The sequence below is a fragment of the Salmonella sp. 741265073_HBA genome (genome assembly GCF_046569105.1).
Classification (GTDB): domain Bacteria; phylum Pseudomonadota; class Gammaproteobacteria; order Enterobacterales; family Enterobacteriaceae; genus Salmonella; species Salmonella enterica.
The window spans coordinates 112,610-170,280 of record NZ_JBKFRY010000011.1 but is presented as its reverse complement, the minus strand read 5'-3'; the positions used below and the strand labels follow the sequence as shown (position 1 = coordinate 170,280).

Below are 57,671 nucleotides of genomic sequence, written 5' to 3'. Positions count from 1 at the left end.
TCAATGAAGTTCACTAAGCCCGCACAGCACAAGCTCTGCGGGCTTTTTTACGTCCATTGCCGCCTGGTGAGGATTGCAGAGAACCTTACGGACACTGGAGTCAAATGACGCGGTGGGTAAAGCGGCTGCGCGATGGGTGACAGGGCAAAACGCCAAAAGTCTCACCAATAACTCCCGAAAGAATTGGAATACGAGAGTCAAAGAAAATAGAACACTCACTGAGAGTCCTGCCTGGCTGGGGCAAAGCTCGCAGTCAGACTGTCGAGCATAAAGATAAGCAGTTGCCCGTGAGACGCCAGGATGTTGGGCTACGGTATCCATAGATTTGCGAAGATTCAGCAGACCTTCTTTGCGAAGCTTTAATGATCAATTCTTTTCTGTCAGCTGCTTTAAGCGTCCTGGCCGTAGTGGCACGAGCAGCGGCGAAACTATCTATGCGCTGTCGAATGGTCTCTGTTCCTCCAGGAGCAATATTTTCTCACGGAATTTTTTATTACCGTATGCGTTATTCAGCATAATCCGAAGACGTGATCCTGCTCACCCAGTCAAACATAACTTGCATATGATTGCCATTGGATGTCCTCACACCAACCTGACACGCATTTACGCCTGTCGTTTTGCCAGTCAAAACCTGTCCATACTTCATATAGATTTTGATACCGACTCCCTGTTTATAGCACTTATTGCAAATCGAGAAATAATCTCTTCTTGATGGAGTATATTGCTGAAGATTAAATCCGTCAGCCGGCACCAGCGAAAGATTAAAAGCGTCATTACCTGATAATTCTTCAAGAATTGCCAGAGACTCTAGTTTAACTTCAATGCGCTTATTTCCTTTAGGTTTATCCGAAGCCAGAATCAAATTTTCCTTCGGATTAAACTTCGCAATGTAGCCTGTGATTATCCGGGCATTATTACTCACCAATCGAACAGGGATATCATTAAAACGTAGAAATTGAACTCGACGAGCAAGCATAGAATAATCCCGCGGCCATATTTCAGCCTCTCGCCCGTAGGAAATATCATTTACAGCTATACATTCCATAAAGATATATTCATCTATGCTGAATGAAAAAGCCCCGGATTCACGGGGCTGAATAAAACAAAATAAATTAACGTAACAGAGACAGCACGTTCTGCGGGACCTGGTTAGCCTGCGCTAGAACGGAAGTACCGGCCTGCTGCAGAATCTGCGCGCGAGACATGTTGGAGACTTCGGTCGCGTAGTCGGAATCTTCGATACGGCTACGGGCAGAAGACAGGTTATTTACGGTGTTGCCCAGGTTGGTGATAGCGGAGTTGAAACGGTTCTGAACCGCACCCAGGTCAGAACGCAGCGCATCCACCTGCGCCAGCGCGGCATCAATTTTCTGCAGCGGGTTTTCAGTGGTTGTAGCAGCCGCTTCCGCCAGCTCTGGCTGTGCTTTGAAGTTGTGCCCAGCGGCTTTGCTGGCATTGTAGGTTTTACCGTCGATAGTAACAACTTCGGTTTTACCGTCTGCGCCACCCAGTTGGTTCAGTGCAGTTTTAGTGTTGCCGCCTTTATCGGTATATTCAGTGGTGTTAATGCTGAACGATCCATCTTTATTTTTTGTTGCAGCATAAATATTAGCCCCAACTTTAACACCGAAACCGCCATCAATAGTCTTACCGTTTTTATCCGTATAAGACATCGTAACTAATTGACCTTTTGCAGCATCAGCAGCACTAATACCACTGTCGGTCAACTGATCTTTAACTGCTGTACTGAGAGCTACAGGTTTTGGCTGCGTTTCGGTTACTGCCGTCGCCGTGGCTGGCATGCCTCCTGCCACTTTCGTGGTTGCCGGCATTGTAACAGTGCCATCATCTGCAACACTAACTTCATAAACACCATTTTTAGTAGCGTCGCCAGCGGTTAAACCTTCTACTTCAATAAAATATTTATTATCAGTTGCATCGAAGAAGACTTTACCATCCTTAATTGCAGCAGTACCGTTTGTTGCACCACCAACACCCGCTTTAAGAGCTGTATCATTAAGACCAGCAGTATTGAGGGTTGCCCCACCGCCGCTTTTAACTGCTTCGCTCTTCACATCATATTTTTTCTGCACATTCAGCGTATCCAGACCCAGGGTCTGAGAGTTGATCTGCTTCAGATCGATATCGATAGTTTCACCGTCGTTGGCACCAACCTGGATGGTCAGGGTGTTGTCCTGCGCCAGGACTTTCACGCCGTTGAACTGAGTCTGGCCGGATACACGGTCGATTTCGTTCAGACGCTGGGTGATTTCAGCCTGGATGGAGTCGAGGTCAGACTGGGAGTTGGTGCTGTTAGCAGACTGAACCGCCAGTTCACGCACACGCTGCAGGTTGTTGTTGATTTCGTTCAGCGCGCCTTCAGTGGTCTGCGCAATGGAGATACCGTCGTTAGCGTTACGGGAAGCCTGAGTCAGACCTTTGATGTTCGCGGTAAAACGGTTAGCAATCGCCTGACCTGCCGCATCGTCTTTCGCGCTGTTGATACGCAGACCAGAAGACAGACGCTCGATAGCGGTGCCCAGTGCGGACTGGGATTTGTTCAGGTTATTCTGGGTCAGCAGCGACAGACTGTTAGTGTTGATTACTTGTGCCATAAAATTTTCCTTTTGGAAGGTTTTTGATAAAACAATCTCCCATGAGAAAAGCGACTAAAATTCTTCTTTATCTGATGTAAAGGAGAAAATCATGGCTACTATTGGGTATATTCGGGTGTCAACAATTGACCAAAATATCGATTTACAGCGTAATGCGCTTACTAGTGCAAATTGTGACCGCATTTTTGAGGACCGTATCAGTGGCAAGATTGCAAACCGCCCCGGCCTGAAACGAGCGTTAAAGTATGTAAATAAAGGCGATACTCTTGTCGTCTGGAAATTAGACAGACTGGGCCGCAGCGTGAAAAACCTGGTGGCGTTAATATCAGAATTACATGAACGTGGAGCTCACTTCCATTCTTTAACCGATAGTATTGATACCAGTAGCGCGATGGGGCGATTCTTTTTTCATGTAATGTCAGCACTGGCCGAAATGGAGCGAGAATTAATTGTCGAGCGAACCCTTGCCGGACTGGCTGCCGCCAGAGCGCAAGGACGACTGGGAGGGCGCCCTCGGGCGATCAATAGACATGAACAGGAACAGATTAGCCGGCTATTAGAGAAAGGCCATCCTCGGCAGCAATTAGCTATTATTTTTGGTATTGGCGTATCCACCTTATACAGATACTTTCCGGCAAATCGTATAAAAAAACGAATGAATTAAAATAAAAATTACAACAGGATGGATATAACATTTTTGTAATACAGACGTATGGCATGAATAAACCGAAAGGGTATACGAAAAAGACAACATCTAATAAAAAAGAGAAAAAATTCAACGCATTAACATATATAGTATAACACACTCACGATAAAGCCTATGTTATATCCAGCTATAGACGACATCGCTCAAAACACTACCAGACGCAGTGTTCACATAGAAAGGCTTTTTAATCAAACTGTTAGATGTAAGCATTTACGGATAGAAAAAGTAGTAAAGTTTATGCCTTAAGTGTCGATAACCTGGATGACACAGGTAAGCCTGGCATAACATTGGTTATCAAAAACCTTGGTTTTCAAGAACCAATAAATCGTGTGGCTGATGCGCTATAAAAATCGCAGAGCGGTGACGATATTCCGCATAAGGAGCTGTTCGTTCGCAACATTCGAACGGTGACGTTAAAGCCGGTTTCATTGGCTAATGAAGACGAAGGGGACAAAATTACTACAGAGTTGATACCACAGAGATAGTCCAGGCTCGCAGGTGATACGGGATTTAACGCCGGAAAGTCTGCACAGAACACGATCTGCCGCCGGATACCATTAAATTGCCCCGCAACGCGTTATCAATACAACTACCGACGTTTCCCGTTACCTTGCTGTCGGTACGCTTACCTCATTGTCTGAAAGGTTATTTACGAAGTTATGATTAATAATCCACGGGCGTCTGGTATGCGAATCCAGTTCCCCAATCCTGACGCTTTGCCTTCGCGACCATACGCACGTAAATAAGCCTGAAACCAAACTTCATCGCTTAACGCTCTCCTCTTTCCCGATTTTTACGCAAAAAATCATCACATGATCAAGTGTTGTATTAGTTATTGCACTTTCCAAATGATATTGGTAATTATTATCATTCTCATTAACAACTTGTTCGATTTATGACGTGGAGAGAGAGGATTTCTCATGCGTATTCTGTTTGTCGGTCCGCCACTGTATGGACTGCTATACCCTGTGCTGTCCCTGGCGCAAGCGTTTCGTGTTAATGGCCATGAAGTGCTGATTGCAAGCGGTGGAAAATTTGCACAGAAAGCAGCAGAAGCTGGGTTGGTGGTATTTGACGCTGCGCCTGGTTTCGATTCGGAAGCGGGTTATCGCCGTCAGGAGGCATTACGAAAAGAAAATAACATTGGAACAAAAATGGGGAACTTCTCATTCTTCAGCGAAGAGATGACTGACCCGCTGATCGCGTTCGCCGGGCAGTGGCGACCAGATCTCATCGTCTACCCTCCCCTTGGGGTCGTTGGACCACTGATTGCCGCTAAGTATGACATTCCGGTAGTGATGCAAACCGTCGGCTTCGGTCATACGCCCTGGCACATCAAAGGCGTGACGAAATCACTTTCTAACGCCTACCGCCGCCATGGGGTCAGCGCGCCACCAAGAGATCTGGCGTGGATAGACGTCACACCGCCCAGCATGAGCATACTGCAAAATGACGGAGAGCCGGTTATCTCCATGCAATACGTCCCGTATAACGGCGGCGCCGTCTGGGAAGAATGGTGGGAACGTACACCTGATCGCAAGCGTCTTCTGGTCAGCCTCGGCACCGTCAAACCGATGGTGGATGGCCTGGATCTGATTTCCTGGGTAATGGATTCTGCCGGCGAAGTAGATGCCGAAATCATCCTGCATCTTCCGGCAAATGCCCGCTCGGATTTACGTTCACTACCGCCGAATGTCCGTCTGGTCGACTGGCTTCCGATGGGCGTTTTCCTTAACGGCGCCGACGGTTTTATCCACCATGGCGGCGCAGGCAACACCCTGACGGCACTACATGCCGGCATTCCGCAGATAGTCTTTGGTCAGGGTGCCGACAGACCCGTCAATGCCCGCGCCGTGGTCGAGCGCGGATGCGGAATTATTCCCGGTAAGAGCGGGCTTACGAGCAGCATGATCAATACCTTCCTCGGTAATCGCGCGCTTCGCGAGGCGTCGCAGGAGGTCGCGGCGGAAATGGCGGCCCAGCCTTGCCCGACCGAGGTGGCAAAAAAACTGATCGCCATGCTGCAACACAGCTAACCGCGGCAGCGCAATGACAATGTGGCGGCTGAACCCAGATTGCGCCGCCATATCTCATCTTTCACCGATAAGGAGGCTTAATGCCCGCGACTCATTCCCCCATGCCCGCTCGTGCCTGGATAGTTCGCCTTGCCCGCGTGTGTTGGGAACGTAAAACACTGAGTATCATTGTCATCGTAGCATCAGTATCGACCATTTTACTGGCTGCGCTGACGCCGTTAATAACGCGTCAGGCCGTCAATGACGCGATAGCAGGCGATACGACCCGCCTGCCGTTACTTGCCTGCGGCCTGCTATTAATTGCCCTTTTTGATTTTATCGGGAATTACGTGCGCCGCGGCTATGCCGGGGAACTCTCGCTGTGGGTTCAGCATACGTTACGTAGCCGTGCGTTCGACAGTATTCAAAAACTGGACGGCGCAGGCCAGGACGCCTTGCGTACCGGGCAGGTCATTTCGCGTACCAACAGCGATCTTCAACAGGTACACACCTTGCTACAGATGTGTCCGGTGCCGCTGGCGGTGCTCACTTACTATGTGGCCGGTATCGCGGTGATGCTATGGATGTCGCCATCCATGACGCTTATCGTGATTTGCGTACTGGCCGCCCTTGCCATTACCGCCCTGCGCGCCCGTCGCCGTGTTTTCGCGCAAACGGGGCTTGCCTCAGACCGGCTGGCGCACATGACGGAGCATATGCGCGAAGTATTGGAACAGATCTCAGTGGTGAAGTCCTGCGTGGCGGAGTTGCGCGAAACGTGTTGGCTCGATGGTCAGTCGCGGCAGATGGTGCGGGTACGCATCGGCGCCGCTATCTCGCAGGCGATGCCGGGCGCAACCATGCTGGCGCTACCGGTGATAGGGCAGATCGTCCTGCTGTGCTATGGCGGCTGGTCGGTGATGAGCGGGCGCATCGATCTGGGAACCTTCGTTGCGTTCGCGAGTTTTCTCGCTATGCTGACCGGCCCTACCCGCGTACTGGCATCGTTTTTGGTTATTGCACAGCGCACACAGGCGTCGGTGGAGCGCGTCTTCGCGCTTATCGACACGCGTTCTCGCATGGAAGACGGTACTGAGTCGGTTGAGGGTCAGATTATCGGGCTGGACGTGGAGAAGATGAGTTTCCACTACGACAACGGTAACCGTATCCTCAATGAGATCTCGTTTTCCATTCACGCCGGTGAAACCGTGGCAGTGGTTGGCGCATCCGGCTCCGGGAAATCAACATTGCTGATGTTGCTGGCGCGCTTTTACGATCCCACCTCCGGCGGGGTGTGGCTCAACACCACTACGGGTCAACAGAATATTCGCGACCTGAAACTGACGGCGCTTCGTCGTCGCGTTGGCGTAGTGTTTGAAGACGCGTTTTTGTTTGCCGGTACGGTGGCGGAAAACATCGCCTATGGGCACCCGCAAGCGACTCAGGACGACATTCGACGCGCCGCCGATGCCGCAGGCGCCAGCGGGTTCATCAATGCGCTACCGCAGGGGTTCAACACCCGACTGGCCGAACGCGGAAGCAACCTCTCCGGCGGCCAACGCCAGCGTATTGCGCTAGCCCGGGCACTGATTACCGCGCCGGAACTGCTGATTCTCGATGACACCACCTCGGCGGTCGATGCCGGTACTGAAGCGGAAATTAACACGGCTCTTGGTCGTTATGCCGATAATGAGCATATGCTGCTGGTGATTGCACGCCGCCGTTCAACACTGCAGTTAGCCGATCGGATCGTCGTGCTGGATAAAGGCCGCGTCGTGGATATCGGTACCCAGGCGGAGCTGGATGCAAGGTGTCCGACGTTTCGCTCGCTGATGAGCGGCGAGGGGGATTTTCTCGCCCTTGCCCCGGCAGAACAACGTACGCTATGGCCAACAACGCAGGCGGTAAAATCCGACGACGCGCATGAGCGCCAGACAACCGCCGGAAAAGGTTTTGTCGACCGGATGACGCGCGTTCCAGAACGCGCCGTACAGATGGCGCTGGCAGGCCACGGGCGTCAAGTCTCATCGCTGCTGACGCCAGTAGCCTGGATGTTCGTCATCGCCGCCCTGCTTATCGCGCTTGATTCCGCCGCAGGCGTTGGCGTGCTGGTGCTTTTGCAGCGCGGTATTGACTCAGGCGTTGCCGCAGGGGATATGTCGACTATTGACATATGCGCCCTGCTCGCGCTGTGTCTGGTAGCGATCGGTTGGTGCTGCTATGCGCTGCAAACGATCTTCGCCGCCCGCGCGGCAGAGTCGGTACAGCATACGGTACGCTTACGCAGCTTCAGCCACCTGCTACGTCTGAGTCTTCCCTGGCACGAGAAGCACATCGACTCGCGTCTTACTCGCATGACCGTCGACGTTGATTCACTCGCCCGATTTCTGCAAAACGGTCTTGCCAGCGCGGCCACCAGCATCGTGACGATGGTCGCTATCGCCGCGGCAATGTTCTGGCTTGACCCTATTCTTGCATTAACGGCATTAAGCGCCGTGCCTGTAGTGATGCTGGCGACGTGGATTTACCGCCGTTTGAGCTCGCCTGCCTACGCCCAGGCACGGCTGGAAATTGGTAAGGTGAACAGTACGCTTCAGGAAAAGGTCTCCGGTATGCGGGTAGTTCAGTCACACGGCCAACAGAAGCAGGAAGCCGCCAGGCTACGGGCGTTATCAGACAACTTCCGCGCCACCCGCGTGCGGGCGCAAAAATACCTTGCTGTCTATTTTCCGTTCCTGACCTTCTGCACCGAGGCCGCCTATGCCGCCGTGCTTTTAATCGGGGCGACCCGGGTCGCCGGAGGCGAAATGACGCCCGGGGTACTGGCGGTGTTCTTCCTGCTACTGGGACAATTTTATGGCCCGGTACAGCAGTTGTCAGGCATTGTCGATTCCTGGCAGCAGGCAACCGCCAGCGGCAAACATATCAATGCGCTATTGGCAACTGAGGAAACGGAGAATATTGAACCGTCCTCCATAACGCCTGGCACTGGCGCGCTACGTCTGGAGGCATTGACATTCCGCTATCCCGAAAAAACGCAACCTGTGCTTGATAATCTCTCGCTCACCATTCCGCCAGGAACGGTAGTCGCGGTGGTCGGACGTAGCGGCGCCGGCAAATCGACGCTGATCAAGCTGCTGGCCGGGCTCTACTCTCCTGGCAGCGGGCAAATCCGTGTCGGTGAGCGCCTAATTGATGCCGCGTCGCTTAGTGATTATCGTCGCCAGACGGGGCTGGTCACTCAGGATGTCACATTATTTAGCGGCGATATTGCCGAAAATATCCGCTATTCGCGGCCAGACAGCAGCGACACGGAGGTGGAGATCGCGGCGCGACGGGCGGGACTCTTTGAAACTGTGCAACATCTGCCGCTGGGGTTTCGTACTCCGGTCAATAACGGCGGCACGGATCTGTCCGCGGGCCAGCGTCAGTTGATTGCCCTCGCCCGCGCGCAACTGGCGCAGGCGCACATTCTGCTGCTCGACGAGGCGACAGCGCGTATCGACCGCAGCGCCGAGGAGCGCTTAATAACCTCGCTTACCGGAGTGACGCATACCGAGAAACGCATCGCGCTTATCGTCGCGCACCGACTGACCACCGCTCGCCGCTGCGATGTTATTGTCGTAATCGATAAAGGATGTATCGCTGAATATGGCAGCCATGAGCAGTTGATAGCGGCTCATGGCCTGTATGCTCGTCTGTGGCGGGACAGCATCGGCCAGACACGCGATACGCAAGGAGAGGTCACAGGATAGTTTTTATCGCCACGATTTACGCAAAAGAAAGCCCGCAAGCGGCTGTTCCTGTAACAGCCGCTTTAGCTATTGATACTGACCGAAATATAAACGAGATGGAATACAGAAAATGAGACTGAGCCCGCCCGTCGCTCCTGTCGCTATACAGACCGCTACGCGCCTTCGCCGCCAACTCGCCGCCGGAAGCCAGGTTGACGCTTCTCACTTCTGGCGAGAAGCAAACTCGCTCGCGCTGCCGCTGGTGACAGCCATTAACGGCGCAGACGATGAACGGGAAGTCACCTTCCTGTGGCGTGCCGCCTCTCCTCTGCGGGGGGTTTATGTTCGCCTGAACCGTGTCACCGATAAAGATAACGTGGCGAAAGGTATGATGACGCAACTGCCCACAACGGATATCTGGCATCTGACGCTTCGCTTACCGGCGTCCTACTGCGGTTCCTATACGATGGTCGAAATACCACCGAAAACCCCGGACGAGACGGTGTTGCAGCTTGGAAGCCGTTTCGCCTCCCTTGTCGGGAAGGCGGACCCGCTGAACAGCACGCCGGGAATAAATGTTCGGGGCAATGCGCAGGAGTCCGTTCTGGCGTTGGATCATGCCCCGGCACAGGAGGAGTGGTCAGGCTGTCGCGCTTACGCCGGGCAGCTTTTCACCTCAGAACATCGGCTCGCCGGACAACGTCGCCGTGTGCGGCTGTATCTTCCTGACGTTCCTGTCGTACAACCGCTGGGCTTACTGGTACTCACGGATGGCGAGATCTGGTTCGACCATCTTGGGGTAAGCGCCGCCATTGACGCCGCCATCCGCAGCGGACGCATCGCGCCGGTGGCCGTACTCGGCATTGATAACATCAACGCGGGTGAACGCGTCGCAATCCTCGGCGGTCGCCGCGAGCTGGTGCTCGACATTGCCGAACGCCTGCTGCCAACCCTTCGCGCCAAATACCCGGAACGACAGTGGGCGGACCGTACACAAACGGTGCTGGCTGGGCAAAGCCTCGGCGGCGTGACCGCGCTGATGGCGGCCCGCCACGCGCCAGAGAGCTTCGGCCTGGTGCTGAGCCACTCCCCCTCAATGTGGTGGACGCCGGACAACCGCAATCGCCCGCCCCATTTCAGCGCAGAAGAGCGCTCATGGGTCAGCGAACATGTGTTATCCGCGCCCTCGCCAGCCGTACGTACGCATCTGTGCGTGGGATCGCTGGAAGGTTCGACGGTCCCGCAGGTCAAACAGTTGCATGAAAAATTGCGCGCCGCCGGCGTTGAAAGCCATTGCAGCGTGTACACCGGCGGTCACGATTATGCCTGGTGGCGCGGCGCGCTGATTGACGGATTACGTCTACTACCCCGATAAAACTTCACCTGCCAAAAAGGAATCACATCCGATGTATGGTCGCCAGTACCACAACAAGTGCTATCGCATGGCGCTATTTTTAGTGAGTTTTTGTTCTAGCGCGCTGAGTTATGCGCAGCCGGATATGCAGCCATTAGGACCGAATATCGCTGATAAAGGTTCGGGATATTACCATTTTAGGGTCAATGACTTTCAATCTGCCGATGGCGCAAGACATTACCGGGTATGGACCGCTATTCCCAATAAAGCCGCCCCGCCGTCGGGTTATCCTGTTTTATATATGCTGGACGGCAACGCAGTGATGGACAGACTGCCGGAGACGCTGCTCAAACAGCTGGCAGACCACTCGCCGCCGGTGATTGTGGCGATTGGCTATCAGACTAACCTGCCGTTTGATCTTAACGGCAGAGCTTATGACTATACGCCGGCGCCGGGAATCGAAGGCAGTGAAAATAACCCGCGTTTTCATCGTAAAACCGGCGGCGGGCCAGCGTTCCGCCAGCTACTGGAGAGACATATCGCGCCGCAGGTGGAACAAGGAATAACCATCAACTCCGAACGGCGCGGGGTATGGGGACATTCTTATGGCGGCCTGTTCGTTTTAGACTCCTGGCTGTCGTCATCCTTCTTTCATATCTATTACAGCGCCAGCCCGTCACTCAGCAGGGATAACTTTGCCCTGTTGAATCGCCTTACGACAGTGAAGTCGTCGCCGTTCTGCCATAAAAAACTCATCATAATGGAAGGTTCTGCGTCGAATGGGGATAGCAGGCAACGCCAGATGGCCGGGCTCCTGCAAAAAGTTCAGGAGACCGTGAGAACGCTTGAGAACAACGGCGTTAACGCGGCCCTGCAGCATTACCCGGGCCTGGGCCACGGGCCCATGTTTAACGCCTCTTTCCGCAGTGCATTGCTGGATATCAGTCGCGAACCGGCAAGCCAAAAACCACGCTGCCATTAACCCGTCGCCAGAATATGCCCGCCAGCGGCGGGCATAACCTATCAAAACGAGGCCGTCACACCGGCATAATAAGCCCGACCAGGTTCGTTATAGGTATTTGCCCCTTCGGCGGAGCGATAGATCTGTTTATCGAAGATATTGCTGATACCGACATTAAGACGCAGGTTCTTATTGATATCGTAGTTAACGTTAGCGCCGACCAGTGAGTAAGCCCCCAGCGCTTTCCCGGACAATCCTTTGGTCTCTTCACTACGCGACTCTGCATGTGTTCGCGGTTTTTGCTTGCCGTATAACGTCCAGTTGACGTTAGCGGAGAGCGTGCTGGTAATAGTCCAGTCGAGGAAGGTATTCACCGTATATTTCGGGATTATCGATAAGGGATTGCCGGTATCTTTTTGCTCAGAAGCAATCATATAAGTCGCATTGGTATTCCAGTTCAGACGGTCCGGCATCAGCGGAACAGTCATGCTGGCTTCAATACCTTCAATCAGCGCTTTACCGCCGTTCTGCCACTGCAATACATAAGCGCCAGATGCGCTTCTGCCAATAATTTTATCACCTGCGACAATCTTATTCTGATAATCGTTACGGAAATACGTGACGCTTGCGTGGTAATCGTCTACGGTAAATTCCAGCCCGATCTCTTTATTGATGCTAATTTCAGGATCGAGGTTCTTATTACCGACCAGGTAACAGCCGCCCGACGTAATATCTTTTGGACAACCGTTGCCTTTCGAATAGAGTAAATACCCCTCACTGGTTTGATACAAGTTCGGTGCCTTAAAGGCACGGGCAATACCGGCTTTCACCTTGACGTATTCACCTAACTCCTGGGAAAGGTTAAGACTGGGACTAAAATTACTCCCGGATTCGCTCAAATAGTCAAAACGCAGACCCGGAATAATATTGGTACCGGCCATGGGTTCGATATTATCTTCAACGTACAGCGCACTGATTTCCGATTTATTTTTGCTGCTACGGTTAGCCGCCGAACCGGGAATCCCGGCGATATTGCTATCCTTAACCGTCAGACTGGTAGAGGAAGGATCGTTCAGCTCATCGCGGTTCCACTCCGCGCCGACGGTGAGCGTTTGCTCAAATAGCCATATCACCGGGACATTCACCTCGCCGCTGGTGCGATACGAGGTCAGGCGGTTAGTGGTGAACGTCTGGTCGTTGGTAATACGCCCCTCGCCGCCGCCGGAGAGCCCCTCATTCATGCGGGTATTATCGGTTTTTTCATAGTAGAACCCCAGGCGGCTTTGCCCCCAGTCCCAGATGCCGTTATGAGTTAGACCGTAATTCTGCCGGTACAGGCGATTGGTCTCCCGCCCGGACTGCGCGAGACTTTTGGTAACCGCGTTTGAAGTACTGTTTTGCGTATCGCCGGCATAGATATTCCCCTGCCGACTGTATCCCGCTTCAAAATCAAGGATTTGCTGCGGGGTCATTTTCCATGAGAAGACGCTATTAATATCTTTATTGGTGACCCCCTCCCGTCCGGCGGCATTCTTGGTACCGGCGGAGGAGTTAATATCCCAGCTGTCGGCATCGGTTCTGTTGAGATTACCGTACAGGCGCATCGTCAACGTATCTCCAGCCAACGGGCCGCTAAGGCTAAAGTTACCCCGCCGGGTGTCACCTTCTTTGCTGCTTTCCGGCTGGTTGGTATAGAGCGACAGCGAGCCGTGCCAGTCATTAGTGGGGCGTTTGGTGATGATATTCACCACCCCGCCTGCGGCACCGGAGCCATAGCGCGCGGCGGCGGGCCCACGGATCACTTCAATACGTTCTACCATCTCCGGCGGTACCCAGTTTGTATCGCCACGGGTGTCGCGTTCTCCGCGCCAGCTATAGCGAACCGAATTTCGCGACGTCACCGGCACGCCGTCAATCAGCACTAAGGTATTTTCCGGCCCCATACCACGAATATCAATTTGTCGGTTATTTCCGCGCGTTCCCGAGGCACTATTGCCGGTAAGATTAACCCCAGGCATCTTACGAATAATATCGGCAAGATCGTTAACGGGAGGATTCTTCTGAATATCGTCACGAGTAATAATCGAAACGCCCGGCTGTTGCTTTAATACTTGCTCGGCGGTGGATTCAACCACCATCGTTTCGCCGTTGTCGTCAGTAGATTCTGCTGCTGATAATGGACTATTAACCCCTGTAGAAACCACGGTTATTAACCAGAGGAACTTATTAACTCTCATACCCATTCCCTAAATAATGTCTAAAGTAGCGCTGTTGCCCTCAAGCTCACATCCTTGCCAGGTTACGTCTAAATAGTAATTATTATCACATACTAATGATAATAATTATCATTCAATTAAGGAAAAGGCAATCTTTCGACCGCAAAAATCTGGTAATAAAAAAACGGAAACGGGATTTTGCAATATGACTCTCTGTCCGGGCTCCGCTTTGCCAGTAAATCCGGGAAGGGGGGCAGAATGCGCCTACTGAACGGAGGTTTTACAAAACAGGAGTAGAGAAATAAAACTATTTTTCAAATCGTTAATGACAAGAAACCCCCAGGTAAGATGGTATAGTGCGGCTCAGAGTCCACCGGCGCTTCCCTGCCGACGGCGAACCGTTCTTACAGTTTGCCAGCGACTTTCCCTCTGGGTAATGGTGGGATCGGATACGATTGTAGTCATTCGATATTTGATGATGAAAGTGATGTTGGCGCCAAAATACAAAGCGCCTGGTAATATTTATCAGGCGCTTTGCAGACAGAAAACCATCAAACATCGGTTTCTCGTTCTCCAGAAGCTACTGGAAAATATGACAACCCACAGTTAGTGGGTTTTACTGCCGTGTCTTGAGAAGTACCTTCTTGTATTCCCAAGTCGTCCAGGAGACGCCGCAACCAATAAAGTTCAATCGCCTGCACTTTTCTCTGTCGTTTGTCTTCCCTTTCAGAAGGCGGGCGAATATCAGACTCATGAGTACATGTAACACAATAACCTTTTAACTCTATCCACTTAGGCTTAGGGGGGCCCTTAGGCTCGGGAGGCGTTGGGCTGGCAACGCATGAACAGGCACTTATACATCCAGGCATAGCGTTTTCCTTTTCAAACAATTCGCTTTAGTTGGAAGTTCTACTTGAGAAAATAGAAATGGTTATTCAGATATTTTTACCGTCGCATACTCCTGTAATAATAAAAGATACTGTAAATAATTAACTCTCAGCTACTATTCAGTAGCAGATAGTTATTCTTACATTTCTTTTATTTCAGATTTACGTCAAAAAGGGCTAAATATTTTCACTATAAAATTCGTTAAAGAGTGTTTGTGTACTTGTAGACATTCTGGCGTCTTCAGTACGCAAATCGGTTAGTGTACAATCTTTAAAACAGGTATTGTTTAAATTAGCCTCAGCCAAATCAGCCCCGTCCAGGTTCGTAGAAATGAAACTCGCCTTTCGCAGGTTTGCCCGGGTTAAGATAGCGCCTTCCATAATAGCAGCCATTATAGTAGCACCCTGTAATGTCGCACCGCTCATATCGGCACGTATAAGGGTTGCACCTGAAAGATTAGTGTGATCCATATTTGCACCGGAGCAATTACATTCTATCATGCTACAGCCTAACAGACTCGCGTGTTGTAAATTGGCGCCAGTAAGATTAGCGTGATCGAGGGTAGCGCCACACATAATACTATCTTCCAGACAGGCGTTCATTAAATTACTGTCGCCTAATGATGCTCCCGATAGATTTGCGCCCTTAAAATTTGCACCGTCACAATCCGCCATAAACAGTACTGTCCCCCCTAAATCTGCGTCGCTTAGGTCTGCGCCACATAAATTTTCTGCCGTCAGATTTGCTCCGGTAAGGACAGCGCCTTTAAGATTCATGCCTCCCTGGGCAGTTAATATTACAGAATCCTGAGGGAGAGAAAATTCGCATCTGAATAGTAAAGCTCGACATATTTTTTCAAAAGAGGCAAGCGGAATTTCTCTCATCTCAGAATGGTCGCCTTTACTGACCCGTACAATAACTTGTCCAGCTTCGTTATTCTCACCAGGAAGATTAAATTCGACACGACACCCATCCATATCCTCCAGTACGATGTTTTCTGGCAACGGAGCACCTCTGTCAGGCATTGAACTTTTCAATGTATCAGCCATAGTGTCTATCAATTCCTGATATTGTGCTTCATTTTTCCGACGCACCCCACCACAGGTAAAAAAGTTAATGATATATTCCAGAATGGTTTTGGGAGAGGTGGCTTGCCGCATAGCAGCAGAAGTCCCCGCGCCAAAAGCAGATGTAGCCATACCAGCCAGACTATCGAGTGAACGCTCCATAATATTTTCTCCCAGAGAGAGCAACACAGTACATGATAAAATTTATCATATAGATTTGCATTTAGAGATAAGGTGAATACCCCCTTTGCGTCTGGTTACATAATCACGTATCACGGTGCTTTGCTGTCTGACTTACACAATACCAGCCAAATAAATATATTGGCTTATACTCGTCATACTTCAAGTTGCATGTGCTGCGGCTGCGTTCCCTCACCCCAGTCACTTACTTTAGTAAGCACCTGGGGATTCGCTCGCTTGCCGCCATCCTGCAACTCGAATTATTTAGAGTATAAACATTATTTAAAATAATAAACGCGGCATTCGTTTTAATACTACGTTCAGGACTCATCCCACTCATTAGCAGAAAATCTATTAAAAAGCGTGTTCAGGCGTTTTATTGCTGCCATTGATAAACTGTTTAACAACGTCGTCTGTACAGGCCTTCTTCGTTGCCTTTACGTTTAACTCAATCAGGCTACCGTCTCGGTTATAAGTCTATCGAGTAGTAGGGACGTAGTATGACGATGCAGCAAAGTGATATGGAAAGATATAATCCATTATTAATGTTAAAAGAAGTCATGGCGCAGACGCCTTATCGCCATAAACGCTGGGGAGAGCGTAAGTTTCGCTATAAATTTGTATTACGTTGCCTTATTAACCCTGTAACGACAATTAAATACTTCAATGAATTATGCCATCTGTCTCAGCCCAGAACGCTGATCATTCATCGTCCCCTATTGCCGGCAAAAATCCAGCGGCCCTATTTGTATACCGGGCTTAGCATACGTTGCCGGGCAAGAGCTATTCTGGAACACTACCAGTTCGTTCAGTCCTTTCCGGAAAGTAAAATTAAAAAGATCCTTCTGTCCGAGGAACAAATCTTACTCGCTCACCTGGAAGGAAAAAACGGTGCTCTGGTAGATATCTACTGCGGTCCCTGTGGCTATGACAGAGAAGGTGAGCTGACATTAACGCTGTGCTTCAATGATACGCCGTTGGCACGTTTATCATTTTCCTTTATCCGCCATGAAGGGAAGCAAATAGCGCTGGTTGCCGGGTTACAAGGGCCCAGTAAACATATCGGCCCACAAGTCATACGTAACGCCACCAAAGATTGTTACGGTCTCTTTCCTAAACGGATGCTGTATGAAGCATTTGCGACATTGATGCAGGCCTGTAATGTCGACGAGATTTATGCGGTAAGTGAAAACAACCATGTTTATCGTCAACTCCGGTACTTATTCCAGAAGAAAAAAACTTTTGTGGCCAGCTATAGTGAATTCTGGGAGTCGCTAAACGGCGTTAAGAAAGGTGCCTTATATCATCTGCCATCACAGGTGATGCGTAAAGCGCCTGAAAGTATCCCCAGCAAAAAACGCGCAGAGTATCGGAAACGCTATCATATTCTGGATACAATAATACAAGAGGTTAACAGCCTCTCCCGGTAGAGCTATTTCATACGCGGATGTGCAGATCCTGCTACCGTTCAGCGGATCTCTTTGAAATCTGTATCGCTACTGGATGGTTAAATACAGAATGGCTTGCGAGTGAAAAGCGCGGCATTAAACCGTCGCTTTCACTCATGCTATGATCAACATCTTAATCTTATTCCCTTCACCATAACGTCATCGATTAGCATGTTAACCATTAAATACAAGCTAAACATTTGTCACATTTTTATTTGGTTAAGCAAAAAAATAATACAAAATAGAATTTTCAGTAAGCCAAGTCAGGAGTTTTGGTGAAAATACAAGAAGTTAAGCGTATATTAACCCGCTGGCAGCCGTCTTCCTTTACCCTATACCGGGAGGTGTTTGCGCAATACGGCGGTAGTATCAATATGCACCCAGATATTGTTGATTATTTTATGAAGCGCCATAACTGGCATTTTAAATTCTTCCACTATGAAGAAGATGATAAGATTAAAGGCGCCTACTTTATTTGTAATGATCAGAATATTGGCATCCTGACGCGCAGAACCTTCCCACTATCGTCAGATGAGATACTTATTCCGATGGCACCAGATTTACGCTGCTTCTTACCCGATCGTACTAACCGGCTTTCGGCGTTACATCAGCCACAAATACGCAATGCCATATGGAAACTCACCAGAAAAAAACAAAATTGTCTGGTCAAAGAAGCGTTCTCTTCTAAGTTTGAAAAAACACGCCGTAATGAATATCAGCGATTTCTTAAAAAAGGCGGAAGTGTAAAAAGCGTTGCTGATTGTTCTTCTGATGAACTGACTCATATTTTTATCGAGTTATTTCGGTCTCGTTTCGGTAATACTTCATCCTGCTATCCCGCTGATAACCTTGCCAACTTTTTTAGTCAACTGCATCACCTTCTGTTTGGGCATATTCTTTATATTGAAGGGATACCCTGTGCATTTGATATCGTACTGAAATCTGAAAGCCAGATGAACGTCTACTTTGACGTATCTAATGGTGCAATTAAAAATGAGTGCAGGCCACTCAGTCCCGGCAGCATACTAATGTGGCTAAATATTAGCCGCGCCAGAAATTACTGCCAGGAAAGACAAAAAAAATTACTTTTTTCCATCGGCATACTAAAGCCTGAATGGGAATATAAGCGCATGTGGTCGACCCCCTATTTTACCGGGAAATCGATTTGCTAAAAAGAAAGCCTGGACGTAAATATGTTTTTTACGTCCAGATTTTTCATAAATCCTGATGAACTGATAAAAAACTAAAATTTAATCAGAATTTAAAAAATAAGTTAACCACCATATAATCATAATGACAATTACTCGAAATTCACTTACACTATACTCGGTTTTATGGAATTGATTAACACGGTATGTTACAGATAACGTGCTAAAAAGCGTGCAGCGGTTATACATTTTCATATGTGTGTGTCATTAACCTGGCGTCAGGAACAGATGATGATGACAACCACCATTTTATCTCTTCTGGCCTGGCATACCGTCAGTAGATTAAAGGTGTAGCCTTGCTTTATGGCATTACAAAAATGCGGGTGGGGTCTATGCTCAATGCATACGTTATTTGTAACAACGCTCTTGTGCATAAACAATACGTTATTGTCAACAGCACTGAACGGGTACAGTGGTTCTTGCTGACAACAGGCTTAAAGATCGCCTTAACACGGGATACCTGATAACTGGATTATATTATGACACATGCAGACTGGCTGATTCTTGGGTATACAACTGTTATTATTATTTTTGGTATTGTATGTTATATCGGATTGCTTAAATTGATAACGAAAGGCAAGCATGAAAAATAACGCACTTACCGGGAAGAATATACTCTCAGGAGATAAAATGCTTCGGCAATGATATGACACCACTGCCGAAATGTTATTTTTACAGAAATCAATCAGGTATTGAGGGTGATTTTATCATAGCCGCGCCAGCGATAATTCAACAACGAGAGCAGCCAGAATAGCACAAAAGCGCCCACTACCCAGAAGCCCACATTCCCCATATGATCGTTAAGCGTGCTTACGGTCTGCCAAAATGTTCCGCTTAACTGTAACGCATCATCAATCAACCCCAGCGCCTCAAGCCCGCCAATCGCCAGCGCGACAATGACAGATGCGGCGGTAATGGTCATATTATAATAAAGCTTACGTAATGGATGCGAGAAAGCCCAACCGTAAGCGCCGACCATGACAAAGTTATCCAGGGAATCCACCAGCGCCATCCCGGCGGTAAACAGCACAGGAAAAATCATCATCGACCAGAGAGATAGCCCCTGGTTAGCTGCTGAAGCGGAAATGCCCAGCAACCCAACCTCGGTTGCGGTATCAAATCCCAGACCAAACAGAAAACCGACAAAATACATATGCCAACTGGAAGTGACCAAACGAAACGTACGCTGAAATATACGCGTCATCAGCCCGCCAGGTATCGCCTCGTCATGCGCCCTCACTGACTCGCCGCGGGTAACCGAGCGAAATTGCCGCCAGACGTTGAACAAAATAAACAGGTTAAGCAGGGCCATCGCCAGCAGAAAAAAAGCGGAAACAGCCGTACCAATCAACGAACCATATTGATGCAAAACATCAATACGATCGCGAAATGCCATCGACGTCACAACAATCGCCAGACATGCCAGAACGACAATGGTCGAATGACCCAATGAAAAAAACGCCCCCACGCCTAAAGGCGTTTTACCCTGCTGCATCAGTTTACGGGTGACGGTATCGATGGCTGCGATATGATCGGCATCAACCGCATGACGCAGCCCAAAGCTATACGCCAGTATGGCTGCGCTTAGCATGACGGCATGGTGATGAAAAACACAGAACGCCCAAATCCAGGCCAGGATGTTAACCCCGACAAGAAAGACGGTTAATGCTATTCCCCGTCGTTTAGTATGATTATTCATGCCCCTGCACCCACTATATTTTTAATTAACGCTACGGTTTGTACGGGGAATGTATGATCATTTGATTAAAACGTCACACCTCAAGATGCGACTTTTTGTAAACGTGCTTTACCGCTGACACATTTGTGCGCATTACTGCGGAACAAGGCTTAAAAAGCGTATCCGAACGTATAGCCCTCCCAACGCTTCGCTACGGGAAAAATGGGGATGAGTACGGTGCAGGCGTGCGATATCATTGACCAAAGCCAGACCAATGCCCGCCCCGGCCACATTTCCTACGTTATCGAGCCGGTGGAACGGCTGTAGCGCCAGATGGATGTGTTCATCATCAATACCGGGCCCGCTATCTTCGACAACCAGCGTCACGGCATCGCCATCCCGTTCAAGCCGCGCGGTGACGATGCCTTGCTCAGGCGTGTATTTCAGCGCATTATCCAGCAAGTTTCCGCACAGCTCGCTAAGCAGTACCTCATCCCCCTCGATCCACATCGCTTCCTGTTCGCCTTCGTAGCCCAGGTCGATATGTTTACTGCGCGCCTGCGCCAGGCGGGTAAAGCAGCCGCTCTGTACGATATCGTACAGATTCACCGGGGAAAAACGCCGCTCGCCCTGCTCTTTATGCTTTACCGCAGAAAGTTGCAACAATCTTTCCGTGAGCTGAATGGTGCTATCCAGCGTTACGCTCATCGCCTGCAGACTTTCGTACCAGTGATGAGGGTGCTGGCTGGCTAACGCCACCGCCGCCTGCGTTTTTAACACCGCCAGCGGCGTTTTTAACTGGTGAGAAGCATCGGCGCTAAAGCGTTCCTGCCGGGAAAGGATGCCGCGGAGCCTGTCAATGTAGCGATTAAACGCCACGATTAACAAGCGTGTTTCCGACCACGGCAGCAGTTCCGGCAGCGGCGTTAACAGACCCGGTTCGCGGCGTACCATTAATGACGAAAGTTGACGCATAGGGCGCAGGATCCGGCGTAATAACCAGCCAACCAGCACCAGGGTCAGCAACACCAGCAGCCCCTGTGAGATCCAGGAAGAGAACAGCAGTTGGCCCGCCAGATAACGACGGGACTGTAGCGTCTCTGCGACATAAATCTCCGCCATGCCGATAATGCCGCCTTCGTTGACCGGCTGTAGCAAACGCGCCACGCGGATCGCCTCGCCGCGATACTCGGTATGATAGAACCACGCCAGCGCCGGATAAAGCCGGGTACGAGGCGTAGCGGGCGGCATGGCAGGCAGATCGTCATAACCGGAAATGACCTTTCCGGAAGGGTCGACGACTTTGTAATAGAGTCGATCATTCATATTAAGCTCGAAGCTATCCAGCACCACCCAGGGCACGTTAACTTCCAGATGGTTATTGCGCACCACCAGCCGTTCCGATACCGTTCGCGCCGAGGAGAGCAACGTACGATCATAAGCCTGAGTGGCGGCCTGTAGTGCATTGACATAGCTGTTAAACGCCGACAGCCCCCATAGCAGAATCAGCGGCAACCCCAGGAATAGCAAGAGTTGCAGGTACAACGATTGCGGCTTAACCCACTTCATCGCCGCGCTCCAGCACATAACCCAGGCCGCGCAGCGTCGTAATTCGTACATCGCTTCCCTGGAGTTTTTTACGCAGTCGATGAATATAAAGTTCGATGCTTTCAGGGCTTACCTCATCGTTCAGGCTGAACACCTGTTCAAAAAGCTGCTGACGCGAAACCGGCCGCGTTCGTCGGTACATCAATACGGTTAAGAGCGCCTGCTCACGCGGCGTCAGCGCTAACGGCTGCCCCTGTAACAGAAAATACCCTTCATCATGAAAGATCAATTCCCCCAGTTGCTGAACTTCATGAACCTGCCCAGCGCTGCGTCGCAGCAAGGCCCGTAAACGGGCATCCAGCTCTTCCAGTTCAAAGGGTTTCGGCAGATAGTCATCGGCGCCGACGTTGAGACCTTTTACGCGATCCGCCACCGCGCTTCGCGCCGTGAGCAGCAAAACGGGCAAGGTCTGACCGCGTTTACGCAGCCGTTGCACCACCTCCAGTCCATCCATTCCCGGCATATTGATATCCAGCACCGCCAGCGCGTACATTTCACTGTGCAGAAGATGGTCAGCCGCCAGGCCGTCAAATACGCAGTCCACGGCAAAGCCGTTTTGCACCAGCGCTTTTTCCAGCCAGTGAGCCAGCTCACGGTTATCTTCCGCCAATAAGAGACGCATATCACATCCTGTAAAGTTTCTGCCGCATTGAAAGGGAATTGAAAGGTTATTGTTTTAACAATCACGCAACCGAACTGCTACATGTCGGCTCACATAATCACAAAAATCTTCTTCCGAACCTGAAAAATCCGGACGTCCGGCGTGAGGATAAAAAATGAAAAAACAATTACTTCGTACCCTTACTGCAAGCATTTTATTAATGAGTACCTCTGTTCTGGCGCAGGAGGCGCCGTCGCGAACGGAATGTATCGCGCCAGCCAAACCTGGCGGCGGTTTCGACCTTACCTGTAAGCTGATTCAGGTGAGTTTGCTGGAGACTGGCGCTATCGAGAAACCCATGCGGGTAACGTATATGCCCGGCGGCGTCGGCGCTGTGGCCTATAACGCGATAGTCGCCCAACGCCCTGGCGAACCCGGGACTGTGGTCGCCTTTTCCGGCGGTTCGCTGCTCAACCTGTCGCAGGGGAAATTTGGTCGCTACGGCGTGGATGATGTGCGCTGGCTGGCAAGCGTGGGCACTGATTACGGCATGATCGCCGTGCGTGCGGATTCCCCGTGGAAAACGCTGAAAGATCTGATGACGGCGATGGAAAAAGATCCCAACAGCGTGGTCATTGGCGCTGGCGCCTCTATTGGCAGCCAGGACTGGATGAAGTCGGCGTTGCTGGCGCAAAAGGCGAACGTCGACCCGCACAAGATGCGCTACGTTGCCTTTGAGGGCGGCGGCGAGCCGGTGACGGCATTAATGGGCAACCATGTTCAGGTTGTCTCCGGCGATCTCAGTGAAATGGTGCCTTATCTGGGCGGCGACAAAATCCGCGTGCTTGCCGTCTTTTCAGAAAATCGTCTGCCGGGCCAGCTTGCCAATATCCCTACCGCTAAAGAACAGGGCTACGACCTGGTGTGGCCGATTATTCGCGGCTTCTACGTCGGGCCCAAAGTCAGCGATGCCGATTACCAGTGGTGGGTGGATACCTTCAAGAAGCTCCAGCAAACCGACGAGTTTAAAAAACAGCGCGATCTGCGCGGCCTGTTTGAGTTCGACATGACCGGCCAGCAGCTCGATGACTACGTGAAAAAACAGGTTACTGATTACCGTGAACAGGCGAAAGCCTTCGGACTCGCGAAATAATCGCGGAGGCAATGATGAGCGATCGTATCTTTGCGGGTATCTGGCTGTTGCTCTGTATCGCCGGGCTATTCATCGCCTGGCAGATCCAAAGCGAATACAGCTATGAACCCGTCGGCCCCCGCCCTTTTCCGCTGGGGATTATCGGCCTGATGGCGCTCTGCGCGCTGGCGCTGTTATTGCGCCATCCCGACACGGTTAGCTGGCCGCGCCGCCATGTGCTGCAAAAGCTAATTACCATGATCATCATCCTGTTGATGTATGCCTGGGGATTCGAATGGCTGGGTTTTCCCATCGCCACCGCGCTTCTCACCATGGTTATCGGGATGCTGTTCGGCGCCACGATTCCGGCGGCGGGTATCTCCGGCGCGGTATTAGGCATTCTGCTGTGGTATGCCTTTGACCGGCTGCTTGATGTCACCTTACCTCTCGGCGCCTGGCTGAGTTAACGGAGCAACGATGGATACCTGGATATATCTTTCTCAGGGCTTTGCGGTGGCGATGACGCCGGAAAACCTGGTTATCGCGTTGATTGGCTGCTTCGTGGGCACGATCGTCGGTCTGCTGCCGGGCCTGGGACCGATCAACGGCGTGGCAATCTTACTGCCGCTGGCCTTTGCGTTGCATCTGCCTGCTGAGTCGGCGCTAATTCTGCTGGCGACGGTGTACATTGGGTGTGAGTATGGCGGCAGGATCTCCTCCATATTGCTCAACGTCCCCGGCGATGCGGCGGCGATCATGACGGCGCTGGACGGTTACCCGATGGCGCAGCAAGGGAAAGGCGGCGTAGCGCTGTCGATTTCCGCAGTCAGCTCATTTTTCGGTTCATTAATCGCTATCGGCGGCATCATTCTGTTCGCCCCTTTACTGGCGCAATGGTCGCTGGCCTTTGGTCCGGCGGAATATTTCGCCTTAATGGTTTTTGCCATCGCCTGTCTTGGCAGCATGATGGCGCAAAACCCGCTTAAATCATTTCTGGCAGCGCTGATCGGTCTTGGCCTTGCGACCGTCGGCGTGGACGCCAACACCGGGGTTTATCGCTTTACCTTTGACAGCGTTCATCTTTCCGACGGCGTACAGTTTATCGTCGTGGTGATCGGCCTGTTCTCGGTATCAGAAATACTTTTAATGCTGGAACATACCAGCAGCGGGCAAACAATGGTCCGCAAAACGGGTCGAATGTTGTTCAACCTGAAAGAAGGCGCGCAGTGTATCGGCACCACCCTGCGTTCTTCGGTAATCGGCTTTTTTGTCGGCGTATTGCCCGGCGCCGGGGCGACCATCGCCAGCGCCATTACCTATATGACCGAGAAAAAACTCAGCGGCAACAGCGATAGCTTCGGCAAAGGGGATATTCGCGGCGTCGCGGCGCCGGAGGCGGCAAACAACGCCTCTGCCTGCGGCTCCTTCATCCCGATGCTGACGCTGGGCGTTCCCGGTTCCGGCACTACGGCAGTGATGATGGGGGCGCTGACGCTGTACAACATCACGCCAGGCCCGGCGATGTTCACCGAACAGCCGGATATCGTCTGGGGACTCATCGCTGCGCTGCTGATTGCGAACGTGATGCTGCTGATCATGAATATCCCGTTGATCGGTCTGTTTACCCGTATGCTCACCATTCCGCTGTGGTTCCTGGTACCCGCCATCGCTGCCGTATCGGCGGTAGGGGTGTATGCGGTACACAGCACCACCTTCGATCTGGTGCTGATGGTCGCGCTCGGCGTGTTAGGGTACATTTTACGTAAAATGCACTTCCCCATGTCGCCGCTGATCCTGGGATTCGTACTGGGGGAAATGCTGGAGCAGAACCTGCGCCGCGCACTCTCCATCAGTAACGGCAATATGGCGATTTTGTGGCAAAGCGGCGTTGCCAAAGCCCTGCTGATCATGGCGATCATGGTCATTGTCGTACCGCCAGTGTTACGTCTGATCCGTAAACACAGCCGTAAACCGCAGGTTGACGCCGGTTAATTGACTGCTGAAATACGTTGTACTTGTCCGGCCTACGCGCTTATGTGCCAGGCCGGGCAACCCCGCCAGCATCACTTTCCCCATAACTTGCTCATTTTACACCCCTTCTTGCCGTTGTCAGGCTCGTGGCGCCGTTAACCTCACCCTTCGCATTGTTAAATATTTGTTGTTTTTGATCACAATAATTAAACAAAAGCGGTTATTTCATACGCGTTCCTGAAAAATGTCGATATTTTTAATTTATGGCTACGAAATGAGCATCGCCATGTCTCCCTGACCATCTACCGAGAGGAATGATTCTGATGAATGCACTGACTGCCGTAAAAGCGAACACAGATGATTTAGCCCAACGCCATACTGGTTTCACCCTTGCCCCTTCGGTGCAGTCGCCGCGCCTGCTGGCGTTAACGTTTACGGCGGATACCACAAGACAATTTCTCCATCAGGTTGCGCAGTGGCCGGTGCAGGCGCTGGAATACAAATCTTTCTTACGTTTCAAAATCGGCAAGATCCTCGACGATCTGTGCGGCAATCAGCTACAACCGCTGTTGATCAAAACGCTCCTCAACCGTGCACAAGGCGCGCTGTTGATCAGCGCCGAAGGGATCGATGATGTCGCACAGGCAGAAGAGATGGTCAAACTGGCGACGGCGGTGGCGCATCTTATTGGTCGCTCCAACTACGATGCGATGAGCGGCCAGTATTACGCGCGTTTCGTGGTCAAAAACGTCGACAACTCCGACAGTTATCTGCGCCAGCCCCACCGCGTAATGGAACTGCACAATGACGGCACCTATGTTGAGGAGGTGACCGACTACGTGCTGATGATGAAAATCGACGAACAAAATATGGAAGGCGGTAATTCGCTGCTGCTGCACCTTGATGACTGGGAACATCTGGAGTCGTTTTTTACCCATCCGCTGGCGCGTCGCGTCATGCGCTGGGCGGCGCCGCCAAGCAAAAATGTTAGCCATGACGTCTGGCACCCGGTGTTTGATGTCGACCAACAAGGCCGCCCGGTCATGCGTTATATCGACCAGTTCGTCCAGCCAAAAGACTTTGAAGAAGGCGTCTGGCTCAGCGAGCTTTCAGACGCGCTGGAAACCAGTCAAAACATCCTCTCCGTACCGGTACCGGTCGGCAAATTCCTGTTGATTAACAATCTGTTCTGGCTACATGGACGCGATCGTTTTACGCCGCATCCTGACTTGCGTCGCGAACTGATGCGCCAGCGCGGTTACTTCGCCTACGCCGCCAGCCATTATCAAACTCACCAATAAGCGCCACGGCGAAGGAATTACGCGGATGTATGATTTTGTGATTATCGGCGGCGGCATTATCGGCATGTCGACCGCCATGCAACTTATTGATCTCTACCCGGATGCGCGCATCGCATTGCTGGAAAAAGAGTCCGCGCCAGCCTGCCACCAAACCGGGCATAACAGCGGCGTGATCCATGCCGGGGTGTACTACACGCCCGGCAGCCTCAAAGCGCGGTTTTGTCTGGCAGGCAATCAGGCGACCAAAACCTTTTGCGATCAAAACAACATCCGCTACGACACCTGCGGCAAAATGTTGGTCGCCACCTCGGAGCTGGAAATGGCGCGGATGCGCGCGCTATGGGAGCGGACGGCGGCCAACGGCTTAGAACGCGAGTGGTTAAGCGCGGCGGAGCTGCGTGAACGCGAACCCAATATCATTGGCCTGGGCGGGATTTTTGTCCCTTCCAGCGGGATTGTCAGCTATCGCGATGTCGCGACGGCCATGGCGAACCGCTTTCAGGCCAAAGGCGGCGAGATCATCTACCATGCCGAGGTCAGCGCGCTAACAGAACATGCCGCTGGCGTTGTCATTCGCACCTCGCAAGGTCGGGAAATCGAAACCGCTACGCTTATCGGCTGTGCAGGGCTGATGGCGGATCGGCTGGTCAAAATGCTGGGCGTGGAGCCCGGTTTTATTATCTGCCCTTTCCGCGGCGAGTACTTTCGTCTGGCCCCGCGACACAACCGGATCGTTAACCATTTGATCTACCCGATCCCCGATCCGGCAATGCCGTTTCTCGGCGTCCATCTTACCCGCATGATCGACGGCAGCGTTACGGTCGGGCCGAATGCGGTGCTGGCGCTTAAACGCGAAGGCTACCGTAAGCGCGACGTTTCCTTCACCGACACCCTGGAGATTTTCCGCTCCGCCGGCATTCGCCGCGTACTGCAAAACCATCTGCTTTCCGGACTGGGCGAGATGAAAAACTCGCTGTGCAAAAGCGGCTATTTGCGGCGAGTACAAAAGTATTGCCCCAGCCTGACCGTCAACGATCTCCAGCCCTGGCCGGCAGGCGTGCGGGCGCAGGCGGTTTCACCGGACGGCAAACTGATTGATGATTTTCTGTTTGTCACGACGCCGCGTTCCATTCACACCTGTAACGCCCCCTCCCCGGCGGCGACATCAGCGATACCTATCGGCGCGCATATCGTCAGCAAAGTTCAGGCGCTACGCGAAAGCCAGAGCAACCCCGGACGTACGCTGCGTGCGGCACGCAGCGTGGACGCACTACACGCCGCATTTACCCGTTAACCCTTCAGACAGGAAGCAATTATGCAACTTAACGACTCTACCCTGTTCCGCCAGCAGGCCTTTATCGATGGCGACTGGCGCGACGCGCGCGGCGGCGATGTCATCCCCGTGAGCAACCCCGCCAACGGGAAACCGCTTGGCAATGTGCCCAAAATGGGGGCGGAAGAGACGCGCGACGCCATCAACGCCGCCAATCGCGCCCTGCCCGCCTGGCGCTCGCTCACCGCCAAAGAGCGAGCCAATATCCTGCGTCGCTGGTTCAATCTGATGATGGAACATCAGGACGATTTGGCGCGTCTGATGACACTGGAACAGGGTAAACCGCTGGCGGAAGCGAAAGGCGAAATTAGCTACGCCGCCTCGTTTATTGAATGGTTCGCCGAAGAGGGGAAGCGTATCTATGGAGACACGATTCCAGGTCATCAGGCCGATAAACGGCTGCTGGTGATTAAACAGCCCATCGGCGTCACCGCCGCGATTACCCCGTGGAACTTTCCCTCGGCAATGATCACCCGTAAAGCCGGCCCCGCGCTGGCCGCAGGCTGCACGATGGTACTCAAACCCGCCAGCCAGACGCCGTTTTCCGCGCTGGCGCTGGCGGAACTGGCCCAGCGCGCCGGAATTCCCGCAGGCGTATTTAACGTCGTTACCGGTTCGGCTGGCGATATCGGCGGCGAGCTGACCAGCAACCCGCTGGTACGCAAACTGTCGTTTACCGGCTCGACGGAGATTGGCCGCCAGCTAATGGAACAATGCGCCAAAGACATTAAAAAAGTATCGCTGGAGTTGGGCGGCAATGCGCCGTTTATCGTCTTTGACGATGCCGATCTGGATAAAGCCGTCGAAGGCGCGCTGGCTTCGAAGTTTCGCAACGCCGGGCAGACCTGTGTCTGCGCCAATAGATTGTATGTTCAGGACGGCGTTTACGATCGTTTTGCGGAAAAACTCAACCAGGCGGTAAATAAGCTCGCGGTCGGCGACGGCCTGCAAGCCGACGTCGCTATCGGGCCGCTGATTGATGAAAAAGCCGTGGCGAAAGTCCAGGAGCATATCGCCGACGCGCTGGAAAAAGGCGCCCGCGTCATTACGGGCGGTGAAGCGCACAAATTGGGCGGCAACTTTTTTCAACCGACCATTCTGGCGGATGTTCCTGATAACGCGAAAGTCGCCAAAGAAGAGACATTCGGGCCGCTCGCGCCTCTGTTCCGCTTCAGCGACGAGGCGGATGTCATCAGACAGGCTAACGATACCGAGTTCGGCCTGGCAGCCTATTTTTATGCACGCGATTTAAGCCGCGTTTTCCGCGTCGGCGAAGCGCTGGAATACGGCATCGTCGGTATTAATACCGGCATTATCTCCAACGAAGTCGCGCCTTTCGGCGGTATTAAGGCCTCCGGATTAGGCCGTGAAGGTTCCAAATACGGCATCGAAGATTATTTAGAAATCAAATATATGTGCATCGGCCTTTAACAGGAGAGTCGCTAATGAATACCAATAACGCTTTAATGCAGCGCCGTCATAACGCCGTTCCTCGCGGCGTGGGGCAGATTCACCCGATTTTCGCCGAGCGGGCGGAAAATTGTCGGGTCTGGGATGTCGAAGGCCGTGAGTATCTCGATTTCGCAGGCGGCATTGCCGTCCTGAACACAGGTCATTTACATCCGGGCATTGTTTCAGCGGTCGAAGCGCAGTTGAAGAAATTGTCGCATACCTGTTTTCAGGTGCTGGCCTATGAACCGTACCTGGCGTTGTGCGAACGCATGAACCAGAAGGTACCGGGCGATTTCGCCAAAAAAACGTTGCTGGTCACGACTGGTTCAGAAGCGGTTGAAAACGCCGTGAAAATCGCCCGCGCGGCGACAAAACGCAGCGGCGCTATCGCGTTTAGCGGCGCTTACCACGGTCGTACCCACTACACGCTCTCTCTGACCGGGAAAGTACACCCGTACTCTGCTGGTATGGGATTGATGCCAGGCCATGTCTACCGCGCGCTTTATCCTTGCCCGCTACACAACATCAGCGACGACGATGCGATCGCCAGCATTGAGCGCATCTTTAAAAATGATGCCGCGCCGGAAGATATCGCCGCCATTATTATTGAGCCGGTACAGGGCGAAGGCGGATTTTACGCCGCCTCTCCCGCGTTTATGCAGCGACTGCGCGCGCTATGCGACCAACACAGCATTATGTTGATTGCCGACGAAGTGCAAAGCGGCGCGGGCCGGACCGGTACGCTGTTCGCCATGGAACAGATGGGCGTTGCGGCAGATATTACCACGTTTGCGAAATCGATCGCCGGCGGCTTTCCGCTGGCAGGCGTTACCGGCCGGGCAGACGTGATGGACGCTATCGCGCCGGGCGGTCTGGGCGGCACCTATGCCGGAAACCCGATTGCCTGCGCCGCCGCGCTGGCGGTACTGGACATTTTCGAGCAGGAAAATCTACTGCAAAAGGCAAATACGCTTGGCAAAACGCTGCGCGATGGCCTGATGGAGATAGCGGAAACGCACCGTGAGATTGGCGACGTGCGCGGACTGGGCGCCATGATCGCCATTGAGTTGTTCGAAAATGGCGACCCCGGCAAACCGAACGCGGCTCTGACCGCCGACATTGTGGCCCGCGCCCGCGAGAAAGGGTTAATTCTGCTCTCCTGCGGTCCTTACTACAACATCTTGCGCATCCTCGTTCCACTCACTATTGAGGCCTCGCAGATTCGGCAAGGCCTGGAGATTATCGCCCAGTGCTTTGATGAGGCGAAACAAGCGTAATGTCCAATAAGCAGCGTCGGATGGCGACGTAACTGTCTTATCCGGCCTACAAAACCGTTTCGATTGTAGGCCGAATTAAGCCAGGCGCCATCCGGTAAACGAGCGCAATAACAATAAAGAGGTTTTAGGATGGGGCAATTGTCAGAATCACATGCATTAGGGGGCGGGCTGAAATCACGCCACGTCACCATGTTATCGATCGCCGGCGTCATCGGCGCCAGCCTGTTTGTCGGTTCCAGCGTGGCGATTGCGGAGGCCGGCCCTGCGGTACTGCTGGCCTATCTGTTCGCAGGACTTTTAGTCGTCATGATTATGCGAATGCTGGCTGAAATGGCCGTCGCCACGCCGGATACCGGTTCTTTTTCCACCTATGCGGATAAAGCGATCGGCCCCTGGGCCGGGTATACCATCGGCTGGTTATACTGGTGGTTTTGGGTGCTGGTTATTCCGCTGGAGGCCAATATTGCCGCCATTATTCTGAATTCATGGATACCGGGTATTCCGGTGTGGCTATTTTCATTAGTGATTACGCTTGCCTTAACCGGAAGCAATTTATTGAGCGTCAAAAATTACGGCGAATTCGAATTCTGGCTGGCGCTATGTAAAGTAATTGCCATTCTGGCGTTTATCGCGCTGGGCGCGACGGCGATTAGCGGTTTTTATCCGTATGCCGAGGTAAGCGGTATCTCCCGGCTATGGGATCACGGCGGTTTTATGCCTAACGGCTTCGGCGCGGTGTTAAGCGCCATGTTGATCACCATGTTCTCTTTTATGGGCGCGGAAATCGTCACTATTGCTGCCGCGGAATCCGATACGCCGGATAAACATATCGTACGCGCCACCAATTCTGTTATCTGGCGAATTTCCATCTTTTACCTGTGTTCCATTTTTGTGGTGGTGGCGCTGATCCCGTGGAATATGCCGGGTCTGAAAAGCGTAGGTTCGTACCGTTCGGTACTGGAGCTGCTTCATATTCCGCACGCAAAATTCATTATGGACTGCGTGATTTTGTTGTCGGTGACCAGTTGTCTGAACTCCGCATTATATACCGCCTCCCGGATGCTCTATTCCCTTAGCCGCCGCGGCGATGCGCCTGCGATAATGGGAAAAACTAACCGTAGCAAAACGCCCTGGGTGGCGGTTCTCCTCTCTACCGGCGCGGCGTTTTTAACCGTTGTCGTCAATTATTACGCCCCGGCAAAAGTGTTTAAATTTCTTATCGACAGTTCCGGCGCCATCGCGCTGCTGGTCTATCTGGTGATTGCGATTTCGCAATTGCGGATGCGTAAAATTCTGCTGGCGCAGGGCGGAGAAATTAAGTTGAAAATGTGGCTTTATCCGTGGCTCACCTGGCTGGTTATCGGCTTTATCTGCTTTGTTCTGGTGGTGATGCTATTTCGACCGGCACAGCAATTAGAAGTCATTTCGACGGGGCTGTTAGGGCTGGGCATAATAGGTACTGTCCCCATTATGTCTCGCTGGAAAAAACTGATAAGGTGGCAAAAAGCCCCCCTGCAAAACCTACGTTAGTTATTCCCGGCGTCAGCCGGGAAGCTTCTCAGGAGTAAAAGATGACCGCCCTTTCCCAACCGACGGCCATAGATGGCTATCGCTGGCTTAAAAATGACATTATTCGCGGCACTTATCAGCCGGATGAGAAACTGCGGATGAGTTTATTAACCGCCCGCTATGCGCTCGGCGTAGGGCCGCTGCGTGAGGCGCTGTCGCAACTGGTGGCGGAACGGCTGGTCACCGTGGTGAATCAAAAAGGCTATCGCGTGGCATCCATGTCAGAGGCGGAACTCCTCGATATTTTTGACGCGCGCGCCAATATGGAAGCGATGCTGGTACGCCTGGCGATTGAACGCGGCGATGATGCGTGGGAGGCGGAGATCCTGGCGCGAGCGCATATGCTCAGTAAACTGGAAGCCAGCGATGCCAGTGAACATATGCTCGATGAATGGGACCAGCGCCACCAGGCGTTCCATTCCGCCATTGTCGCCGGGTGCGGCTCCCACTATCTGCTACAGATGCGTGAACGCTTATTTGACCTGGCGGCCCGCTACCGCTTTATTTGGTTACGTGAAACCGTTCTGTCCGTCGAGATGCTGGAAGATAAACATATTCAGCATCACACGCTAACCGAAGCGATACTGGCGCGCGAGGCGGCACGCTCCAGCGAATTAATGCGTCAGCATTTGCTGACGCCGATTCCCATTATTCGCCAGGCGATGGCAGGAAAAATGTAGCCTGGCGCGGCCTGATAGCCATTATTCTTCAGGAATACGCAACACTTGTCCCGGATATATTTTTTCCGGGCTTTTCAGCATCGGTTTATTTGCCTCGAAGATTTTATTATACAGATTGGCGTTACCATACACTTGCTTTGAAATAGCGCTCAGGGTGTCGCCTGATTTTACGGTATAAAACTGACTTTCAGCCGCTGGCGTCGTGGTTTTAACCTGATCGTCAACGCTGCTAATCCCGGCGATATTCCCCACGGCAACCAGAATTTTTTCTTTTGCCTCCTGACTCAGCCCATCACCCGTCACTGTCGCTTTTCCATCCGCAATTTGCACATTCACTTTGTCAGCGTCGGGTATTCCCGTTTTATTTAAATGTTCCTGGACTTTTTTCGCCTGATCGTCCTTATCATGATTAGCGGTTACCGCGTCCCAGAGTTTTTCACCTGCATCTTTTACAAAATTGAAAAGTCCCATATTCACCTCGCTTGTCAAAAATACACACAAAGAAAAGTGTAGCAGAGGGAATGAGGTTATCCTGATAGGCGGCGCTTATGCGCCGCCGGTGGCCGGTAATTAATGACGCATCTGAACCCAAAATGCGTGGATAAGCCCCGGAATATATCCGAGTAATGTCAGCAGGATATTAAGGATAAATGCCCAACCGAACCCTTTTCCTAAAAGTACGCCGAGCGGAGGCAAAATAATCGTAAATACAATTCTCCAGAAACCCATATACACTCCATACAAGCAAAATTAGTCATTGTTTAAAAAGAGATTTTATCTCTAAGCATAGTCAGTTTACCTGAGCCTGCCAGTCACGCACCGCGCTTTTACCCTCCTTTACGCTCTTTACGCTCTTTACGCTGGCATTAGGTTGACGTTTATTTTAGAATTAACTAAATTTAGAAAATGCTTAAATAACTATGACAGAGCTTGAACAACTTCAGTCCAGCGCAGAACAGGCGGCGGCCCTGCTCAAAGCGATGAGCCACCCAAAAAGATTACTGATTTTATGTATGCTTTGCGGTTCGCCAAAAACCAGCGCAGGCGAACTGGCGCGCATTACCGGGCTAAGCCCCTCCGCGACGTCGCAACATCTGGCGCGGATGCGGGAAGAAGGACTGATTGATAGTCAACGCGATGCCCAGCGCATTCACTATTTCATTAAAAATGAGGCGGTTAATACGATTATCGCCACGTTAAAGAATCTCTATTGTCCATAAGGAGGCACGATGTCCATTGGGATAGTTTCCCCCCGTGAGGCGCAAGCGCTGATAGCGCAAGGCGCGAAACTGATTGATGTGCGCGACGCCGATGAATATCTGCGCGAGCATATTCCACATGCGCAACTGGCGCCGCTCTCCCGGCTTGAACAGGGCGATTTGCCCGCCAACCTGCGAGCGGAACAGATTATTTTTCACTGTCAGTCAGGTAAACGAACCAGCAGCAATGCAGCAAAACTACAGGCCATTGCCGCCCCTGCTCAGGTCAGTCTACTGGAAGGCGGCATCGACGGATGGAAAGCGGCAGGATTGCCCGTCACAGAAGACAAATCGCAACCGTTGCCACTGATGCGTCAGGTGCAAATCGCCGCCGGCGGGTTGACGTTGCTTGGGGTGATTCTGGGCTATACGATCCACGGCGGCTTTTTCCTCATTAGCGGTTTTGTCGGGGCCGGGTTAATGCTGGCAGGCATGACCGGCTTCTGCGGAATGGCGCGACTATTGGAAAAAATGCCCTGGAATACCCGTACTCATTAAGCGGTACCTTCACCGCGCGTCGGTAGGTGTGTAGTAGACTGAAGGCGGGTTTATAGCATTGTTCAACAGGAGGGCGTGATGTTCACACCAGGCGATTTTGTACAGCCCCGAATGGGTGGGCCGAAACTGAAAGTGATTGAAGTCAACGAGGATCATATTGTCGCGGTACAGGCCAGCAATGAGCAGGGCGAAAAATTGATCCTCAAAGCAGCAGATGTCACCCCCTATGGCGAAGAGGGCGATTTTGGCGTGTGCTGATTTATCAGAATGAGCATGGCGCAACGTTCCCTGAGTCCCGGTTAATAGAGACAGGAAACGCAGCGCCATCTGTTAAAGGTTATCCGTGATTAGATTAAGAAATCATCCAAAGATTTCCCCGCCGCCAGCGCCTGGGCAATCGGTTTAGGCGTACGACCTTGTCCGGTCCAGGTTTTTTCTTCGCCATTGAAATCAGTAAAACGATATTTTGCCGGACGCGGCTGGCGCTTTTTAGCAGAACGCGGCATTGCTGAATCCATGGCAAATAACTCTTCCGGGTTAATACCGTCTGCTTTCATCAGCTCCAGAAAGGCATTAATTTTCTCCTGCTTCTCGGCAAGCTGGCGTTGCTGCAATTCTTCTTCTTCGCGTCTTTCTTTAGTGACAACCCTGAATTTTTCGAGCATTTCTTCAAGAACGTCAATGGAGAATTCGCGAGCCATAGCGCGCAGCGTGCGGATATTATTTAAGTTCTGTAACATCAAATTCATATCAATAAAAACCTTTTAACGCAGAAAACAAAAAACTATTACAGGCGGTATTGTATGCGATTATTGATTATATTTCCAGATCCTAAAGTTCATACAGATATACTCAGTATAACTCGATTAATTATATTAATCTGTTAACCAGAAGGTTATATTCATTACCCCCTGTGTGTTTCAGGTTATTCTGCCTACGTATATCTGTAGGTTTCCCGTTCGGCTGTTTATACCCTTCATTCTTCAAGTTGCTTATGTGTTGGCTACGGACTACTCGGCCCATCCATGGGCCTCGCCCTGACGGGCCGTCGCACGCGACGTTCAAATCTGCTCCCGGCAGATTTGTCGCTCCCCACAGTCACATCGTTATCTATACTCCTGGGGACTCACTCCCTTGCCGCCTTTAAGCAACTCGAAATCCATAGCGTATATAGCGTATTGCGTATCTCAGTAACCACGGTGACCCTCACGGTGGCTGACCTTATACAGAAGTGAATATTTCAGCACAATAAGAGATTAACCATTCAAAAATCATCATCAGAGCTTTATGCTAAAAATCAGCCTGCAATATCTATAATTATGCTGAGAAAAGTAGAGCGCGTGCCGTTAGCCGAGAATACATCGCATCTGACAACATTTGGAATGTGGCTGAAAATCGCCAGAAAAACAATGCATTATAATGCATTGATTTAAAAGTAATTAATAACTAACAACAACGAAAATCTCGCCGCGAGCAAAAAACAAACAATAACAGAGTATTTTATCGACAAAAAGCCAATAAATAAAAATATTACACTAGTTGATAGTTATTATATAGGGATATACTCTATGCAAATACAAAAGTGCTTTATGATTTCACTACCAACCATCACCTCATTCTGATCGATACGCTACAAGGAGCATTAACATGTTCTCTCCACAGTCACGCTTGCGTCATGCCGTAGCAGACACGTTCGCGATGGTTGTTTACTGTTCTGTTGTGAACATGTTGATCGAGATATTCCTCTCCGGAATGAGCTTTGAGCAGTCGCTTTCTTCCAGGCTGGTGGCGATACCTGTCAACATTTTGATTGCATGGCCATACGGCGTTTACCGCGATCTGATTATGCGCGTCGCGCGTAAGGCAAGCCCGGCGGGATGGGCCAAAAACCTGGCGGATGTATTGGCTTATGTCACCTTTCAGTCACCCGTTTATATTATCATCTTGCTGACCGTCGGCGCCGGCTGGCATCAGATAGTGGCCGCCGTGAGTTCAAACATTGTTGTTTCAATGTTAATGGGCGCGGTTTATGGCTACTTCCTGGATTATTGTCGTCGCCTGTTTAAAGTGAGCAGCTATCATCAGGCTAAGGCATAAGTTAACGTCGCGACTGGCATTGCCAGTCGCGCTTTTAGTCGCTTTTTTCGTCGCCAAAAAGCCCGTTCAGATAACGTTCTAACGCTATTCGGGAGCTAAAGCCGTGGGGAATACCGTAATGTTCGTGGGTCTCGCCGCCTAAATAGAGCGGAAAATTTTGGTAATGATCGCAGGTTTTAATATCCGAAGCCGGGTCAGCCAGTGATGAGCTACGGTCTTTTAATCTGGGGTGAATGATCAGCGCGGTACGCCCCATACGCGCCTCGCGGTTAACATAAACATAATTCTCGCCGCGTCGATAACCATACGTCTTATTCGTCACCACATCGACGGTAAACCCTGCCTTTTCCAGTACCCGCGCCACCTCGTCAGGTCGTAAATACATATTTTATCCTCATTCTCTTTTACTGCGGGCTTACCTTACCCGATAGCGCGTTATCAACGCTTTCAGAAAAGTCCAGAAACGCATGATATCGCCGTAACAAGCCTCAGCAGGTAAAAATATGAACTACACTGAAAGCTACATCGAAATCAATGGAGGATCATATGCTTAACAAACCGAACCGAAACGACGTCGATGATGGTGTTCAGGATATTCAGAATGATGTCAATCGATTAGCCGACAGTCTGGAAGATGTCCTTAAATCCTGGGGAAGCGATGCGAAAGACGAAGCCGAGGCTGCGCGACGTAAAGCACAGGCGTTGTTGAAAGAGACCCGGGCGCGGATGCATGGACGTACTCGCGTAAAACAAGCCGCCTGTGATGCGATGGGGTGCGCGGATACGTTTGTGCGTGAAAAACCCTGGTGTAGCGTAGGAACCGCCGCAGCGGTGGGGATTTTTATCGGGGCGCTGCTTAGCCTGCGTCGCTAACGACGTGCCCTGCCGGATGGCGACATACTTTATTGGGCCTGCATCATTGCCGCAGGCCCAGGTCGCGCCATTCGGCGAAACGGTTACTGTATCGCCTGTCGAAGCTGCCATGCGACCTGTTTCGCCATGCCAGCGGAAGTAATATTGGCAAACGACAGTAAAATGCCCCCCTTTCCTGACGAAACCACTCGCCAACGGCTTAGCGCCTGTACCGCCAGTCCGGCCTGATTCGCTTTCGCTACCTGCGCTTTATCATCGCCTTCAACCTCAATGACTAATTGAATACCGCCTTTCTGTAATGTCACGACAAATCCCTGTTCTGCCAGCGCCTCTTCAATCCATAACCGTCGCTGAGCATAATGTTGACGCATCTTTTTCAGATGCCGCCAGAAATGGCCATCACGGATAAAATCAACCAGCGTGTGCTGCCATAACAACGGTACGCTACAGGGCATCAGCGACGCCTGCTGGCGGAAATGCTCAATCTGCTTTATCGGCACCACCAGCCAGGCGGTACGTAATGCCGGAAAGAGCGACTTACTGAACGTTCCGGCGTAAATCACTCGCTGCGGGGCATCCAGACTCTTGAGCGGCGGAAGCGGTTTACCGTGATAACGAAATTCGCTGTCGTAGTCATCTTCAATAATCCAGGCCTGCACATTCGCCGCCCATGCCAGAAGTTGCCGTCGGCGAGTTAACGACAGCGCCACCCCCAACGGACTTTGGTGGGCGGGCGTCACCAATGCAAAGCGCCCCTGCGGGCAATCCCGCATCCCCGCCGCGACATTCAGCCCATCGGCATCGACCGGAATCGGCGCCAGCGTAATCCCCTCCTGCGTTATCACCGGGCGAATTAACGGAAAGCCGGGATCTTCCACCCACATGCTGTCTCCCGGCACAGACAATGTACGCAGGATTAGCCGCATAGAATCCGCATAACCGGAGGTAATAAATACCTGTTCCGGCAGACATTCAATGCTACGCGAAACCCGCAGGTAATCGACTATCGCCTGGCGCAAAATCGCCTCGCCGCAGACGTCGCCTAATGCCAGATCGAAGCGCGTCTGCGTGCGCAACCGACGCCCCATTACTCGCGCCCACTTCTCGCGTGGAAAGAGATCCAGCGCCGGTAACCCCATCTGAAAGGGTTTCGGTTCCGGACTTTCTCCGGCAAAAACAGCGGGTATCGGCGGCGCCGTCTCAAACCGTAGAGCGTTGCTCACAAACGTGCCTGCCTGGCCACGTCGCTCCAGCCAGCCCTGCGCCACCAGCTCGCCATAGGCATTTTCCACCGTGGCGCGAGAAACGCCCAGTTCCTGCGCCCACGTTCGGCTGGAAGGCAAACGCGTTCCTGGCGCGAGTTCTCCTTGCTCAATGGCCGTTTTTAACTGACGAGCGATGTGCTGATAGCGCGGCATATGGTCTGCTTTTTCTGTAAAAATATGGCTCTCTTTTACAGACCATTATAGTGCTACAGTGCTCGTCATCAACACGAGGAGAAACATGATGACGACGTTACGCCAACCCTATTATGAACTGAGCCCGGAGGTTTACAGCGCTCTGGTGCAGGCGAAAAACGCGCTGGAAAAGAGCACGCTTGACCTCACTCTGATGGAGCTGATTTACCTGCGTGTTTCGCAAATAAATGGTTGTGCATTTTGCCTGGAGATGCACAGTAAAGCGCTGCGTAAGGCTGGCGTAAATCAAGCTAAATTAGATGCGCTGGCAGGATGGCGGGTAAGTCACCATTTCAGCGAGCAAGAGTGCGCGGCGTTAGCCTGGGCGGAATCGGTGACGTACATTGCTGAAACCCACGCCGAAGATAATGTTTACCTGCCGCTGCTCGATCATTTCAGCGCGCGTGAAATCAGCGATCTGACCTTCGCCATCGGTTTAATGAACTGCTTTAACCGTCTGGCGATCGGTATGCGAATGTGACGCATTGTTGCCGGATGGCGCAGATGTCAGCCAACTCTGTTATGCGTGAACCTGCAGGCCGGATCGGGCGTTCACGCCGCCATCCGGCAAAAATTAGCCATGCCGCCCCTACCCCGCTGCGTTCATCAGCGACGTTAAAATCAATCGAAAATTCCCATATCTTGTATGGTTGAATCTTAATTCAACTACATCTAGTATTTCCTGTATCAACACACGACAATCCGACGCGTTTCATCGCGCCGTTTTCTCATTTTAAATGGAAATACGAATCATGAGCATTACTATTTACACTCGCAATAACTGTGTTCAGTGCCACGCCACAAAGCGGGCGATGGAAAGCCGTGGATTTGAATTTGAGATGGTGAACGTCGATCTGGTGCCGGATGCAGCGGATACGCTCCGGGCGCAAGGATTTCGTCAATTACCGGTGGTGATGGCGGGCGATTTGATCTGGTCTGGCTTCCGCCCGGACATGATTAACCGTCTGCACCCGACACCCCACGCGGCAAACGCATGAGCGCGCTCGTCTACTTCTCCAGCAGCTCTGAAAATACGCACCGTTTTATGCAGCGTCTGGGGCTGCCTGCCACGCGTATTCCGCTCAATGAACGGGAGCGAATTCAGGTAGACGAACCGTACATTCTGGTTGTGCCGTCATACGGCGGCGGCGGGATGGCCGGTGCGGTGCCGCGACAGGTGATCCGCTTTTTAAATGATGAACACAACCGGGCGCGCATTCGCGGCGTCATTGCCTCCGGTAACCGCAATTTCGGCGATGCCTGGGGATGCGCTGGCGATGTGATAGCACAAAAATGCGGCGTTCCCTGGCTGTACCGCTTTGAGCTCATGGGCACACAACGCGACATCGATAACGTCCGAAAAGGAGTAAATGAATTTTGGCAACAACTATCCCGGAGCGCGTAATGCAGGAAACCATGGATTACCACGCCCTGAACGCGATGCTGAATCTTTATGATAAAGCAGGCCATATTCAGTTCGACAAGGACCAGCAGGCGATCGACGCCTTCTTTGCCGCCCACGTCCGCCCGCATTCCGTGACGTTTGCCAGCCAGCATGAACGTCTGGAAACGCTGGTTCGGGAAGGGTATTACGATGACGCTGTCCTCGCGCGTTACGACCGCGCCTTCGTCCTCCGCCTGTTCGAGCACGCCCACGCCAGCGGCTTTCGCTTCCAGACGTTTCTTGGCGCCTGGAAGTTCTATACCAGTTACACGCTGAAAACCTTCGACGGCAAACGTTATCTGGAACACTTTGAAGATCGGGTGACAATGGTGGCGTTGACGCTGGCGCAGGGTGACGAAACGCTGGCCACCCAACTGACCGATGAAATGCTTTCTGGTCGCTTTCAGCCCGCCACCCCGACTTTTTTAAATTGCGGTAAACAGCAGCGTGGGGAACTGGTCTCCTGCTTCCTGCTCCGTATCGAAGACAATATGGAGTCGATCGGGCGGGCGGTGAATTCGGCGCTGCAACTCTCCAAACGCGGCGGCGGCGTCGCGTTTTTACTCTCCAATCTGCGCGAGGCGGGCGCGCCGATCAAACGCATTGAGAATCAGTCTTCCGGCGTGAACCCGGTGATGAAAATGCTGGAAGACGCGTTTTCGTATGCCAACCAGCTTGGCGCGCGCCAGGGGGCCGGCGCGGTTTATCTCCATGCGCACCATCCGGATATTCTGCGTTTTCTGGATACCAAACGGGAAAATGCCGACGAAAAAATCCGGATCAAAACGCTCTCTCTCGGCGTGGTGATCCCGGATATCACCTTCCGGCTGGCGAAAGAAAACGCGCAAATGGCGCTCTTTTCGCCCTATGACGTACAACGACGCTACGGCAAACCGTTTGGCGATATCGCCATTAGCGAACGGTACGATGAATTAATTGCCGATCCGCACGTGCGTAAAACCTATATTAACGCCCGTGACTTTTTTCAAACACTGGCAGAGATTCAGTTCGAATCCGGGTATCCCTACATCATGTTTGAAGATACGGTAAACCGCGCGAATCCCATTGCTGGTCGCATTAATATGAGCAACCTGTGCTCGGAAATTTTACAGGTCAATAGCGCCTCCCGTTACGACGATAACCTTGACTATACCCACATCGGGCATGACATCTCCTGCAATCTCGGCTCGCTGAATATCGCTCACGTCATGGATTCACCGGACATTGGCCGTACCGTAGAAACCGCTATTCGCGGCCTGACGGCGGTGTCTGACATGAGCCATATACGCAGCGTGCCCTCAATAGCCACCGGTAATGCCGCCTCTCATGCCATCGGTCTGGGCCAGATGAATCTGCATGGCTATCTGGCGAGAGAAGGCATTGCCTACGGTTCGCCGGAGGCGTTGGATTTCACCAATTTCTATTTTTACACCATTACCTGGCATGCCGTGCATACTTCAATGCGGCTGGCCCGCGAACGCGGCAAAACCTTCGCCGGATTTGCGCAGTCGCGCTATGCCAGCGGCGACTATTTTACGCAGTATTTACAGGACGACTGGCAACCGAAAACGGCGAAAGTCAGGGCGCTATTTGCCCGCAGCGGCATTACGCTGCCCACACGCGAAATGTGGCTAAAGCTGCGCGACGATGTGATGCGCTATGGCATCTATAACCAAAATTTGCAGGCGGTGCCGCCGACCGGTTCGATTTCTTACATTAATCATGCGACCTCCAGCATTCATCCGATTGTGGCCAAAATTGAGATTCGCAAAGAGGGCAAAACCGGGCGTGTGTATTACCCCGCGCCGTTTATGACCAATGAAAACCTGGACATGTATCAGGATGCTTACGATATCGGTCCGGAAAAAATTATTGATACCTATGCCGAGGCCACGCGCCACGTCGATCAAGGACTGTCGCTCACCCTGTTTTTCCCCGATACCGCCACGACCCGCGATATCAACAAGGCGCAGATCTATGCCTGGCGGAAAGGTATTAAGTCACTGTATTACATCCGGCTTCGCCAGTTGGCGCTGGAAGGTACTGAAATTGAAGGCTGCGTATCCTGCGCGCTATAAGGAAAGCCATATGAAATTATCTCGTATTAGCGCCATCAACTGGAACAAGATCCAGGACGACAAAGATCTGGAGGTGTGGAACCGGCTGACCAGTAACTTCTGGCTGCCGGAAAAAGTGCCGTTATCGAATGATATTCCGGCCTGGCAGACGCTAAGCGCCGCCGAACAGCAGCTCACCATTCGCGTGTTTACGGGTCTTACGCTGCTCGACACTATCCAGAACATCGCAGGCGCGCCGTCGTTAATGGCAGATGCCATCACGCCGCATGAAGAGGCAGTACTGTCGAACATCAGCTTTATGGAAGCGGTACACGCCCGCTCTTACAGTTCTATTTTTTCCACGCTGTGCCAGACGAAAGAGGTTGATGCCGCCTACGCCTGGAGCGAAGAAAACCCGCCGCTACAGCGTAAGGCACAGATTATTTTGGCTCATTACGTCAGCGATGAACCGCTAAAGAAAAAGATTGCCAGCGTCTTTTTAGAGTCTTTTCTGTTCTATTCCGGCTTCTGGCTGCCGATGTATTTCTCCAGCCGCGGTAAGCTCACGAACACTGCCGACCTGATTCGTTTAATCATTCGCGATGAAGCGGTTCACGGTTATTATATTGGCTATAAGTATCAGATAGCGCTACAAAAACTATCGGCAATCGAGCGTGAAGAGTTAAAGCTTTTCGCGCTGGATTTGTTGATGGAACTGTACGACAACGAAATCTGCTACACAGAAGCGTTATATGCGGAAACCGGCTGGGTTAACGACGTCAAAGCCTTCTTGTGCTACAACGCCAATAAAGCCTTAATGAACCTGGGTTATGAGGCGTTATTTCCGCCGGAGATGGCAGACGTGAATCCCGCAATCCTTGCCGCGCTCTCGCCGAATGCCGACGAAAATCATGATTTCTTTTCCGGATCAGGTTCATCTTATGTGATGGGGAAAACAGTCGAAACCGAAGACGAAGACTGGAATTTTTAACCTTGCGGGCATGGGAAATAACGTTACATTTTCCATGCCTTTATTTCAGGCAATACCGGGTTAAATCGCGCAAATATTACAACATGTCCTACACTCAATACGAGTGAGATTATTCACCTGGATTCCACCAATTCAGGTGGATTTTTGCTGGTTGTCTCAAAAAATATCTCTCCCTCCCCATTCGCGTTCAGCCCTTATATCATGGGAAATCACAGCCGATAGCACCTCGCAATATTCATGCCAGAAGCAAATTCAGGGTTGTCTCAGATTCTGAGTATGTTAGGGTAGAAAAAGGTAACTATTTCTATCAGGTAACATATCGACATAAGTAAATAACAGGAATCATTCTATTGCATGGCAATTAAATTAGAAGTGAAGAATCTGTATAAAATATTTGGAGAGCATCCACAGCGTGCCTTCAAATATATTGAAAAGGGACTATCGAAAGAGCAAATACTGGAAAAAACGGGGCTATCGCTTGGCGTTAAAGACGCCAGTCTGGCCATTGAAGAAGGCGAGATATTTGTCATCATGGGATTATCCGGCTCGGGTAAATCCACAATGGTACGCCTTCTCAATCGCCTGATTGAACCCACCCGCGGGCAGGTACTGATTGACGGTGTTGATATTGCCAAAATATCAGACGCTGAGCTTCGCGAGGTGCGCAGGAAAAAGATTGCGATGGTCTTCCAGTCATTTGCGCTCATGCCACATATGACCGTGCTGGATAATACGGCATTCGGTATGGAATTAGCGGGCATCGCGGCGCAAGAGCGTCGAGAAAAAGCGCTGGACGCCTTGCGTCAGGTGGGGCTTGAGAATTACGCTCACGCCTATCCGGATGAACTTTCCGGTGGGATGCGTCAGCGTGTTGGGCTTGCCCGCGCGCTGGCAATCAACCCTGATATCTTATTAATGGATGAAGCGTTTTCCGCCCTCGATCCATTAATTCGTACCGAAATGCAGGATGAGCTGGTGAAATTACAGGCGAAACATCAGCGCACCATTGTCTTTATTTCCCACGATCTTGATGAGGCTATGCGTATTGGCGACAGGATTGCCATTATGCAAAATGGCGAGGTCGTACAGGTTGGTACGCCGGATGAGATCCTGAATAATCCGGCAAATGATTATGTCCGCACGTTCTTCCGTGGCGTGGATATTAGTCAGGTCTTTAGCGCCAAAGATATTGCCCGTCGCAGTCCGGTCGGCTTAATTCGTAAAACGCCAGGTTTCGGTCCCCGTTCGGCACTGAAATTATTACAGGACGAAGACCGTGAATATGGTTACGTCATTGAGCGTGGCAATAAATTCGTGGGCGTCGTGTCCATCGACTCATTAAAAGCGGCATTAAGCCAGGCGCAAGGGATTGAAGCGGCGCTTATCGACGACCCTTTAGTCGTTGATGCGCAAACCCCACTCAGCGAGTTGCTCTCTCACGTCGGCCAGGCGCCCTGCGCGGTGCCGGTTGTCGATGAAGAACACCAGTATGTTGGCATTATTTCAAAACGTATGTTGCTACAGGCTTTAGATCGCGAGGGGGGTAACAATGGCTGATCAAACGAATCCGTGGGATACCGCACAGGTGGCCGATACTACGACGCAAACGGCTGATGCCTGGGGAACACCGGCAGGCGTAGCCACGGACGGCGGCAGTACCGACTGGTTGAACAGCGCGCCCGCGCCAGCCCCTGAACACTTTTCTCTTCTGGACCCGTTCCATAAGACGCTTATCCCGCTGGATAGCTGGGTCACAGAGGGAATCGACTGGGTCGTCACCCATTTCCGTCCCCTTTTTCAGGGGATTCGTGTGCCGGTGGATTACATCCTTAACGGCTTTCAGCAACTGCTGCTGGGAATGCCCGCCCCTGTGGCGATTATTCTCTTTGCGCTGATTGCCTGGCAGGTTTCCGGTGTGGGCATGGGGATCGCGGCGCTGATATCGCTGATCGCCATCGGCGCGATCGGCGCCTGGTCGCAGGCGATGATTACCCTGGCGCTGGTGCTGACCGCCCTGTTGTTCTGCGTCGTGATCGGATTACCGATGGGAATCTGGCTGGCGCGCAGCCCGCGCGCGGCCAAAATAGTTCGTCCGCTGCTGGATGCGATGCAGACCACGCCCGCGTTTGTCTATCTGGTGCCGATTGTCATGTTATTCGGCATCGGTAACGTGCCGGGCGTGGTGGTGACGATTATTTTTGCTCTACCGCCGATTATACGCCTGACGATCCTGGGCATTAACCAGGTGCCTGCCGACTTAATTGAAGCGTCGCGCTCGTTCGGCGCCAGCCCGCGCCAAATGTTGTTCAAAGTGCAGCTACCGCTGGCGATGCCCACCATTATGGCAGGCGTTAATCAGACGCTGATGCTGGCTCTCTCGATGGTCGTCATCGCCTCGATGATTGCGGTCGGCGGGCTTGGCCAGATGGTACTACGCGGCATTGGTCGTCTTGATATGGGGCTGGCAACCGTCGGCGGCGTCGGCATTGTGATTCTCGCCATCATTCTGGACCGTCTGACGCAGGCCGTCGGGCGCGACTCGCGTAGCCGCGGTAACCGTCGCTGGTATACCACCGGTCCTGTTGGGCTAATCACCCGCCCTTTCGTTAAGTAACTCTCCTGACGCCCGGTGACATTGCGCTTACCGGGCTTACAACTCCCTACCATAATTAAAGGAACAACGATGCGACATACTGTGATATTTGCCTCAGCGTTTGCCACCCTTGTCACCGCCAGCGCTTTCGCTGCCGACCTGCCTGGCAAAGGCATTACCGTCCAACCTATCCAAAGCACTATTTCTGAAGAGTCCTTCCAGACGTTACTGGTCAGCCGGGCGCTGGAAAAGTTGGGTTATACCGTAAATAAGCCGAGTGAAGTCGATTACAACGTAGGCTATACCTCCATCGCCTCTGGCGATGCGACGTTTACCGCCGTGAACTGGCAGCCGCTGCATGATGATATGTATGCCGCAGCAGGCGGAGACAAAAAGTTTTACCGCGAGGGCGTCTTTGTCTCCGGCGCTGCGCAGGGCTATCTGATCGATAAAAAAACCGCCGAGCAGTACAACATCACCAATATCGCTCAGCTAAAAGATCCGAAAATCGCCAAAATCTTCGACACCAATGGCGACGGAAAAGCGGACATGATGGGCTGCTCGCCGGGCTGGGGCTGCGAAGCCGTGATCAATCACCAGAATAAAGCGTTTGATCTGCAAAAAACCGTTGAGGTCAGCCACGGTAACTATGCGGCGATGATGGCTGATACCATTACCCGTTTTAAAGAAGGCAAGCCGGTGCTGTATTACACCTGGACCCCGTACTGGGTGAGCGACGTAATGAAGCCGGGTAAAGATGTCGTCTGGCTACAGGTGCCGTTCTCCTCCCTGCCGGGCGAACAGAAAAATATTGATACTAAACTGCCGAACGGCGCGAACTATGGGTTCCCGGTTAATACCATGCATATTGTCGCCAATAAGGCATGGGCGGAGAAAAACCCGGCGGCGGCGAAACTGTTCGCCATCATGAAGCTGCCGCTGGCGGATATCAACGCGCAGAACGCCATGATGCATGCCGGTAAATCGTCTGAAGCCGATGTTCAGGGCCATGTGGACGGCTGGATCAACGCCCACCAGCAGCAGTTTGACGGCTGGGTGAAAGAAGCGCTGGCCGCGCAGAAATAAGATCGTTTTTTATGCCGGATAAGGCGCAGTTCATGCGCCGCTATCCGGCCAACGCAATCTCTCCTCAAAGCGCACGATTCATCACGTCACCGTTCCCCTTTATTCATCAACATCCGCTATGATTGTTTTCCCAGGAAATAATTATCTGAATCACGATTACCATCATGACGAAACCCACTCATGGGCTTAGCCCGGCGCTGATCGTTTTAATGTCTGTGGCCACGGGTCTGGCGGTCGCCAGCAACTACTATGCCCAGCCGCTGCTTGATACCATCGCGCATCACTTTTCGCTTTCCGCCAGCTCCGCAGGGTTTATCGTTACCGCCGCGCAGTTGGGCTATGCCGCTGGCCTGTTGTTTCTGGTGCCGCTTGGCGACATGTTTGAACGCCGAACGCTGATTGTCTCCATGACGTTGCTGGCGGCTGGCGGAATGCTAATCACCGCCAGCAGTCAGTCGCTTAGCATGATGATACTCGGAACGGCCTTAACCGGACTGTTCTCCGTGGTGGCGCAGATTCTGGTTCCGCTGGCCGCCACGCTTGCGACGCCCGCCACCCGCGGTAAAGTGGTCGGCACCATTATGAGCGGCCTGTTGCTGGGGATCCTGCTGGCGCGAACGGTCGCCGGACTGCTGGCAAACCTCGGCGGTTGGCGCACCGTATTTTGGGTAGCGTCGGCGCTGATGGCGCTGATGGCCGTCGCGTTGTGGCGCGGACTGCCAAAACTCAAATCCGACACCCATCTTAACTACCCGCAACTGTTGGGTTCTGTATTCAGCCTGTTTATTCACGATAAGCTGCTGCGTACCCGCGCGCTGCTGGGCTGTCTGACCTTTGCTAATTTCAGCATCCTCTGGACGTCAATGGCCTTTTTGCTCGCCGCGCCGCCGTTTGGCTATTCCGAGGGGATGATTGGCCTGTTTGGCCTGGCGGGGGCCGCCGGCGCTTTAGGCGCGCGTCCGGCGGGCGGATTTGCCGATAAAGGTAAATCTCACCTCACCACCACGTTCGGCTTACTGCTGCTGTTACTCTCCTGGCTGGCGATCTGGCTTGGGCACACCTCGGTACTGGCGCTGATTATTGGCATTCTGGTACTGGACCTCACCGTTCAGGGGGTACATATCACCAATCAGACGGTCATCTATCGTTTGCATCCGGATGCGCGTAACCGGCTCACCGCCGGCTATATGACCAGCTACTTTATCGGTGGCGCCGCGGGGTCGCTGATTTCCGCCTCCGCCTGGCAACATGCCGGCTGGGCCGGCGTTTGTCTGGCGGGTGTCACGGTAGCCTTACTTAATTTACTGGTCTGGTGGCGAGGTTTTCACCGACAGGAAGCCGTAAATTAAGCGGATAGTGAGCGTTTACCTTTGTTTAAGCTCCTTAGGGTGTTAAGGAGCTCCCCAGTCTGTTAAGGTTATGCTATTCATTTATCATGGTTATTTTTATACCGGTGAAGAATAATATAATTCTATGGAAAGCCCTGCATCCCCATCTGCTCCCAGGCCAATAGCGCCCGTTCAAGGATTCGAAGGTCGTTCACCGATAGCTATCCGTGATATTCCGGTGGCTTTTGCATCGGGTTGTAAGGCCGTTTACCCGGCTTTCGCCCCTCCCGCTTATCGTTCTCTCCTGATTTTTTCATGCAGGCACTCACGCTTTTCTCGTCATTCCTGGATTTGCCGCAGGCGGCGCTTTACCGGGCCCAATGTTCCCGCTGGCGTCTCAGTCTGCGTATCATTGGTTGCTTTATAGCCTGAAAGAATGATTTTGTATTAATAATACATTTACTTTATTTGTCACTGTCGTTACTATATCGGCTGAAATTAATGAGGTCATGCCCAAATGGATAGTTCGTTTACGCCCATTGAACAAATGCTAAAATTTCGCGCCAGCCGTCACGAAGACTTTCCTTATCAGGAAATTCTTTTGACTCGTCTTTGTATGCACATGCAAGGCAAGCTCCTGGAAAACCGCAATAAGATGCTGAAGGCTCAAGGGATTAACGAGACGTTGTTTATGGCGTTGATTACGCTGGAGTCTCAGGAAAACCACAGTATTCAGCCGTCTGAATTAAGCTGCGCGCTGGGTTCATCTCGCACCAATGCGACACGCATTGCAGATGAGCTGGAAAAACGCGGCTGGATTGAGCGTCGTGAGAGCGATAACGACCGCCGTTGCCTGCATCTGCAATTAACGGAGAAAGGTCAGGCATTTTTGCAAGAAGTGCTTCCACCTCAGCATCATTGTCTGCATCAACTCTGGTCATCACTTAGCACTGCCGAAAAAGATCAACTTGAGCACATCACTCGTAAACTCCTGACGCGTCTTGATCAAATGGAGCAGGAAGGCACTGTTCTTGAGGCGCTGCGCTAAAGCGCCGACCCGCTCAAAAATCCAGATTAATAACAGGAAAGCGGACAGGCCGGCACGCGTTACTGCTGGCCTTTCTGACAACAGGTCGGCTCAGCCGATGTGAATAATAAGATCGTGGAGAACAACATGAGCGCAAATGCGGAGATCCAAACCCCGCAGCAACCGGCTAAGAAGAAAGGCAAACGCAAAACAGCGCTGCTACTTCTTACCTTGCTCTTTGTTATTATTGCCGTGGCATATGGAATTTATTGGTTTTTAGTATTGCGTCATATTGAAGAGACAGATGATGCTTACGTGGCAGGGAACCAGGTTCAAATCATGGCGCAGGTGTCAGGCAGCGTGACGAAAGTCTGGGCTGATAACACCGACTTTGTAAAAGAGGGCGATGTTCTGGTCACGCTCGATCAGACTGACGCCAAACAAGCGTTTGAAAAAGCCAAAACGGCGCTGGCCTCCAGCGTGCGTCAGACGCACCAGTTGATGATTAACAGCAAGCAGTTGCAGGCGAATATCGACGTGCAAAAAACCGCCCTGGCGCAAGCGCAAAGCGACCTTAACCGTCGTGTGCCGCTGGGTAATGCCAATCTTATTGGTCGTGAAGAGCTGCAACACGCCCGCGATGCCGTCGCCAGCGCGCAGGCACAGTTAGATGTCGCCATTCAACAGTACAATGCCAACCAGGCAATGATACTCAACAGTAAACTGGAAGATCAGCCCGCGGTTCAACAAGCGGCGACCGAAGTGCGTAACGCCTGGCTGGCGCTGGAGCGTACCCGCATCGTCAGCCCAATGACTGGTTATGTCTCTCGCCGCGCCGTCCAGCCTGGCGCGCAAATCAGCCCCACCACGCCGCTGATGGCCGTGGTGCCTGCAACCGATCTGTGGGTGGACGCTAACTTTAAAGAGACCCAATTAGCGAATATGCGCATTGGGCAGCCAGTGACGATTATTACTGACATTTATGGCGACGACGTAAAATACACCGGTAAAGTCGTCGGTCTGGATATGGGAACAGGCAGCGCCTTCTCCCTGCTGCCCGCGCAAAATGCGACGGGTAACTGGATTAAAGTGGTTCAACGTCTGCCGGTACGCGTCGAACTGGACGCCCGCCAGTTAGAACAACATCCGCTGCGTATTGGTTTATCGACGCTGGTCACCGTGGATACCGCTAATCGCGACGGTCAGGTACTGGCCAGCCAGGTACGAACGACGCCGGTTGCCGAAAGTAACGCACGCGAAATTAATCTCGCGCCGGTCAATAAACTGATCGACGACATCGTACAGGCTAACGCGGGTTAATCCTGAGGTGCGTGTGATGCAACAGCAAAAACCGCTGGAAGGCGCGCAGCTCGTCATCATGACGATCGCGCTGTCGCTGGCGACATTCATGCAGGTGCTGGACTCCACCATTGCCAACGTGGCGATTCCGACCATCGCCGGGAACCTGGGTTCTTCCCTAAGCCAGGGGACATGGGTTATCACCTCTTTCGGGGTGGCGAACGCTATCTCGATTCCCTTAACCGGCTGGCTGGCGAAACGTTTTGGCGAAGTCAAACTGTTCATGTGGTCGACGGTCGCCTTTGCCGCGGCCTCCTGGGCCTGTGGCGTATCCAGCAGCCTGAATATGCTGATCTTCTTCCGCGTGGTGCAGGGCGTGGTCGCCGGGCCGCTGATTCCGCTCTCGCAAAGCCTGTTGCTGAATAACTATCCGCCTGCAAAGCGCTCCATTGCGCTGGCGCTCTGGTCAATGACCGTCATTGTCGCGCCGATTTGCGGCCCGATTCTGGGGGGCTACATCAGTGATAATTACCACTGGGGATGGATTTTCTTCATCAACGTGCCGATTGGCATCGCCGTCGTCCTGATGACGTTACACACGCTGCGCGGACGTGAAACGCATACCGAACGGCGACGTATTGACGCCGTCGGTCTGGCGCTACTGGTGATTGGCATCGGCAGCCTGCAAATTATGCTCGACCGCGGTAAAGAGCTGGACTGGTTCTCCTCGCAGGAAATTATCATCCTGACCGTGGTCGCCGTCATCGCCATCAGTTTCCTGATCGTCTGGGAACTGACCGACGATCACCCTATCGTCGATCTTTCTCTTTTTAAATCGCGTAACTTCACTATTGGCTGCTTGTGCATCAGCCTTGCCTATATGCTCTATTTCGGCGCCATTGTTCTACTGCCGCAGCTTTTGCAAGAGGTGTACGGCTATACCGCAACGTGGGCAGGTCTGGCGTCGGCGCCAGTCGGCATTATTCCGGTAATTTTGTCGCCGATTATCGGACGCTTCGCGCATAAACTGGATATGCGCAGGCTGGTCACGTTCAGCTTCATTATGTACGCCGTCTGTTTTTACTGGCGCGCCTGGACGTTCGAACCGGGTATGGATTTCGGCGCTTCCGCATGGCCGCAGTTTATTCAGGGATTTGCCGTCGCCTGCTTCTTTATGCCGCTGACCACCATTACGCTCTCCGGGTTACCGCCCGAACGGCTGGCGGCGGCATCAAGCCTGTCGAACTTCACGCGAACGCTGGCGGGCTCCATCGGCACCTCGATTACCACCACTATGTGGACCGATCGTGAGTCGCTACACCATGCTCAGCTCACGGAGTCGATTACGGCGTATAATCCAAACGCTCAGGCTATGTACGATAAACTGGAAGGCTTAGGGATGACGCACCAACAGGCGTCAGGCTGGATAGCCCAGCAAATCACGAATCAGGGGCTGATTATTTCCGCCAACGAAATCTTCTGGATGTCGGCGGGCATCTTCCTGGTGCTGCTCGGCCTGGTGTGGTTCGCCAAACCGCCCTTCGGTGCGGGCGGCGGCGGTGGCGGCGCGCACTAACTATCTGATAAAAGGGATCTACGGATCCCTTTTTTAGTAGACCAACAATCAGAAGAAATATTTGAATCTCAGACGCCCGCCGTAACGCGCATCTTCACTGTTATCGCCATTATTCGGATTGGCCTCTACCCATGAAGCATAGGCACCGAGGTAGATGTTAAAGTTTTTCATATCCATCACGTTGGGGAATAAATATGAGGCATGAATAGTGTGAATGTCATAATTGCCGGGATCGGTGATCCAACAATCGTCCTCACAAACGGCATCGATATTGGTAGCATTGAAGGCTTCGATTTTGTTATGCGCATAGATATAACCCAGTTCAAACCGATGCCACAGCGCATTCACTCCAGCGGTAAAATCTGTCTCATCGGTCGCATCCATATAGGCGGTATTCAGGTTAATCACTGCGCCATCTTCCGGGTCAGTTTTTTGACCATTCCAGGTCATGGTAAAACCATAGCCCGTACGATCTGACTGATCGATCCACTTCCCATTCTCATAATAGCCATAGGCGTTGTTAACGACGTTACTTTCCATCGCTATCGCCGTTGAAAAACGCCCGTTTTGCCAGGCGATAACCGGACGGACGTAAGCCACATTTTTATCGTTGCTTAAATCCATTCCGTGGTACTGCTTCTCGGTATATAACGTACTGCCATTTTCCAGCAATGTGTTAACTTCGAAATACCAGTTGTCGATGGTTTTACTCAGCAGGAAGTTACCCCCACTGTCACTACGTCCCCGTCCTTCTTTCATCATATAGATATAGCCGTAACCGTCACTGTAAAGATCGTTCGCTGTATTCCCCGAATATTCAATAAACGTATCCTGATTCAGCGGGAACATATCGTAGGCTTCAAAACGACCAACCTTAATTTTCCAGTCATTCTCACGACCAAAGAAGAAAACGGCATCATCAAGGTTCATTTTTCCGGTCAGGTCCGCCAGAGGCTGTACAGAGAATCCGGCAAAATTACCGTTGTCCAGCCGCTGGTAGCCATCAAAGCCCAGCAACAGGCGCCCGTTAATATCCCAGCGTTCATTGGTTCCTGATGCCCAATCTTTATTTGCTGACGTTCTCATCGAGGTCAGGCTACCGGAACGGCTTGCCGCATCCATATTAAATTCGACATCGCCATAGAACTTAATATCGCTGAATCCGGATAAGGTCAGCTTCGGCGGCGTTTTACCTGCTGCAATGGGCTCGGCGGACTGGACATTCACCGTCGGCGTAGCGGCGACCTGCTGCTGTTTCAGCGAGCGAATTTGCGCCTCGGCATCGGATGCCCGTTTTTCAGCATTAACAACACGTTGCTCCAGTTCAGCCAGACGCTGCTCAATAGTGATATTATTCGCTGCCCAAAGGTTATGAGAAAAGCAAGCACCGATCATCAGCGCCAAATATTTAGCCTTCATTTTTTATCCCTTAAGTTTGATGTATACCAGATAAGATTTGCTAAAAACCCCATCGACCGGCTATTAGTAGAGTCTTGTTATTACCTGGATATCTGGCGCATTCCATTATGTTTTTCTATTAATTATTTATGATTTTTAGTTTATGTGATCAATACACTCTGGCATCGTGAGTTATCCGCCTTTTCTGTTTACCAGATCACATTTTATATTTAACAGGCCAGGCATTACTTAATTTAAAACGTATTCTCGCCGCAAATATAATAAACGCAAATTATATTAAGCAATAAAAAACCCCGGCCATAAACCGGGGTTAATTTAAATACTGGAACCGCTTACCAATAAGACTAAATATGCAGTTCCTGCAGTTTTTCTTTCGGTAGCGCCAGCTCTTTATTGCTGTTCACGCGTACATCACGCTCCAGAATATGACGGGCAATGTCCTGCGCTTCACTGAGCGAGTGCATCTGATACGTACCGCACTGGTAAACGTTCAGCTCCGGGATCTGGTTTTGATCCTGCACTTTCAGCACATCCGCCATCGCCGCTTTCCAGGCGTCGGCAACACGCTGCTCGTCCGGCGTGCCAATCAGGCTCATGTAGAAACCGGTGCGGCAGCCCATCGGCGAGATATCGATAATCTCAACGCCGTTACCGTTGAGGTGGTCGCGCATAAAGCCAGCAAACAGATGCTCAAGCGTATGAATCCCTTTTTCCGGCATCACTTCTTTGTTCGGAATGCAAAAACGCAGATCAAACACGGTGATTGCGTCGCCATGCGGGGTGTTCATCGTTTTTGCAACCCGGACCGCCGGCGCTTGCATCCGGGTATGATCGACTGCGAAGCTATCTAATAATGGCATTTAGTCACCTCCGATAATTTTTTAAAAATAAACTGAACTCTTTGTTCCGGGGCGAGTCTGAGTATATGAAAGACGCGCATTTGTTATCATCATCCCTGTTTTCAGCGATGAAATTTTGGCCACTCCGTGAGTGGCCTTTTTCTTTTGGGTCAGGCGTGTTTCGCAAGCCACGCGGCAAACGGCTCGGTATCCGCCGCCTCAATCTCCTGCTGACGACGTACTGAAGCGTCACGTTCAGCAATAAACTCTTCTTCCTGTAAAATCTCCAGCGGCTCTTCGCGTAACAGATTACGGTAAGCCTCACCGAACGCTTTCCCGGTGCCGCCAATGCCTTCATCAATCATAGACCGTAAGATCCGGGCGGAGAATGTCAGTTCAGGATTATCAAAGCAGGCGACCAACTCGTCACATACCTTTTGATACTCCTCTCCCCCGTGGATACTGTCCAGCGTTTGCGCCACGCGTTTCAGATCGCGGAAGAGATCTTTCCCTACTTTGGGCAGCGGGAATTGCGCAGTTTCACAGCCAATGCCTAACGTCAGGCCCGGCTTACGCCCTTCCAGAATAACGCGATTCCAGTTTGTACGCGTACATAACAGCTCATCGCTACTCATTTCCGGCGCATCGGCCAATACGCACCAGACCATAAACAGATCTAGGAAGCGCACCTGTTGCTCGTCTACGCCGATCGGTGAGAACGGATTAATATCGAGAGAACGAACTTCGATGTACTCAATACCACCACGCAGAAGCGCATCTGAAGGCGATTCGCCGCTGCGCGTCACGCGCTTGGGACGAATGGGCGCGTACAGCTCATTTTCAATTTGCAGAACGTTGCTGTTAATCTGTAGCCGCTTACCGTCTTTTTCCACACCAATCCGCGCGTACTCCTCGGAAGGGGTTTTAATCGCCCGCTTCAGACCTGCAACGTATTCATGCAAATCGTTAAACGTAATTCCGAGATTGCTTTGCGACTTATTGGTATAGCCCAAATCACTCAAACGCAGCGACGTCGCATACGGCAGGTAGTACATGCCGCAGTCCGTTTTTTCAAACGGTAATGTGGTTGGCTTTCCTTGCAGGAAAGAGGAACAAATGGCCGGAGACGCGCCAAACAGATAGGGGATGACCCAGCCAAAACGGTAATAGTTGCGAATCAGACGAAAATAGCCGGCAGAAATTTTTTCTTTTGCCGCTTCGCCTTCCGTAACACCGCATTTCGCCTGCCAGAACGCCATCGGTAATGAAAAATTGTAATGTACGCCGGAGATGGTTTGCATCAAGGCGCCATAACGATTTTTCAGCCCTTCGCGATAGAGCGTCTTAAAGCGCCCGGTATTTGATGTGCCGTACTGCGCCAGCTCTATGTCCTGCCCTTCCGCAATATAGCAGGGCATACTTAATGGCCACATCCGCTCATCGCCCAGTTTCCTGGCCGTATACCGATGGAGATCGCGCATAAAAGTGAGCATATGCTGGATATCGCCATCGACTGGCGTAATAAACTCCAGTAGGGCTTCCGCAAAATCCGTGGTAATCCATTTATGGGTCAGCGCTGAACCTAACGCTTCAGGATGACCTGTTGTCGCCAGCGTGCCATCAGCATTGACACGCAGCGTTTCGCGCTCTAACCCGCGCTGTATCCCCTTTAACGCCTGAGGATGTTTTTCCAGCCAGGCCAGAGCCTGTGATACGTCCGGGATCAAATTGACCTCCCGCCTGTCCAAATCGTTTTAATAAGCATAACTGTAATGGCGGCCATACATGCCAAACCTACAATTATTACCACCACATCATGCCCTGAACCGTCGCCGCTGCGAGCGCAACATAGCGCAGCGCCTTACCAAGACACAAAAAAAAGATCGTCCGCCCCCACGGGATGCGCATCCATCCCGCTAACAGGCACAACAAATCACCGATGACCGGCATCCAGCTTAATAATAGTGTGGCTGCGCCATAACGCTTTAGCCAGCCAGTCGCTTTTTCCTGCCAGCGCGACGTTTTGCGCAGCGGAAAGAAACGCCCAAGAATAACGTTAGTTACCCCTCCAAGGCTATTACCCATTGTTGCTGTTAAGACTAAGACCCAGGGATGGCTGACGCCGGAGACCAGCATAGCAACCAAAACCACCTCAGAATTACCGGGTAACAGCGTCGCGCTGAGAAAACTACTGGCAAACAGAGACAGGAGCGACAGTCCGTCACTCACAATAGTCGAACATCCACGGCATCCATTCCCGCCGCCCGCGCCGCCTGTAAACCAAAATCGGCATCTTCAAATACCACGCACTGCGTCGGCATGACGCCCATCCGCTGGGCGCACAGTAGGAAGGTGTCAGGCGCGGGTTTGTGATGCTGTACGTGATCTGCCGCCACAACCGCATCAAAATAACGACGCAGCCCCAGATGCGCTAACAAGGCTTCCGCGATAGCGCTTTCGCTACCGGTACCGACCGACATGGGACGCCGCCCATGCCACGCTTTAACCACCTCAACCAGCGGCAGCGGTTCTACGCAGTCCAGCAGGATGCTTTTTACCGCGTCGGTTTTCTCACGCGCCAGTGACAGGGGATCAAGATCGGCATGGTTAAGCTCAATGATTGACTGGGCGATAAGCCAGGTTGGCGAACCGTTAAGCGCGACCATTGCCTGTTCATCAAAACGAAGACCATAGCGCCCCAAAACCTCACGCCACGCTTTGCGATGCGTGGGTTCGGTATCCAGGAGAGTACCGTCCATATCAAAAATCAAACCAGCATAACGTGCGTACATCGTGTTCTCGCAAACCGAATAACCAGACAGTACTTTATCGCA

The 57,671-nt window shown here is 52.0% G+C and carries 50 protein-coding genes and 1 pseudogene; 33 read left to right on the top strand and 18 right to left on the bottom strand.

Annotated elements, in window-relative coordinates; all coding sequences use genetic code 11:
- Positions 1-255: 255 nt before the first annotated feature.
- From ACLD3P_RS15945 to ACLD3P_RS15935, 3 genes and pseudogenes are all read right to left on the bottom strand, one after another.
- A pseudogene (locus tag ACLD3P_RS15945) lies at positions 256-478 on the bottom strand (helix-turn-helix domain-containing protein); the annotation flags it as partial.
- A gap of 27 nt (positions 479-505) precedes the next feature.
- The gene (fljA, locus tag ACLD3P_RS15940) at positions 506-1,045 is read right to left on the bottom strand and encodes a phase 1 flagellin gene repressor FljA (protein ID WP_000388871.1); all 540 of its coding nucleotides are present in this window, start codon (positions 1,043-1,045) and stop codon (positions 506-508) included.
- A 67-nt stretch (positions 1,046-1,112) separates the two neighbouring features.
- Positions 1,113-2,615 carry a FliC/FljB family flagellin gene (locus ACLD3P_RS15935; protein ID WP_023258319.1) on the bottom strand — a complete coding sequence of 501 codons (1,503 nt, stop codon included), beginning with the start codon at positions 2,613-2,615 and terminating at the stop codon, positions 1,113-1,115.
- A 91-nt stretch (positions 2,616-2,706) separates the two neighbouring features.
- Between ACLD3P_RS15935 and hin the strand changes: the two genes are divergently transcribed.
- From hin to ACLD3P_RS15910, 5 genes are all read left to right on the top strand, one after another.
- A complete protein-coding gene (gene hin / locus ACLD3P_RS15930) occupies positions 2,707-3,279 on the top strand; it encodes a flagellar phase variation DNA invertase Hin (RefSeq protein ID WP_000190917.1) in 573 nt (190 codons plus the stop codon).
- Positions 3,280-4,241: 962 nt separating this feature from the next.
- Entirely contained in the window at positions 4,242-5,357 is a 1,116-nt protein-coding gene (iroB, locus tag ACLD3P_RS15925; protein WP_411006715.1) for a salmochelin biosynthesis C-glycosyltransferase IroB, read from the top strand.
- Positions 5,358-5,437: 80 nt separating this feature from the next.
- On the top strand, positions 5,438-9,091 hold the full coding sequence (iroC, locus tag ACLD3P_RS15920) for a salmochelin/enterobactin export ABC transporter IroC (protein ID WP_411006714.1): 3,654 nt from the start codon (positions 5,438-5,440) through the stop codon (positions 9,089-9,091).
- A gap of 109 nt (positions 9,092-9,200) precedes the next feature.
- Positions 9,201-10,445 carry an esterase family protein gene (locus ACLD3P_RS15915; protein WP_262943686.1) on the top strand — a complete coding sequence of 415 codons (1,245 nt, stop codon included), beginning with the start codon at positions 9,201-9,203 and terminating at the stop codon, positions 10,443-10,445.
- Between the two features lie 31 nt (positions 10,446-10,476).
- Positions 10,477-11,406, top strand: a complete 930-nt coding sequence (locus tag ACLD3P_RS15910) for an alpha/beta hydrolase (RefSeq protein WP_262943687.1) — start codon at positions 10,477-10,479, stop codon at positions 11,404-11,406.
- Positions 11,407-11,447: 41 nt separating this feature from the next.
- Here the strand turns inward: ACLD3P_RS15910 and ACLD3P_RS15905 are convergent, their stop codons facing one another.
- On the bottom strand, positions 11,448-13,622 hold the full coding sequence (locus ACLD3P_RS15905; protein ID WP_411006300.1) for a TonB-dependent siderophore receptor: 2,175 nt from the start codon (positions 13,620-13,622) through the stop codon (positions 11,448-11,450).
- 1,043 nt (positions 13,623-14,665) lie between these two features.
- Positions 14,666-15,718 carry a type III secretion system effector PipB2 gene (pipB2, locus tag ACLD3P_RS15900; protein WP_001630496.1) on the bottom strand — a complete coding sequence of 351 codons (1,053 nt, stop codon included), beginning with the start codon at positions 15,716-15,718 and terminating at the stop codon, positions 14,666-14,668.
- A 518-nt stretch (positions 15,719-16,236) separates the two neighbouring features.
- Here pipB2 and ACLD3P_RS15895 point away from each other — a divergent pair.
- Together ACLD3P_RS15895 and ACLD3P_RS15890 are read left to right on the top strand one after the other, a co-directional pair.
- Positions 16,237-17,166: a VirK family antimicrobial peptide resistance protein gene (locus ACLD3P_RS15895; protein ID WP_000178742.1), complete on the top strand. Its 930-nt coding sequence runs from the start codon at positions 16,237-16,239 to the stop codon at positions 17,164-17,166.
- A gap of 293 nt (positions 17,167-17,459) precedes the next feature.
- On the top strand, positions 17,460-18,356 hold the full coding sequence (locus ACLD3P_RS15890) for an antimicrobial resistance protein Mig-14 (protein WP_000701508.1): 897 nt from the start codon (positions 17,460-17,462) through the stop codon (positions 18,354-18,356).
- Between the two features lie 721 nt (positions 18,357-19,077).
- On the opposite strand, the gene ACLD3P_RS15885 is transcribed toward ACLD3P_RS15890, so the two are convergent.
- From ACLD3P_RS15885 to tctD, 3 genes are all read right to left on the bottom strand, one after another.
- Positions 19,078-20,091 carry a HoxN/HupN/NixA family nickel/cobalt transporter gene (locus tag ACLD3P_RS15885; protein WP_001059351.1) on the bottom strand — a complete coding sequence of 338 codons (1,014 nt, stop codon included), beginning with the start codon at positions 20,089-20,091 and terminating at the stop codon, positions 19,078-19,080.
- 132 nt (positions 20,092-20,223) lie between these two features.
- Positions 20,224-21,639, bottom strand: coding sequence for a sensor histidine kinase (locus ACLD3P_RS15880; RefSeq protein ID WP_000872338.1), 1,416 nt, complete (start codon positions 21,637-21,639; stop codon positions 20,224-20,226).
- Positions 21,626-22,300, bottom strand: coding sequence for a transcriptional regulator TctD (tctD, locus tag ACLD3P_RS15875; RefSeq protein WP_001237934.1), 675 nt, complete (start codon positions 22,298-22,300; stop codon positions 21,626-21,628). The genes ACLD3P_RS15880 and tctD overlap by 14 nt, the downstream gene beginning before the upstream one ends.
- A gap of 154 nt (positions 22,301-22,454) precedes the next feature.
- On the opposite strand from tctD, the gene ACLD3P_RS15870 reads away from it, so the two are divergent.
- The 9 genes from ACLD3P_RS15870 to csiR all read left to right on the top strand — a co-directional run bounded on the left by ACLD3P_RS15870 (position 22,455) and on the right by csiR (position 32,994).
- Positions 22,455-23,432, top strand: coding sequence for a Bug family tripartite tricarboxylate transporter substrate binding protein (locus ACLD3P_RS15870; protein WP_000744413.1), 978 nt, complete (start codon positions 22,455-22,457; stop codon positions 23,430-23,432).
- An 11-nt stretch (positions 23,433-23,443) separates the two neighbouring features.
- Positions 23,444-23,878, top strand: coding sequence for a tripartite tricarboxylate transporter TctB family protein (locus ACLD3P_RS15865; protein ID WP_001574835.1), 435 nt, complete (start codon positions 23,444-23,446; stop codon positions 23,876-23,878).
- 10 nt (positions 23,879-23,888) lie between these two features.
- A complete protein-coding gene (locus ACLD3P_RS15860; protein ID WP_000382034.1) occupies positions 23,889-25,403 on the top strand; it encodes a tripartite tricarboxylate transporter permease in 1,515 nt (504 codons plus the stop codon).
- 302 nt (positions 25,404-25,705) lie between these two features.
- Positions 25,706-26,683 (top strand): glutarate dioxygenase GlaH, encoded by a 978-nt coding sequence (glaH, locus tag ACLD3P_RS15855; protein ID WP_000993105.1) that lies wholly within the window; start codon positions 25,706-25,708, stop codon positions 26,681-26,683.
- 25 nt (positions 26,684-26,708) lie between these two features.
- A complete protein-coding gene (gene lhgO / locus ACLD3P_RS15850) occupies positions 26,709-27,977 on the top strand; it encodes an L-2-hydroxyglutarate oxidase (RefSeq protein ID WP_115285743.1) in 1,269 nt (422 codons plus the stop codon).
- Positions 27,978-27,998: 21 nt separating this feature from the next.
- Positions 27,999-29,447: an NADP-dependent succinate-semialdehyde dehydrogenase gene (gabD, locus tag ACLD3P_RS15845; protein WP_023194770.1), complete on the top strand. Its 1,449-nt coding sequence runs from the start codon at positions 27,999-28,001 to the stop codon at positions 29,445-29,447.
- A gap of 14 nt (positions 29,448-29,461) precedes the next feature.
- The gene (gene gabT / locus ACLD3P_RS15840) at positions 29,462-30,745 is read left to right on the top strand and encodes a 4-aminobutyrate--2-oxoglutarate transaminase (protein ID WP_001095563.1); all 1,284 of its coding nucleotides are present in this window, start codon (positions 29,462-29,464) and stop codon (positions 30,743-30,745) included.
- Positions 30,746-30,874: 129 nt separating this feature from the next.
- The gene (gene gabP / locus ACLD3P_RS15835) at positions 30,875-32,275 is read left to right on the top strand and encodes a GABA permease (RefSeq protein ID WP_000531288.1); all 1,401 of its coding nucleotides are present in this window, start codon (positions 30,875-30,877) and stop codon (positions 32,273-32,275) included.
- A gap of 41 nt (positions 32,276-32,316) precedes the next feature.
- Positions 32,317-32,994, top strand: coding sequence for a DNA-binding transcriptional regulator CsiR (gene csiR / locus ACLD3P_RS15830; protein ID WP_411006299.1), 678 nt, complete (start codon positions 32,317-32,319; stop codon positions 32,992-32,994).
- Between the two features lie 21 nt (positions 32,995-33,015).
- Here csiR and lysM read toward each other — a convergent pair whose 3' ends face one another.
- Positions 33,016-33,465, bottom strand: coding sequence for a peptidoglycan-binding protein LysM (lysM, locus tag ACLD3P_RS15825; protein ID WP_000522406.1), 450 nt, complete (start codon positions 33,463-33,465; stop codon positions 33,016-33,018).
- A gap of 99 nt (positions 33,466-33,564) precedes the next feature.
- Entirely contained in the window at positions 33,565-33,723 is a 159-nt protein-coding gene (locus ACLD3P_RS15820; protein ID WP_000508175.1) for a YqaE/Pmp3 family membrane protein, read from the bottom strand.
- A 191-nt stretch (positions 33,724-33,914) separates the two neighbouring features.
- Here ACLD3P_RS15820 and ACLD3P_RS15815 point away from each other — a divergent pair, with 191 nt between their 5' ends.
- The 3 genes from ACLD3P_RS15815 (at position 33,915) to ACLD3P_RS15805 (ending at position 35,009) form a co-directional block, all read left to right on the top strand.
- Complete coding sequence (locus ACLD3P_RS15815) at positions 33,915-34,214, top strand: ArsR/SmtB family transcription factor (RefSeq protein ID WP_001749413.1); 300 nt, start codon at positions 33,915-33,917, stop codon at positions 34,212-34,214.
- A gap of 9 nt (positions 34,215-34,223) precedes the next feature.
- Positions 34,224-34,751, top strand: a complete 528-nt coding sequence (locus ACLD3P_RS15810; RefSeq protein WP_057394620.1) for a rhodanese family protein — start codon at positions 34,224-34,226, stop codon at positions 34,749-34,751.
- Between the two features lie 78 nt (positions 34,752-34,829).
- The gene (locus tag ACLD3P_RS15805; protein ID WP_411006298.1) at positions 34,830-35,009 is read left to right on the top strand and encodes a hypothetical protein; all 180 of its coding nucleotides are present in this window, start codon (positions 34,830-34,832) and stop codon (positions 35,007-35,009) included.
- Positions 35,010-35,098: 89 nt separating this feature from the next.
- On the opposite strand, the gene stpA is transcribed toward ACLD3P_RS15805, so the two are convergent.
- The gene (gene stpA, locus ACLD3P_RS15800; RefSeq protein ID WP_001051100.1) at positions 35,099-35,500 is read right to left on the bottom strand and encodes a DNA-binding protein StpA; all 402 of its coding nucleotides are present in this window, start codon (positions 35,498-35,500) and stop codon (positions 35,099-35,101) included.
- Positions 35,501-36,398: 898 nt separating this feature from the next.
- On the opposite strand from stpA, the gene alaE reads away from it, so the two are divergent.
- Positions 36,399-36,848, top strand: coding sequence for an L-alanine exporter AlaE (alaE, locus tag ACLD3P_RS15795; RefSeq protein ID WP_000492669.1), 450 nt, complete (start codon positions 36,399-36,401; stop codon positions 36,846-36,848).
- Between the two features lie 34 nt (positions 36,849-36,882).
- Here alaE and ACLD3P_RS15790 read toward each other — a convergent pair whose 3' ends face one another.
- The gene (locus tag ACLD3P_RS15790; RefSeq protein WP_000281304.1) at positions 36,883-37,233 is read right to left on the bottom strand and encodes a DUF2002 family protein; all 351 of its coding nucleotides are present in this window, start codon (positions 37,231-37,233) and stop codon (positions 36,883-36,885) included.
- A 161-nt stretch (positions 37,234-37,394) separates the two neighbouring features.
- On the opposite strand from ACLD3P_RS15790, the gene ACLD3P_RS15785 reads away from it, so the two are divergent.
- Positions 37,395-37,721 (top strand): DUF883 domain-containing protein, encoded by a 327-nt coding sequence (locus ACLD3P_RS15785; RefSeq protein WP_001650455.1) that lies wholly within the window; start codon positions 37,395-37,397, stop codon positions 37,719-37,721.
- Between the two features lie 83 nt (positions 37,722-37,804).
- Here ACLD3P_RS15785 and ACLD3P_RS15780 read toward each other — a convergent pair whose 3' ends face one another.
- Positions 37,805-39,139, bottom strand: a complete 1,335-nt coding sequence (locus ACLD3P_RS15780; RefSeq protein ID WP_411006297.1) for a PLP-dependent aminotransferase family protein — start codon at positions 39,137-39,139, stop codon at positions 37,805-37,807.
- Positions 39,140-39,227: 88 nt separating this feature from the next.
- Between ACLD3P_RS15780 and ACLD3P_RS15775 the strand changes: the two genes are divergently transcribed.
- From ACLD3P_RS15775 to emrB, 12 genes are all read left to right on the top strand, one after another.
- Positions 39,228-39,659, top strand: coding sequence for a carboxymuconolactone decarboxylase family protein (locus tag ACLD3P_RS15775; protein ID WP_000209809.1), 432 nt, complete (start codon positions 39,228-39,230; stop codon positions 39,657-39,659).
- 271 nt (positions 39,660-39,930) lie between these two features.
- Positions 39,931-40,176, top strand: a complete 246-nt coding sequence (gene nrdH, locus ACLD3P_RS15770) for a glutaredoxin-like protein NrdH (protein ID WP_079981835.1) — start codon at positions 39,931-39,933, stop codon at positions 40,174-40,176.
- Positions 40,173-40,583 carry a class Ib ribonucleoside-diphosphate reductase assembly flavoprotein NrdI gene (gene nrdI, locus ACLD3P_RS15765; protein ID WP_001275402.1) on the top strand — a complete coding sequence of 137 codons (411 nt, stop codon included), beginning with the start codon at positions 40,173-40,175 and terminating at the stop codon, positions 40,581-40,583. Before nrdH ends, nrdI begins: the two co-directional genes overlap by 4 nt.
- Entirely contained in the window at positions 40,583-42,700 is a 2,118-nt protein-coding gene (gene nrdE, locus ACLD3P_RS15760) for a class 1b ribonucleoside-diphosphate reductase subunit alpha (protein ID WP_411006304.1), read from the top strand. Before nrdI ends, nrdE begins: the two co-directional genes overlap by 1 nt.
- A gap of 10 nt (positions 42,701-42,710) precedes the next feature.
- Positions 42,711-43,670: a class 1b ribonucleoside-diphosphate reductase subunit beta gene (gene nrdF / locus ACLD3P_RS15755; protein ID WP_000777901.1), complete on the top strand. Its 960-nt coding sequence runs from the start codon at positions 42,711-42,713 to the stop codon at positions 43,668-43,670.
- A gap of 354 nt (positions 43,671-44,024) precedes the next feature.
- On the top strand, positions 44,025-45,227 hold the full coding sequence (gene proV, locus ACLD3P_RS15750; protein WP_000985529.1) for a glycine betaine/L-proline ABC transporter ATP-binding protein ProV: 1,203 nt from the start codon (positions 44,025-44,027) through the stop codon (positions 45,225-45,227).
- Entirely contained in the window at positions 45,220-46,284 is a 1,065-nt protein-coding gene (gene proW, locus ACLD3P_RS15745) for a glycine betaine/L-proline ABC transporter permease ProW (protein WP_000775015.1), read from the top strand. The genes proV and proW overlap by 8 nt, the downstream gene beginning before the upstream one ends.
- Before the next feature lie 69 nt (positions 46,285-46,353).
- Positions 46,354-47,349, top strand: coding sequence for a glycine betaine/L-proline ABC transporter substrate-binding protein ProX (gene proX / locus ACLD3P_RS15740; RefSeq protein WP_001216613.1), 996 nt, complete (start codon positions 46,354-46,356; stop codon positions 47,347-47,349).
- Between the two features lie 164 nt (positions 47,350-47,513).
- Positions 47,514-48,698: an MFS transporter gene (locus ACLD3P_RS15735; protein ID WP_023197545.1), complete on the top strand. Its 1,185-nt coding sequence runs from the start codon at positions 47,514-47,516 to the stop codon at positions 48,696-48,698.
- A 496-nt stretch (positions 48,699-49,194) separates the two neighbouring features.
- Positions 49,195-49,725, top strand: a complete 531-nt coding sequence (gene mprA / locus ACLD3P_RS15730) for a transcriptional repressor MprA (RefSeq protein ID WP_000378431.1) — start codon at positions 49,195-49,197, stop codon at positions 49,723-49,725.
- A gap of 126 nt (positions 49,726-49,851) precedes the next feature.
- Positions 49,852-51,024: a multidrug efflux MFS transporter periplasmic adaptor subunit EmrA gene (emrA, locus tag ACLD3P_RS15725; protein ID WP_017441159.1), complete on the top strand. Its 1,173-nt coding sequence runs from the start codon at positions 49,852-49,854 to the stop codon at positions 51,022-51,024.
- Positions 51,025-51,040: 16 nt separating this feature from the next.
- Positions 51,041-52,579 (top strand): multidrug efflux MFS transporter permease subunit EmrB, encoded by a 1,539-nt coding sequence (gene emrB / locus ACLD3P_RS15720; RefSeq protein ID WP_001187297.1) that lies wholly within the window; start codon positions 51,041-51,043, stop codon positions 52,577-52,579.
- 48 nt (positions 52,580-52,627) lie between these two features.
- Here emrB and ACLD3P_RS15715 read toward each other — a convergent pair whose 3' ends face one another.
- The 5 genes from ACLD3P_RS15715 to yqaB form a co-directional block, all read right to left on the bottom strand.
- Entirely contained in the window at positions 52,628-53,998 is a 1,371-nt protein-coding gene (locus ACLD3P_RS15715) for a carbohydrate porin (RefSeq protein ID WP_000645140.1), read from the bottom strand.
- 344 nt (positions 53,999-54,342) lie between these two features.
- Positions 54,343-54,858, bottom strand: a complete 516-nt coding sequence (luxS, locus tag ACLD3P_RS15710; RefSeq protein WP_001130194.1) for an S-ribosylhomocysteine lyase — start codon at positions 54,856-54,858, stop codon at positions 54,343-54,345.
- 149 nt (positions 54,859-55,007) lie between these two features.
- Positions 55,008-56,564 (bottom strand): glutamate--cysteine ligase, encoded by a 1,557-nt coding sequence (gene gshA, locus ACLD3P_RS15705; protein WP_000611821.1) that lies wholly within the window; start codon positions 56,562-56,564, stop codon positions 55,008-55,010.
- Between the two features lie 76 nt (positions 56,565-56,640).
- A complete protein-coding gene (locus ACLD3P_RS15700; protein WP_001279499.1) occupies positions 56,641-57,066 on the bottom strand; it encodes a YqaA family protein in 426 nt (141 codons plus the stop codon).
- Positions 57,063-57,629: a fructose-1-phosphate/6-phosphogluconate phosphatase gene (yqaB, locus tag ACLD3P_RS15695; protein ID WP_000271296.1), complete on the bottom strand. Its 567-nt coding sequence runs from the start codon at positions 57,627-57,629 to the stop codon at positions 57,063-57,065. Before yqaB ends, ACLD3P_RS15700 begins: the two co-directional genes overlap by 4 nt.
- Positions 57,630-57,671: the final 42 nt, after the last annotated feature.

Bases quoted from the DNA above. Each gene is read 5' to 3' on its own strand.
- fljA (WP_000388871.1), bottom strand. From the start codon at position 1,045: ATGGAATGTATAGCTGTAAATGATATTTCCTACGGGCGAGAGGCTGAA.
- ACLD3P_RS15935 (WP_023258319.1), bottom strand. From the start codon at position 2,615: ATGGCACAAGTAATCAACACTAACAGTCTGTCGCTGCTGACCCAGAAT.
- hin (WP_000190917.1), top strand. From the start codon at position 2,707: ATGGCTACTATTGGGTATATTCGGGTGTCAACAATTGACCAAAATATC.
- iroB (WP_411006715.1), top strand. From the start codon at position 4,242: ATGCGTATTCTGTTTGTCGGTCCGCCACTGTATGGACTGCTATACCCT.
- iroC (WP_411006714.1), top strand. From the start codon at position 5,438: ATGCCCGCGACTCATTCCCCCATGCCCGCTCGTGCCTGGATAGTTCGC.
- ACLD3P_RS15915 (WP_262943686.1), top strand. From the start codon at position 9,201: ATGAGACTGAGCCCGCCCGTCGCTCCTGTCGCTATACAGACCGCTACG.
- ACLD3P_RS15910 (WP_262943687.1), top strand. From the start codon at position 10,477: ATGTATGGTCGCCAGTACCACAACAAGTGCTATCGCATGGCGCTATTT.
- ACLD3P_RS15905 (WP_411006300.1), bottom strand. From the start codon at position 13,622: ATGAGAGTTAATAAGTTCCTCTGGTTAATAACCGTGGTTTCTACAGGG.
- pipB2 (WP_001630496.1), bottom strand. From the start codon at position 15,718: ATGGAGCGTTCACTCGATAGTCTGGCTGGTATGGCTACATCTGCTTTT.
- ACLD3P_RS15895 (WP_000178742.1), top strand. From the start codon at position 16,237: ATGACGATGCAGCAAAGTGATATGGAAAGATATAATCCATTATTAATG.
- ACLD3P_RS15885 (WP_001059351.1), bottom strand. From the start codon at position 20,091: ATGAATAATCATACTAAACGACGGGGAATAGCATTAACCGTCTTTCTT.
- ACLD3P_RS15880 (WP_000872338.1), bottom strand. From the start codon at position 21,639: ATGAAGTGGGTTAAGCCGCAATCGTTGTACCTGCAACTCTTGCTATTC.
- tctD (WP_001237934.1), bottom strand. From the start codon at position 22,300: ATGCGTCTCTTATTGGCGGAAGATAACCGTGAGCTGGCTCACTGGCTG.
- ACLD3P_RS15870 (WP_000744413.1), top strand. From the start codon at position 22,455: ATGAAAAAACAATTACTTCGTACCCTTACTGCAAGCATTTTATTAATG.
- ACLD3P_RS15865 (WP_001574835.1), top strand. From the start codon at position 23,444: ATGATGAGCGATCGTATCTTTGCGGGTATCTGGCTGTTGCTCTGTATC.
- ACLD3P_RS15860 (WP_000382034.1), top strand. From the start codon at position 23,889: ATGGATACCTGGATATATCTTTCTCAGGGCTTTGCGGTGGCGATGACG.
- glaH (WP_000993105.1), top strand. From the start codon at position 25,706: ATGAATGCACTGACTGCCGTAAAAGCGAACACAGATGATTTAGCCCAA.
- lhgO (WP_115285743.1), top strand. From the start codon at position 26,709: ATGTATGATTTTGTGATTATCGGCGGCGGCATTATCGGCATGTCGACC.
- gabD (WP_023194770.1), top strand. From the start codon at position 27,999: ATGCAACTTAACGACTCTACCCTGTTCCGCCAGCAGGCCTTTATCGAT.
- gabT (WP_001095563.1), top strand. From the start codon at position 29,462: ATGAATACCAATAACGCTTTAATGCAGCGCCGTCATAACGCCGTTCCT.
- gabP (WP_000531288.1), top strand. From the start codon at position 30,875: ATGGGGCAATTGTCAGAATCACATGCATTAGGGGGCGGGCTGAAATCA.
- csiR (WP_411006299.1), top strand. From the start codon at position 32,317: ATGACCGCCCTTTCCCAACCGACGGCCATAGATGGCTATCGCTGGCTT.
- lysM (WP_000522406.1), bottom strand. From the start codon at position 33,465: ATGGGACTTTTCAATTTTGTAAAAGATGCAGGTGAAAAACTCTGGGAC.
- ACLD3P_RS15820 (WP_000508175.1), bottom strand. From the start codon at position 33,723: ATGGGTTTCTGGAGAATTGTATTTACGATTATTTTGCCTCCGCTCGGC.
- ACLD3P_RS15815 (WP_001749413.1), top strand. From the start codon at position 33,915: ATGACAGAGCTTGAACAACTTCAGTCCAGCGCAGAACAGGCGGCGGCC.
- ACLD3P_RS15810 (WP_057394620.1), top strand. From the start codon at position 34,224: ATGTCCATTGGGATAGTTTCCCCCCGTGAGGCGCAAGCGCTGATAGCG.
- ACLD3P_RS15805 (WP_411006298.1), top strand. From the start codon at position 34,830: ATGTTCACACCAGGCGATTTTGTACAGCCCCGAATGGGTGGGCCGAAA.
- stpA (WP_001051100.1), bottom strand. From the start codon at position 35,500: ATGAATTTGATGTTACAGAACTTAAATAATATCCGCACGCTGCGCGCT.
- alaE (WP_000492669.1), top strand. From the start codon at position 36,399: ATGTTCTCTCCACAGTCACGCTTGCGTCATGCCGTAGCAGACACGTTC.
- ACLD3P_RS15790 (WP_000281304.1), bottom strand. From the start codon at position 37,233: ATGTATTTACGACCTGACGAGGTGGCGCGGGTACTGGAAAAGGCAGGG.
- ACLD3P_RS15785 (WP_001650455.1), top strand. From the start codon at position 37,395: ATGCTTAACAAACCGAACCGAAACGACGTCGATGATGGTGTTCAGGAT.
- ACLD3P_RS15780 (WP_411006297.1), bottom strand. From the start codon at position 39,139: ATGCCGCGCTATCAGCACATCGCTCGTCAGTTAAAAACGGCCATTGAG.
- ACLD3P_RS15775 (WP_000209809.1), top strand. From the start codon at position 39,228: ATGACGACGTTACGCCAACCCTATTATGAACTGAGCCCGGAGGTTTAC.
- nrdH (WP_079981835.1), top strand. From the start codon at position 39,931: ATGAGCATTACTATTTACACTCGCAATAACTGTGTTCAGTGCCACGCC.
- nrdI (WP_001275402.1), top strand. From the start codon at position 40,173: ATGAGCGCGCTCGTCTACTTCTCCAGCAGCTCTGAAAATACGCACCGT.
- nrdE (WP_411006304.1), top strand. From the start codon at position 40,583: ATGCAGGAAACCATGGATTACCACGCCCTGAACGCGATGCTGAATCTT.
- nrdF (WP_000777901.1), top strand. From the start codon at position 42,711: ATGAAATTATCTCGTATTAGCGCCATCAACTGGAACAAGATCCAGGAC.
- proV (WP_000985529.1), top strand. From the start codon at position 44,025: ATGGCAATTAAATTAGAAGTGAAGAATCTGTATAAAATATTTGGAGAG.
- proW (WP_000775015.1), top strand. From the start codon at position 45,220: ATGGCTGATCAAACGAATCCGTGGGATACCGCACAGGTGGCCGATACT.
- proX (WP_001216613.1), top strand. From the start codon at position 46,354: ATGCGACATACTGTGATATTTGCCTCAGCGTTTGCCACCCTTGTCACC.
- ACLD3P_RS15735 (WP_023197545.1), top strand. From the start codon at position 47,514: ATGACGAAACCCACTCATGGGCTTAGCCCGGCGCTGATCGTTTTAATG.
- mprA (WP_000378431.1), top strand. From the start codon at position 49,195: ATGGATAGTTCGTTTACGCCCATTGAACAAATGCTAAAATTTCGCGCC.
- emrA (WP_017441159.1), top strand. From the start codon at position 49,852: ATGAGCGCAAATGCGGAGATCCAAACCCCGCAGCAACCGGCTAAGAAG.
- emrB (WP_001187297.1), top strand. From the start codon at position 51,041: ATGCAACAGCAAAAACCGCTGGAAGGCGCGCAGCTCGTCATCATGACG.
- ACLD3P_RS15715 (WP_000645140.1), bottom strand. From the start codon at position 53,998: ATGAAGGCTAAATATTTGGCGCTGATGATCGGTGCTTGCTTTTCTCAT.
- luxS (WP_001130194.1), bottom strand. From the start codon at position 54,858: ATGCCATTATTAGATAGCTTCGCAGTCGATCATACCCGGATGCAAGCG.
- yqaB (WP_000271296.1), bottom strand. From the start codon at position 57,629: ATGTACGCACGTTATGCTGGTTTGATTTTTGATATGGACGGTACTCTC.